General features: G+C 70.2%; 45 protein-coding genes and 1 pseudogene. 20 read left to right on the top strand and 26 right to left on the bottom strand.

Annotated elements, in window-relative coordinates; genetic code table 11:
* Positions 1 to 86: 86 nt before the first annotated feature.
* Both DJ73_RS20135 and DJ73_RS03855 read right to left on the bottom strand, forming a co-directional pair.
* Positions 87 to 257: a hypothetical protein gene (locus DJ73_RS20135; RefSeq protein ID WP_158217282.1), complete on the bottom strand. Its 171-nt coding sequence runs from the start codon at positions 255 to 257 to the stop codon at positions 87 to 89.
* A 48-nt stretch (positions 258 to 305) separates the two neighbouring features.
* A complete protein-coding gene (locus DJ73_RS03855) occupies positions 306 to 611 on the bottom strand; it encodes a MazG nucleotide pyrophosphohydrolase domain-containing protein (RefSeq protein ID WP_094524293.1) in 306 nt (101 codons plus the stop codon).
* 121 nt (positions 612 to 732) lie between these two features.
* Here DJ73_RS03855 and npdG point away from each other — a divergent pair, with 121 nt between their 5' ends.
* The 3 genes from npdG (at position 733) to DJ73_RS03840 (ending at position 2,730) form a co-directional block, all read left to right on the top strand.
* Positions 733 to 1,401, top strand: coding sequence for an NADPH-dependent F420 reductase (gene npdG / locus DJ73_RS03850; protein WP_094524292.1), 669 nt, complete (start codon positions 733 to 735; stop codon positions 1,399 to 1,401).
* 57 nt (positions 1,402 to 1,458) lie between these two features.
* Positions 1,459 to 2,301, top strand: coding sequence for a polyprenyl synthetase family protein (locus tag DJ73_RS03845; RefSeq protein ID WP_094524291.1), 843 nt, complete (start codon positions 1,459 to 1,461; stop codon positions 2,299 to 2,301).
* 72 nt (positions 2,302 to 2,373) lie between these two features.
* Positions 2,374 to 2,730, top strand: a complete 357-nt coding sequence (locus tag DJ73_RS03840) for a YbjQ family protein (RefSeq protein ID WP_094524290.1) — start codon at positions 2,374 to 2,376, stop codon at positions 2,728 to 2,730.
* Between the two features lie 140 nt (positions 2,731 to 2,870).
* Here DJ73_RS03840 and DJ73_RS03835 read toward each other — a convergent pair whose 3' ends face one another.
* From DJ73_RS03835 to DJ73_RS03815, 5 genes are read right to left on the bottom strand one after another with little or no spacing between them, the layout of a single operon-like run.
* Complete coding sequence (locus DJ73_RS03835) at positions 2,871 to 3,947, bottom strand: ABC transporter ATP-binding protein (RefSeq protein WP_094557336.1); 1,077 nt, start codon at positions 3,945 to 3,947, stop codon at positions 2,871 to 2,873.
* Positions 3,944 to 5,155 carry an ABC transporter ATP-binding protein gene (locus DJ73_RS03830; RefSeq protein ID WP_094557335.1) on the bottom strand — a complete coding sequence of 404 codons (1,212 nt, stop codon included), beginning with the start codon at positions 5,153 to 5,155 and terminating at the stop codon, positions 3,944 to 3,946. The genes DJ73_RS03835 and DJ73_RS03830 overlap by 4 nt, the downstream gene beginning before the upstream one ends.
* A complete protein-coding gene (locus DJ73_RS03825) occupies positions 5,152 to 6,171 on the bottom strand; it encodes an ABC transporter permease (RefSeq protein WP_094557334.1) in 1,020 nt (339 codons plus the stop codon). Before DJ73_RS03825 ends, DJ73_RS03830 begins: the two co-directional genes overlap by 4 nt.
* The gene (locus DJ73_RS03820; RefSeq protein ID WP_094557333.1) at positions 6,171 to 7,163 is read right to left on the bottom strand and encodes an ABC transporter permease; all 993 of its coding nucleotides are present in this window, start codon (positions 7,161 to 7,163) and stop codon (positions 6,171 to 6,173) included. Before DJ73_RS03820 ends, DJ73_RS03825 begins: the two co-directional genes overlap by 1 nt.
* Before the next feature lie 27 nt (positions 7,164 to 7,190).
* Positions 7,191 to 8,828 (bottom strand): ABC transporter substrate-binding protein, encoded by a 1,638-nt coding sequence (locus DJ73_RS03815; protein WP_094557332.1) that lies wholly within the window; start codon positions 8,826 to 8,828, stop codon positions 7,191 to 7,193.
* 126 nt (positions 8,829 to 8,954) lie between these two features.
* Between DJ73_RS03815 and DJ73_RS03810 the strand changes: the two genes are divergently transcribed.
* The 5 genes from DJ73_RS03810 (at position 8,955) to DJ73_RS03790 (ending at position 12,703) form a co-directional block, all read left to right on the top strand.
* Positions 8,955 to 9,413, top strand: a complete 459-nt coding sequence (locus DJ73_RS03810; protein WP_094557331.1) for a hypothetical protein — start codon at positions 8,955 to 8,957, stop codon at positions 9,411 to 9,413.
* A 151-nt stretch (positions 9,414 to 9,564) separates the two neighbouring features.
* Positions 9,565 to 10,278, top strand: coding sequence for a phosphoribosyltransferase family protein (locus tag DJ73_RS03805; protein WP_094557330.1), 714 nt, complete (start codon positions 9,565 to 9,567; stop codon positions 10,276 to 10,278).
* A gap of 225 nt (positions 10,279 to 10,503) precedes the next feature.
* Positions 10,504 to 11,883, top strand: a complete 1,380-nt coding sequence (locus DJ73_RS03800) for an NCS2 family permease (protein ID WP_094524282.1) — start codon at positions 10,504 to 10,506, stop codon at positions 11,881 to 11,883.
* 74 nt (positions 11,884 to 11,957) lie between these two features.
* Positions 11,958 to 12,212 (top strand): glutathione S-transferase N-terminal domain-containing protein, encoded by a 255-nt coding sequence (locus DJ73_RS03795; protein ID WP_094524281.1) that lies wholly within the window; start codon positions 11,958 to 11,960, stop codon positions 12,210 to 12,212.
* A gap of 107 nt (positions 12,213 to 12,319) precedes the next feature.
* A complete protein-coding gene (locus DJ73_RS03790; RefSeq protein ID WP_094557329.1) occupies positions 12,320 to 12,703 on the top strand; it encodes a DUF192 domain-containing protein in 384 nt (127 codons plus the stop codon).
* A 28-nt stretch (positions 12,704 to 12,731) separates the two neighbouring features.
* Here the strand turns inward: DJ73_RS03790 and DJ73_RS03785 are convergent, their stop codons facing one another.
* The 4 genes from DJ73_RS03785 to DJ73_RS03770 all read right to left on the bottom strand — a co-directional run bounded on the left by DJ73_RS03785 (position 12,732) and on the right by DJ73_RS03770 (position 19,056).
* Positions 12,732 to 14,234 carry an ATP-binding protein gene (locus DJ73_RS03785; RefSeq protein ID WP_094526962.1) on the bottom strand — a complete coding sequence of 501 codons (1,503 nt, stop codon included), beginning with the start codon at positions 14,232 to 14,234 and terminating at the stop codon, positions 12,732 to 12,734.
* 68 nt (positions 14,235 to 14,302) lie between these two features.
* Complete coding sequence (locus DJ73_RS03780) at positions 14,303 to 16,897, bottom strand: DNA topoisomerase (RefSeq protein ID WP_094557328.1); 2,595 nt, start codon at positions 16,895 to 16,897, stop codon at positions 14,303 to 14,305.
* A 93-nt stretch (positions 16,898 to 16,990) separates the two neighbouring features.
* Complete coding sequence (locus tag DJ73_RS03775) at positions 16,991 to 18,184, bottom strand: DR2241 family protein (RefSeq protein WP_094557327.1); 1,194 nt, start codon at positions 18,182 to 18,184, stop codon at positions 16,991 to 16,993.
* A gap of 2 nt (positions 18,185 to 18,186) precedes the next feature.
* Positions 18,187 to 19,056: a CbiX/SirB N-terminal domain-containing protein gene (locus DJ73_RS03770; RefSeq protein WP_094524276.1), complete on the bottom strand. Its 870-nt coding sequence runs from the start codon at positions 19,054 to 19,056 to the stop codon at positions 18,187 to 18,189.
* 139 nt (positions 19,057 to 19,195) lie between these two features.
* Between DJ73_RS03770 and DJ73_RS03765 the strand changes: the two genes are divergently transcribed.
* From DJ73_RS03765 to DJ73_RS03740, 6 genes are all read left to right on the top strand, one after another.
* On the top strand, positions 19,196 to 19,723 hold the full coding sequence (locus DJ73_RS03765) for a hypothetical protein (protein WP_094557326.1): 528 nt from the start codon (positions 19,196 to 19,198) through the stop codon (positions 19,721 to 19,723).
* Between the two features lie 25 nt (positions 19,724 to 19,748).
* A complete protein-coding gene (locus tag DJ73_RS03760; protein WP_094524297.1) occupies positions 19,749 to 20,084 on the top strand; it encodes a hypothetical protein in 336 nt (111 codons plus the stop codon).
* A 76-nt stretch (positions 20,085 to 20,160) separates the two neighbouring features.
* Entirely contained in the window at positions 20,161 to 20,967 is an 807-nt protein-coding gene (gene pheA / locus DJ73_RS03755; RefSeq protein WP_094557325.1) for a prephenate dehydratase, read from the top strand.
* A gap of 171 nt (positions 20,968 to 21,138) precedes the next feature.
* A complete protein-coding gene (locus tag DJ73_RS03750) occupies positions 21,139 to 21,639 on the top strand; it encodes a fasciclin domain-containing protein (RefSeq protein ID WP_094557324.1) in 501 nt (166 codons plus the stop codon).
* 104 nt (positions 21,640 to 21,743) lie between these two features.
* Positions 21,744 to 22,019 (top strand): winged helix-turn-helix domain-containing protein, encoded by a 276-nt coding sequence (locus DJ73_RS03745; protein ID WP_094524272.1) that lies wholly within the window; start codon positions 21,744 to 21,746, stop codon positions 22,017 to 22,019.
* A gap of 55 nt (positions 22,020 to 22,074) precedes the next feature.
* Positions 22,075 to 22,356 (top strand): hypothetical protein, encoded by a 282-nt coding sequence (locus DJ73_RS03740; RefSeq protein ID WP_094524271.1) that lies wholly within the window; start codon positions 22,075 to 22,077, stop codon positions 22,354 to 22,356.
* Positions 22,357 to 22,393: 37 nt separating this feature from the next.
* Here the strand turns inward: DJ73_RS03740 and cysS are convergent, their stop codons facing one another.
* Positions 22,394 to 23,902, bottom strand: coding sequence for a cysteine--tRNA ligase (gene cysS, locus DJ73_RS03735; RefSeq protein ID WP_094557323.1), 1,509 nt, complete (start codon positions 23,900 to 23,902; stop codon positions 22,394 to 22,396).
* A gap of 410 nt (positions 23,903 to 24,312) precedes the next feature.
* Entirely contained in the window at positions 24,313 to 25,698 is a 1,386-nt protein-coding gene (locus DJ73_RS03730) for a deoxyribodipyrimidine photo-lyase (RefSeq protein WP_094557322.1), read from the bottom strand.
* 123 nt (positions 25,699 to 25,821) lie between these two features.
* Between DJ73_RS03730 and DJ73_RS03725 the strand changes: the two genes are divergently transcribed.
* The gene (locus tag DJ73_RS03725) at positions 25,822 to 26,184 is read left to right on the top strand and encodes a PLD nuclease N-terminal domain-containing protein (RefSeq protein ID WP_094557321.1); all 363 of its coding nucleotides are present in this window, start codon (positions 25,822 to 25,824) and stop codon (positions 26,182 to 26,184) included.
* A gap of 49 nt (positions 26,185 to 26,233) precedes the next feature.
* Here DJ73_RS03725 and DJ73_RS03720 read toward each other — a convergent pair whose 3' ends face one another.
* From DJ73_RS03720 to ahaH, 10 genes are all read right to left on the bottom strand, one after another.
* Complete coding sequence (locus DJ73_RS03720) at positions 26,234 to 26,644, bottom strand: DUF6276 family protein (RefSeq protein WP_094526953.1); 411 nt, start codon at positions 26,642 to 26,644, stop codon at positions 26,234 to 26,236.
* A 69-nt stretch (positions 26,645 to 26,713) separates the two neighbouring features.
* A complete protein-coding gene (locus tag DJ73_RS03715) occupies positions 26,714 to 27,415 on the bottom strand; it encodes a V-type ATP synthase subunit D (RefSeq protein WP_094524266.1) in 702 nt (233 codons plus the stop codon).
* 120 nt (positions 27,416 to 27,535) lie between these two features.
* Positions 27,536 to 28,954, bottom strand: coding sequence for a V-type ATP synthase subunit B (locus DJ73_RS03710; RefSeq protein ID WP_094524265.1), 1,419 nt, complete (start codon positions 28,952 to 28,954; stop codon positions 27,536 to 27,538).
* Between the two features lie 2 nt (positions 28,955 to 28,956).
* The gene (locus DJ73_RS03705; RefSeq protein ID WP_094524264.1) at positions 28,957 to 30,735 is read right to left on the bottom strand and encodes an ATP synthase subunit A; all 1,779 of its coding nucleotides are present in this window, start codon (positions 30,733 to 30,735) and stop codon (positions 28,957 to 28,959) included.
* A gap of 1 nt (position 30,736) precedes the next feature.
* Positions 30,737 to 31,066, bottom strand: coding sequence for a V-type ATP synthase subunit F (locus DJ73_RS03700; protein ID WP_094524263.1), 330 nt, complete (start codon positions 31,064 to 31,066; stop codon positions 30,737 to 30,739).
* A complete protein-coding gene (locus tag DJ73_RS03695) occupies positions 31,063 to 32,109 on the bottom strand; it encodes a V-type ATP synthase subunit C (protein ID WP_094524262.1) in 1,047 nt (348 codons plus the stop codon). The genes DJ73_RS03700 and DJ73_RS03695 overlap by 4 nt, the downstream gene beginning before the upstream one ends.
* Positions 32,106 to 32,684 (bottom strand): V-type ATP synthase subunit E, encoded by a 579-nt coding sequence (locus DJ73_RS03690; protein WP_094524261.1) that lies wholly within the window; start codon positions 32,682 to 32,684, stop codon positions 32,106 to 32,108. The genes DJ73_RS03695 and DJ73_RS03690 overlap by 4 nt, the downstream gene beginning before the upstream one ends.
* Positions 32,685 to 32,698: 14 nt before the next feature.
* The gene (locus DJ73_RS03685) at positions 32,699 to 32,953 is read right to left on the bottom strand and encodes a hypothetical protein (protein WP_094524260.1); all 255 of its coding nucleotides are present in this window, start codon (positions 32,951 to 32,953) and stop codon (positions 32,699 to 32,701) included.
* A 234-nt stretch (positions 32,954 to 33,187) separates the two neighbouring features.
* Positions 33,188 to 35,410, bottom strand: coding sequence for a V-type ATP synthase subunit I (locus DJ73_RS03680; RefSeq protein WP_094557320.1), 2,223 nt, complete (start codon positions 35,408 to 35,410; stop codon positions 33,188 to 33,190).
* 4 nt (positions 35,411 to 35,414) lie between these two features.
* Positions 35,415 to 35,771 (bottom strand): ATP synthase archaeal subunit H, encoded by a 357-nt coding sequence (gene ahaH, locus DJ73_RS03675; RefSeq protein ID WP_094524258.1) that lies wholly within the window; start codon positions 35,769 to 35,771, stop codon positions 35,415 to 35,417.
* 156 nt (positions 35,772 to 35,927) lie between these two features.
* Between ahaH and DJ73_RS03670 the strand changes: the two genes are divergently transcribed.
* Positions 35,928 to 37,589 carry a P-loop NTPase gene (locus tag DJ73_RS03670; RefSeq protein WP_094557319.1) on the top strand — a complete coding sequence of 554 codons (1,662 nt, stop codon included), beginning with the start codon at positions 35,928 to 35,930 and terminating at the stop codon, positions 37,587 to 37,589.
* Between the two features lie 24 nt (positions 37,590 to 37,613).
* Here DJ73_RS03670 and DJ73_RS03665 read toward each other — a convergent pair whose 3' ends face one another.
* Entirely contained in the window at positions 37,614 to 38,585 is a 972-nt protein-coding gene (locus DJ73_RS03665) for a transcriptional regulator (protein WP_094524256.1), read from the bottom strand.
* Between the two features lie 198 nt (positions 38,586 to 38,783).
* On the opposite strand from DJ73_RS03665, the gene DJ73_RS03660 reads away from it, so the two are divergent.
* Both DJ73_RS03660 and DJ73_RS03655 read left to right on the top strand, forming a co-directional pair.
* Entirely contained in the window at positions 38,784 to 40,214 is a 1,431-nt protein-coding gene (locus tag DJ73_RS03660; protein ID WP_094557318.1) for a tRNA(Ile)(2)-agmatinylcytidine synthase, read from the top strand.
* A 26-nt stretch (positions 40,215 to 40,240) separates the two neighbouring features.
* On the top strand, positions 40,241 to 40,627 hold the full coding sequence (locus tag DJ73_RS03655; protein ID WP_094524254.1) for a glyoxalase: 387 nt from the start codon (positions 40,241 to 40,243) through the stop codon (positions 40,625 to 40,627).
* Between the two features lie 44 nt (positions 40,628 to 40,671).
* Here the strand turns inward: DJ73_RS03655 and DJ73_RS03650 are convergent, their stop codons facing one another.
* Complete coding sequence (locus DJ73_RS03650) at positions 40,672 to 40,902, bottom strand: hypothetical protein (RefSeq protein ID WP_094557317.1); 231 nt, start codon at positions 40,900 to 40,902, stop codon at positions 40,672 to 40,674.
* 135 nt (positions 40,903 to 41,037) lie between these two features.
* Positions 41,038 to 41,178, bottom strand: a complete 141-nt coding sequence (locus DJ73_RS20130; protein ID WP_170938333.1) for a hypothetical protein — start codon at positions 41,176 to 41,178, stop codon at positions 41,038 to 41,040.
* 96 nt (positions 41,179 to 41,274) lie between these two features.
* Here DJ73_RS20130 and DJ73_RS03645 point away from each other — a divergent pair, with 96 nt between their 5' ends.
* Entirely contained in the window at positions 41,275 to 42,435 is a 1,161-nt protein-coding gene (locus DJ73_RS03645; protein ID WP_094557316.1) for a M24 family metallopeptidase, read from the top strand.
* A 410-nt stretch (positions 42,436 to 42,845) separates the two neighbouring features.
* Positions 42,846 to 42,974 (top strand): annotated as a pseudogene (locus tag DJ73_RS20125) (DUF5789 family protein); the annotation flags it as partial.
* Positions 42,975 to 43,068: the final 94 nt, after the last annotated feature.

Genomic DNA, 43,068 nt, shown 5'->3' with positions numbered 1-43,068 from the left:
ACGAGGAACTGCGGGCGATCGCGGACGGCGAAGCAGACGTGGACGACCTGCTGTGAGCCGCTGACGCGACCCGATGTGAGCCGGGATCAAGGCGCGAAGTAAGCGTCCGGCCCCCGGACGCCCCGAAGCTCGCGGAGGGGTGAGGCGCCGCACCGCCCGCAGGCGTCCGGCTCTTCGGGGTCGTCGGGCAGCGCGAACACCGTCTCGCAGGCGTCGCAGGCGACGTAGCGGAGCGCGAGCGACGGAGTGTCGGCCATGACGGTGGTAGGGGGCCGGCCCACTTGAACCGACGCCCGAGTCCGCCCCTACCGACCGGACCCCGCGTCGGCGGACGCGTCGAGCCGTCGCTCGTACTTCGCCAGCGACTCGGCGAGCGCGTCGCCGGCGTCGACGTCGGCGGTCTCGGCGAGCGCCAGCAGCGCGAACAGCGCGTCGCCGAGCTCGTCGCTCGCGATCGCGGCGGCGTCCGGGTCGCTCCCGTAGTCGGTCGAGGTCGCGACCTCCTTCGCGACCTCGCCGACCTCGCTCTCCAAGTCGAGGACGCGGTACGCGAGGTCGGTCTCCAGCCCGTGCTCGGCGACGAACGCGGCGACGCGGTCCTGCTCGTCCATGAGCGTCGCCTCCGCGCGGCCGGAAAAGAAGCTCCCGATCCGAACGGCGGTCCCCGATCCGAACGGTGGCGAGGACGGCCGGTCACGGAACCCATAAGACGCGAGCGGCCCCACAGACCGTATGAAGATCGCGATACTCGGCGGTACCGGCGACATCGGCGAGGGGCTCGCGCTCCGGCTGGCGGCCGACACCCCTCACCGCGTCTCGATCGGCTCGCGGGAGGCGGAGAAGGCGGAGACCAAGGCCGAGGAGTACACCACCGAACTGGAGAGCCGCGGCCTCGACGCGGCGGTCGAGGGCGCCGAGAACGCGGCGGCCGCCGCCGCGGCCGCGATCGTCGTCCTCGCGGTGCCGCCGTACCACATCGGCGACACGGTCGAGGCCGTCGCGGACGAGTTGGACGACGGCGACGTCCTCGTCTCGCCGGCGACGGGGATGAAACGCGACGACGAGGGGTTCCACTACCACAAGCCCGGCGCGGGCTCGGTGGCGCGGATCGCGGCGGACGCCGCGCCGGAGGGCGTCGCCGTCGTCGGCGCGTTCCACAACCTCGCGGCCGCCCGGCTCGCGAACCTCGACGCCGACCTCGGGATCGACACGCTCGTGATCGGCGACGACGAGGACGCGAAGCGAACGGTCGCGGACGTCGCGGAGGGAATCGAGGGACTCCGCGCGCTCGACGCCGGCGGGATCGCCAACGCGCCCGAGATCGAGGGGCTCACCCCGTTGCTTATCAACGTCGCGAGCAACAACGACGGGCTCCACGACCTCGGCGTTCGATTCACGTAGTCGCCCGCGGCCGCCGTTCCGTTAGGCCTTTGCGCGGCCGGCCCGTCCGGGCAATAGATGGAGTACCTGGAGCGCCGGGTCGCGCTGGTCGAGGACCGGCTGGAGGCCGTCATCGACGAGGTCGAGCCCGACGAGCTGTCCGACGAGGTCGGCCACGTCGTCCTCGCCGGCGGCAAGCGGGTCCGCCCGGCGGTGACGATCCTCGCCTGCGAGGCGTTCGACGGGGACCCCGAGGACGCCGTCGACTTCGCGGCCGGAATCGAGTTCGTCCACAACGCGTCGCTCGTGATCGACGACATCATCGACCGCTCGGAGGTCCGACGCGGCACCCCCTCCGCGTGGGCGGAGTTCGGATACGGCCCGGCGATCGTCGCCAGCGACGGCCTGCTTGGCGAGGCGTTCGGGCTGTTCTCCGCGGAGCCGCGCGCGATGCGGACCGTCGCCGAGGCGATGGTCGAGCTCGGCGAGGGCGAGGCGACCGAGCTCGCCGACCGCCCGACGACGGAGGCGGAGTACATGGAGCTCGCCCGTCGGAAGACCGGCGCGCTGTTCCGGGCCGCCGCCGAGCTCGGCGCGGTCGCCGGCGGCGCCGACCCCCACGCGATCGACTCCTTCGGCGAGTACGCCGAGCGCGTCGGCATCGCGTTCCAGATGCGCGACGACGTGCTCGATGCGACCGCCGACGCCGACGAGCTCGGCAAGCCGACGGGACAGGACGCGGAGATGGACCGGCCCTCGGTGGTGCAGGTCACCTCGCTGTCCCCCGAGGAGATCGACGAGCGGGCCCGCGAGCAGTCGGAGCTCGCCCTGGCCGCGCTCGACGACGCCGACCCGCCCGAGACGGAGGCGATCGAGTACCTCCGCGACCTCGCGGAGTTCGTCGTCGTGCGGGAGCGGTAGACGGCGACCACGCGACGAGGCCGCACGCGTCACCGTCGGTTTATCTCCTCAGACGACGTATACGGGGCGATTATGTCTTCGACAGTAGTCTCGTCCGACCCGGAGCAGTCGCTCGTCGCGACCGTCACCACCGAAACCGTCGCCGGCCGCGAGATCGCGGAGGTGCTGGGTATCGCCCGCGGCAACACCGTGCGAGCGCGGAACGTGGGCCGAGACATCACGCAGGGGATCCGGAACCTCGCCGGCGGTGAGCTCAAGGCCTACTCGACGCTGCTCGCGGACGCCCGGGATCAAGCGATCGAGCGGATGGAGGCGGACGCGATCGAGATGGGCGCCGACGCCGTCGTGAACGTCCGGATGGAGACGTCCGAGGTGACGCAGGGCGCCTCGGAAGTGATCGCGTACGGGACGGCCGTCAGGCTCGCCTGAGCGGTCGTTCGTCGAACGAGCGACCGCGCTCCGAAGTCGGGTTTCGGTCTGAATCGAACTTCGTGCGACGTGGGCGGTCCCCGGCGAGCGTCCCTGTGTCGCGACGCGACCGCCGAGCCCCGCGGCCGGGTCGGGTCCGCTCAGTCGTCGTCGCCCGCGGTCCGGGCGTTCTCCTCGATCGGCTCGCTCTCCCAGTAGGAGTGGTCCTCGTCGGCGCGGAAGCACGTCGCCGAGCGCCGAGCGCCGACGTCGTACGCCGGCGGCGACGACTCGCGGCAGGCCGCCCGCGCCTCGGGACAGCGGGTGTGGAACCGACAGCCCGCGGGGGGGTTCCGCGGCGACGGCACGTCGCCGTGGAGCGTCTCGAAGTCGCCGTCCCGCTCCTCGGTCGTCACCCGGGGGACGCTGGACAGCAGCGCCTCCGTGTACGGGTGCGCCGGGTCCGCGAAGATCTCGTCGACCGGCCCGGTCTCGACGATCTCGCCGAGGTACATCACGGCGACGCGGTCGCAGATGTGACGGACGACGCTGAGGTTGTGCGCGATGAAGAGGTAGGTGAGACCGAAGTCGTCCTGGAGGTCGTCGAGCAGGTTGAGGATCTGCGCCTGCACGCTCACGTCGAGCGCCGAGACGGGCTCGTCGAGCACGATGAACTCCGGGTCGACCGCGAGCGCCCGCGCGATCCCGATCCGCTGGCGCTGGCCGCCCGAGAACTCGTGCGGGTAGCGGTCGATCTGGTCGGCCGACAGCCCGACGCGTTCGAGCAGGTCGAGGGCGGTCTCGCGCCGCTCCGCCCGGTCCGCGACGCCGTGGATCCGGAGCCCCTCGGTGATGATGTCGCCGGCGGTCATGCGCGGGTCGAGGCTGGAGAACGGGTCCTGGAAGACGATCTGCGCGCGCCTGCGGAACGCCGTCAGCTCCGCGTCGGTCATCTCCAGCAGGTCCGCCCCGTCGAACGAGATCCGGCCGTCGGTGGCCTCGCGCAGGCGGAGCACGGTCTCGCCCGTGGTCGACTTGCCGCAGCCGGACTCGCCGACGAGGCCGAGCGTCTCGCCCTCGGCGACCTCGAAGGAGACGCCGTCGACGGCCTTCACGCTCTCCTCGTCCGCGCCGAGGAGCCGGTCGAGGAGCGACTGCTCGTCCGCGTAGTACTTCCGGAGCCCCTCGACGGAGAGGAGGGGGTCGGCGGCGTCGGCGGGCCCATCGGCGTCGCTCATTCCGCGTCACCCCCGAAGTGGTCCTCCGGAAGCGCCTCGCTCGGGTCGTACGGGCGGTCCGCGAGCACGCACTTGGCGCCGTGTTCGGCGTCGGCGTCCACGACGCGCTCGGCGGGCTTCTCCAGACACGACTCCATCGCCTTCGGGCAGCGGTCGGCGAAGTAACACCGGTCGTCCATCTCGGAAGCGATCAGCCCGGGAACGTTCCCCTCGATCGGTTGGAGCCGCGGGCGCGGGTCCTCCAAGTCGGGGATCGAGCCGAGCAGCCCCTCGGTGTACGGGTGGACCGAGTCGTCGAACACCGCGTCGAGCGTCCCGCGCTCAACCACCTCGCCCGCGTACATCACGCAGACCCGGTCGCACATCTCCGCGATGACGCCGAGGTCGTGCGTGATGAGCACGATGCTCATCCCGCGGTCCGCCTGGACCTCCCGCAGGAGGTTGAGGATCTGCGCCTGGATCGTGACGTCGAGCGCGGTCGTCGGCTCGTCGGCGATGAGCACGTCGGGCTCGCCGGCCAGCGCCTGCGCGATCATCGCGCGCTGGAGCATCCCGCCGGAGAACTCGCCGGGGTACTCGTCGACGCGCTCCGCCGGGTCGGGGATCCCGACCTGTTCGAGCAGCTCGATCGCCCGGTCGACGCTCTCGTCGCTGGTGTAGCCGCGGCCGGGGACGATACCGTCGAGGAGGTACTGGCCGAGCCCGTACCCCTGGGTCCGCGAGCGGGTCGACCGCGGGTTCGCCTTCGCGCGCCGCTGTACCTCCACCGCCTCGGCGATCTGCTCGCCGACCGTGATCGAGGGGTTGAAGCTGCTCATCGGGTCCTGGAAGATGGTGCTGAACGACGGGCCGCGGAGCGACCGCCGGACGCGCGGCGGGACGGTCCGGAGGTCGACGTGGTCGCCGTCGACGCCGACCGCGTCGTTCGCCCGGAACTCCTCCGCGAGGTCGGGGTTCCGGTACCACACCTCTCCCTCGGTGATCCGACCGGGCGACTCGACGAGGTCGATGAGCGACAGCGCGGTCACCGACTTCCCGGAGCCCGACTCGCCGACGATCCCGAGGATCTCGTTGTCGCGGAGGTCGAACGAGACCGACTCGACCGCGTTGATCTGTCCCTCCTCGGTGAAGAAGCGGGTCGAGAGGTCCGACACCGAGAGCACGTCGTCGCTCCGCAGCGCGGGGTCGGGCCGCACGCCCTGGCTCATGCGGCACCCCCTTCGCCCTCGATGCCCGGGTCGAGCGAGTCGCGGAGCCAGTCGCCGAGGAGGTTGATCCCGATCACGGAGAACATGATCGCGAGGCCTGGCAGCGACGCGATCCACCACTGGCCCGACGAGATGTAGTCGCGCCCCTGCGCGATGTCGAAGCCCCACGAGAGCGTCGTCCCCGAGAAGCCGAGGAACGACAGGGAGCTCTCCAGGAGGATGATCGCCGCCACCTGCACCGTCGCGAGGACGATGATCGGCGTGATCGCGTTCGGGAGGACGTGGTTCCAGATGATCGAGGTGTCGTCGGCTCCGAGCGCGCGGGACGCCTTGACGTACTCCTGACTCCGCAGGGAGAGCGCCTCCCCGCGGGCGACGCGGGCGAACCACACCCAGTTGACGAGCCCGACGACGATCACCACGGTTATCGGGAGCACGAAGCTCTCCGGCATCTCCGGCGCGAGGCCGGCGACGACGAACGGGTCGGGGACGTTGATCGTGGCCCGCCCCCACAGCCCGATGAGCGCGACGGCCAACACGAGCGACGGGAACGCGAGGCTGACGTCGGCGATCCGCATCAGGACGTCGTCGACGTTCCCGCGGTGATAGCCCGCGAACAGCCCCACTGGAACGCCGACGAACGCCGCCAGAAGCGTCCCGAGCACGCCGACGACCAGCGACGTCCGGGCGCCGTAGATGATCCGCGAGAGCATGTCTCGCCCGAGGCTGTCGGTGCCGAGCGGGTGCGCCGCGTCGGGGGTGATCTCGACGGTCTCGGTCACGGTCTGGATCTCCCCCTCGACCATCTGCGAGGTCGTCCGCTCGGTGGTCTCGCTGAAGCCGAGCGGCGGGAGCTCGCTCTGGTTGAGCTGCTGTTCGGTCGGGTCGTGAGGCGCGATAAAGGGCGCGAACGCGGCGGTAAACAGGATACCGACCACGAGCAGCAGGCCGATCTTCGCGAGCGCGCTGTTCCTGAACTCCTTCTTGAGATTGCGGATGACACGTGCGGAAACCATCAGTCGTTCACCACTTGGGGGTCGAGATACGCGTAGACGGCGTCGACGAGGACGTTCACGAGGACGAAGCTGGTGCCGATGACGATGAGACTCCCCTGTAACACCGGCCAGTCGCGGCGGTTGATGCTGTCGATGACGAGGGTGCCGAGCCCCGGCCACGAGAACACCGCCTCGGTGATGACCGCGCCGCCGATCAGCGTGCCGAGCTGGAGGCCGAGCACCGTGATCACCGGGATGAGCGTGTTCCGGAGCGCGTGTTTGTAGCGGACCAGCGTGTTCGGGAGTCCCTTCGCCCGCGCGGCCTGCACGTACCCCTTACCGAGCTCGTCTAACATTCCGGAGCGGGTGAGCCGCGTGATCAGCGCCATGAAGTACGTCCCCAGGGCGATCGCGGGGAGCGTGATGTACGCGAGCCACGCGAGCAGCGTGCCGACGAACGGCTCCGACCCGATCACCGACAGCGCCACGTCGCCGACGTCGACGCCGCGGCCGCTGGTGTTGAACACGTCGAACTCCACCGCGAAGATCAGGATAAGCATGATTCCCAGCCAGAAGTTCGGCGTGCTGATCCCGCCGAGCGAGAACAGCGTCGCGCCGTAGTCGACCGGCTGGTTGCGCCGGGTCGCGCTGAGCACGCCGAGCGGGATCGACAGGGCGATGGCGACGACGCTCGCGGCGAGCGCGAGCTCGACCGTCGCCGGCAGCCGCGCGAACACGAGCCCGACGACCTCCTGCCCGCGGATGTACGAGAACCCCATATCGCCGCGGAGGAGGTCGAAGATGTACTGTCCGTACTGGACGTAGAGCGGCTGGTCTAAGCCGAGCTCGGCGGCGATCGCCTGTCGCGTCTCCTGGCTCGCGTCGAGCGGTGCGACGGCGTTGATCGCGCTCCCGGGGGTGACGAAGCGGAGCGCGAACACGACGGTGACGACTCCCCAGACGACGCCGAGTCCCTGGAGGCTTCTTTTGAGTACGAATCTCCCAAATGACATTGATGAGTTCGGGACGGTCGTCTGGCGTTACTGTCGGGTGGCCGTGTCGGGGTCGATGAACTCGTCGGCCCGCGGCTCCCACGAGATGTCGCTGGAGACGCCGTAGACGCTGAACTGCTGGTGGAGGAACACCCACGGGGCGAGGTCGTGGGCGAGCTGGTTCGCCTCCTGGAGGATCTCGACGCGCTCGTCGGGGTCCTCGGTGCTCTCCGCGTCGACCATGAGCTGGTCGAGCTCCTCGTTTTCGAGGATCGTGAGCGCGCCCTCCGTGGTCATGAGCGGCGTGATGGTCTGGCTCCCGTCGAACTCGCCGTTCCCCCAGCCGAGCAGGTTGAAGTGCGGCTTGTCCTCGATGTTCCCCGTCGTGATGTCTTGGACGAGCGAGGAGAACTCGCGCTGTTCGAGGCTACAGGAGACGTTCGACAGCGAGTCGATCTGGTTCGCCGCGGCCTGCGCGATCTCGACGTCGCCGAGGTAGCGCCCGATGGGCGTCTGCAGCGTGATCTCGACGCCGGCGTGGCCGGACTCGTCGACCAGCCGCTCCGCCTCCTCGGGGTCGTACGGGTACGGCTCGATGTCGGGGTTGTGACCGACGTGGCCCTCGAGGGTGGGCTGGCCGGTGATGTTCCCGAAGCCGTTGAGGACGTTCTCGATGATGCTCTCGACGTCGACCGCGTGGTTCATCGCCTGTCGGAACTGCTGGCTGGAGAACGGCTCGACGTCGTAGCGCATCTGCAGGAAGATGATCCGCGCGCTCGGCACGGAGTTGATCCCGGCGACGTCGGAGCTCTCGACGCGCGAGACCTCCTGCGGCGGCACGTTCGTCACGATGTCCGTCTCCTCCGCGAGGAGGCGGTTCACGCGCGTGCTCGACTCGCTGGAGGCGCTCATCGTGAGCGCGTCGACCGGGACGTCGCCGCCCCAGTAGTCGTCGTTCGGCTCGTAGGCGACCTCGTTGCCGGAGTCGTACTCGGTGACGACGAACGGGCCGGTGCCGTTCGTGTTCCGGTTGATGAAGTTGCCGTCGTTCTCCTCGATCCACGACTGCTGCACGATCTCGCCGTTCGTCGCGAACAGCTGGAAGGCGATCGGGTTGAAGCCCTCGAAGCTCACGGTCACCTCGCCGTCGCCGGCGACGACCTCGCTGACCGAACCGAGGTCGTTCTTCTGCGGGCTGGCGATGCCGACGTCGTCGTCGACGATCCGCCGAATGCTGAACCTGACGTCCTCGGACGTCAGCGGGTCGCCGTTGTGGAACGCGACCCCGTCGCGGAGCACGAACCGGACGCTGCCGTCATCCGTGCGCTCCCAGTCGGTGGCGAGCCCTTCGATGATCCCGCCCTCCTTGTCGCGGTCGAGCAGGCCCTCGTACACCTGCCCGACGATGATCTCCGTGTTCGTCTCCGCGTGGTCCTGCGGGTCGAGTCCGGAGTCCATCTGGCCCATGGTGACGCCGATCTCGAAGGCGTCGTCTCCGCCGTCGTCGCCGTCGGACCCGTCCGAGCCGTCGGAACCGTCCGTGCCGTCGTCGCCGTCGGACCCGTCCGAACCGTCCGAACCGTCGCCGCCGTTTCCGGAGCAGCCGGCGAGGCCGACCGCGGCCGCGGTGCCGGCGTACGTGAGCATCGTCCGCCTGTTGAGCTGATCGTCGTTGTCAGAACTCATAGCATAGCACATACGAGGCAACGTTATGAACCTAACGACGCGAACGCCCCCGTCAGCCGTCACGTCTCGCGGTTTCTGTCACGGCGACTGGACAACTATTTACGATTCCGCCGGGTCCACGAGGACATGCGACGGACCGATCCGGGCGAGCGCTGGGGAGACGTGGTCGCCGACAGCGACGCGACGGCGACGGAGTACCGCGACCGGGGCTGGACGGCGGTCGCCGCCCACCCCGGCGACGTGAACCCGGTCGCCGACGCGGCGCGGGTCGACGTGCTGCTCCCCGGCTCGGAGTTCGAGGAGACGAGCGCGGTCGTGGGCGACGCCGACGTCGACGCGGTTCGGGTGTACGCCGCCGCGGCCGGAGGCGTCGAGTACCGCCTCGTCGTCGCGGAGGACCGCGACGCCGAGGTCGCCGTCTGCGTGCCGACGTACCTCGGCGCCGCCGAGCTGGAGTCGCTCAGGGCGGGCGCCGACGCGGCCGGCGCGTTCACGGTCCGGCTCCGCCCCCTCGACGACCGGGACGTCGTCGAGATCGACGTGAGCGATCCCGCCGTCTTCTTCGACGCGACGACCGACGCCTGAGCCCGGCCTCTCTCGACGCGACCGCGGATCCGTGGGCCGAGACCTCCCGGCGACGGATCCGTGGACCGACCGCCATGTCACGCACACACATGTGTATCTCCTCCGGAGAACACTTCGACGTATTCATACTTGTGCGATCACGATCATCTGCATGAACCGAGCAGAGAAGGCGGCCCTCCAGCTGCAGGCGGTCGCCGTGTTGCGGATGTTGAAGGAGACGCGAACGTACGAGGAGCTCTCCGAGGTGACCGGGCTCCCCTCCGGCGACCTGAACCGGTACGTGAACGGCCACGTGTTGCCCGGCGCCGACCGAGCGAGCGAGGTCGTCGAGGCGGTGGGCCGCGACGCGCTCGCCGACGAGCTGATCGCCCGCGTCGAGTTCGACGAGGAGGGGTACGTCGACAACTCCGGCGTCGTCTTCGACCAGTCGTTCCTCGACCTGGTCGCGCCCGTGGCCGCGGAGACGTTCTCGTTCGAGTCGCCGGACGTCGTCCTCACCGCCGCCACCGACGGGATCACTCTCGGCGCGGCGATGGCCTCCTTCTTCGACGCCCGCCTCGCGTACGCCAAGAAGTCGAAGGAGACCGCCGTCGAGGAGTTCATCGAGTCGCGCCAGCGGCTCGCCTCCGGCATCGAACTCACCTACTACCTCCCCGCGAGCGCGGTCGACGCCGGCGACACCGTGCTCGTCGTCGACGACCTGATCCGGTCGGGAGAGACCCAGGAGCTCCTCCTCGACATCGCCCTCCAGGCCGACGCCGACGTCACCGGCGTCTTCACCCTCATCGCCGTCGGCGACGAGGGGATGGAGCGCGCGCGAGCGATCACGGACGCGCCGGTCGGCGCGCTGACGACGTTCGAGTAACCCGCCGGCGGCCGTCGGGTGACGCGCCGGTCGGCGCGTTCGCGACCCGCGGGGAGTCGCTCGCGCGGGTCGGCGGTCGCGCTCAGAGAAGGGGAGTAAACACGTTCGCGCATTTTCTTTAGATTATTGACGCCTAAAGCGGCGTATTAATACACGTGTATGTGTATTCTCCGCGCTCGTTCAGCAAGGCTTATCATCCGATACGAAAGTAGACACATCCGTTCAATGGGGCTTACAGATACGCTGGCTGCGCGGTTCGACGTGGAGGCGCACGACTCCGACGTCCGTACGGAGCTGGTCGCGGGGCTCACCACCTTCCTCGCGATGTCGTACATCATCGTCGTGAACCCGTTCATCCTCGCCGAGGCGATCCAGATCCCCGGCTACGAGTTCTTCGAGGTGGTCCAGATGATCGCCATCGCGACGATCCTCTCGTCCGCGCTCGCGACGCTGGTGATGGCGCTGTACGCCAACCGTCCGTTCGGGCTCGCGCCGGGGCTGGGACTCAACGCCTTCTTCGCGTTCACCGTCGTGCTCGGCTTGGGGATCCCGTGGCAGACGGCCCTCGCCGCGGTGTTCGTCGAAGGGATCCTCTTTATGCTGCTCACCGCGGTCGGCGCGCGCGAGTACGTCATCCGGCTGTTCCCCGAGCCGGTGAAGCGCTCGGTCGGCGCCGGTATCGGCCTCTTCCTCCTGTTCATCGGCTTCCAGGAGCTCCAGATCGTCGTCCCCGACGACGCGACGCTCGTCACGCTCGGCGGCATCTTCGGCAACCCGTGGGCGATCTTGGGGATCCTCGGGCTCGTGTTCACCTTCGGCCTCTGGGCGCGCGGCGTCACGGGCTCGATCGTGATCGGCATCCTGACGACCTCCGTCGTCGGCTGGGGGCTCACGCTCGCCGGGTTCTTCGACCGCGGCACGATCACGCCGGAGACGCTCCCGAGCGCACAGTACGACATCTCGCCGCTCGCGGGGGCGTTCGTCGACGGGCTCTCCGGGGTCGACCCGCTCACGTTCGGTCTCGTCGTGTTCACGTTCTTCTTCGTCGACTTCTTCGACACCGCCGGGACGCTCATCGGCGTCTCGCAGTTCGGCGACTTCCTCGACGAAGACGGCGACCTCCCCGACATGGACAAGCCGCTGATGGCCGACGCGGTGGGGACGACCGCCGGCGCGGTGCTCGGCACCTCCACGGTGACGACGTACATCGAGTCGTCGACCGGCGTCGAGGAGGGCGGTCGCACCGGCCTGACGGCGCTGGTAATCGCGCTGCTGTTCGTCGCCTCGCTCGCGGTGATCCCCGTCGTCGCGGCCATCCCGGAGTACGCCTCCTTCATCGCGCTCATCGTCGTCGGCGTGATGATGCTGCAGGGGCTCGTCGAGGTGGACTGGTCGGACCCGGCGTGGGCCGTCTCCGCGGGGCTCACGGTCACCGTGATGCCGTTCGCCTACTCGATCGCCGACGGGCTGGCAGCCGGTATCGTCGCCTACCCGCTTATCAAGGTCGCCGTCGGCGAGTACGACGAGGTCGCGCTCGGCCAGTACGTCATCGCGGCGCTGCTCGTCGTCTACTACGTCCTGCAGACGCGCGGCGTCGTCCTGTAGCCCGACCGCCGCCCGTGCGCGCGGCGCGCACCGCCCACCGTACTTCTTTACGCGTCTACGCCCTACCGATGGTGATGGCAAATCTGACGCTCTACGAACTGGAGGGATGTCCCTACTGCGCGAAGGTGAAGACGAAGCTCGCCGAGCTGGACGTGGAGTACGAGTCGGTGATGGTGCCGCGCTCGCACTCCGAGCGCACGGAGGTCGAGGAGCTGAGCGGGCAGACCGGCGTGCCCGTCCTCGTCGACGAGGCGAACGGGATCGAGGGCATGTCCGAGAGCGACGACATCGTCGAGTACCTCGAGGAGACGTACGGAAGCGCGAGCTGATCCGGCGGAGCAGTTCCTGACCGTCAGCGGCGGCGATCGACGGTCGCGCCGGCGGTTCGCGGTCGCGATCGCGAGGCTATTTATCCGACGGTCGCCACGTCCGGAGCGTGCGACTCGTCCACCGCAGCGCGGAGTCCGACGGCGACGCGGGGCCCGACGCCGACGACCGGAAGTCGACCGTCCTCGCCGACGACGTCGACGTCGCCCGGTCGACGCTCGAACAGGGCCGCGGACTGATGTTCAGGCGCGCCGTCCCCGACGGCTACGCGCTCGTCTTCCCCTTCGAGGAGGCCGACGCGCAGTGGCTCCACATGCTGTTCGTCCCGTTCGCGATCGACGCGCTGTGGCTCGTCGACGGCGAGGTGCGAAAGCGGAAGCGGCTCGCCCCGTTCGTCGGACTGGGCCGGGGGCGGGCCGACACGGTCGCCGAGCTCCCCGCGGGCGCCGCCGCCGACGTCGCCGTCGGCGACGAGGTCCGGCTCGTCGAGTGACCGGAGCGACGGCTCGGGCGCGTCCGACTCACTCCCCGTCGACCGTGCGGAGCTCCATCTCGATCCGCGTGCCGCCGGCCTTGCTCTCGCCGATGTCGAAGCCCCCGCCGCCGGCGCTGACGATCCAGTTCACGTACCAGAGTCCGAGCCCGCTGGCGTGCTCCAGCGGCGTCTCCTCGCCGGTGAGCACCGCGCGCTCGACGGGCGGGATCCCCGGACCGTCGTCGGCGACGACCAGCGACGTCCACGACTCGCTGGGGAGCTCGGCGGCAGTAACGGTCACCGAGGGGCGGTCCGCGTCGCCGTGTCGGATCGCGTTGTCGACGAGCTCCGCGATCGCCTCGGCGAGGTAGCCGACCGCCGACACCGTGATCCCCTCCGGGACGTCCACCTCGATGTCGGCGCGGTCGCGGAGCTCCGACGGAACCGTCACCAGCGCCTCCTCGACCTCGTCCGCGAGGTCCGTCGGCCGGGGAGTGGGCCGGTCGGCGAGCAGCCGCTCGACCCGCCGCGAGGTCTCGCCGACGCGCAGCAGCCGCTCCGCGGTGTCGACGACGCGCTCGAGCTCCGCGGCGAGCGTCGGGTCCTCGACCTCGCCGATCGCCCGCTGCGTGAACCCCGTGACGACGTTGAGGTCGTTCCGGAAGTTGTGGCGGAGCACCCGAGTCAACACGGCGAGCCGCTCCTCTCGGAGGGACGCCTCGGTGACGTCCTCGCCGACCCCGACCGCGCCGACGACCTCGTCGCCGTCGGTGACCGGGCCGAGCGAGAGCCGGTACGGGACGCGCTCGCCCGAACGGGTGACGAGCGTCGCCTCGCACTCGGCGTTCTCGGCCTCGCGGTAGACGGACTGGAGCGCAGCGGCGACGGCGTCGTGGCTCTCGTCGTCGAACAGCGACGTCAACGCGGTCCCGGAGAGCCGCTCGTCCTCGTAGCCGGCGTCCGCGGCGAGCCGGTCGTTCCACCGCGAGAGGGTGCCGCGCTCGGTGCACTGGAACAGGGCGACCGGAACCGTCGCGGCGACCGCGTCGGTGACTCGGAGCTGCGACCGGAGGCGTTCCTCGGCGGTGACCCGGTCGGTGACGTCGGTCAGACCGACGATCAACCACTCGCGGTCGGCGACCGTGGCGGCGCGGACGGCCAGTTCGAGGCGCCGCATCGGCGCGCTCGCGACGGTCCACTCGAAGCGGGTGACGCCGTCGCCGTCGGGCGGGGCGCGGACGGCCGCGCCGATCGGGTCGCCGGCGACGGTCGCCGCCGCTTCGCCGAGGTCGTCGAGCCCCATCAGCGTCAGCGTGCCGCGGTCGCGGTCGAGCAGATCGGCCGCCGGCGGGTTCGCCGCGCGGATCGCGAGGCTCCCCGGATCGCACGCGAGCGCCGGCGTCGGGATCGCGTCGACGAACGAGCGGAGGACGCGCGGGACCGCCTCGCCGCCGGGCGCGCTCAGCGACCCCTCATCGGCGGCGCGGTCTCTCTCGCCGGCCGAGAGGCCGCCGTCCGCGTCCCCGTCAGCGTCGCTGTCGCGACCCATACGTAGCGCGACTGACGCGTCCCGCGCTTATGTGTCTGTGGGTCGGAAAGTCGGAGACGCCGGGAGCGTCAGTCCGCCTTCGCCTGCCAGTCCCGAACGGTGTCGGCGCCGACGCCGTCGACGTCGGCGGCGAGATCGTCCGGGTCGGCGGATTTGAGATCGTCGACGCCGTCGACGCCGACGTTCTGCAGCTTCTCGGCCGTCTTCTCGCCGATCCCCTCGACCGTCTGGAGCTCCGAGCCCTCCTGGCGGGCGGTGAACTCGCGGTAGTTACAGATCGGACAGCCGAGCTCCCACGGCTCGTCGCCGGAGTGGACCCGGAGGTGCGGGAGGTCGTGTTCCTCGCAGCGCTCGTCGGTGACCTCGATCTCGCCGCGGCGGGGGAGCGGCAGCGAGTAGTCGCAGTCGGGGTAGCGCGTGCAGCCGACGAGCCGGGAGCCGGAGCGGAGGCGTTTGATGGCCAACTCTCCCCCGTGCGTCTCACCGCACTCCGGACACGCACCGATCACCTCGTCCTCTTGATCGTCGGCCTCGTCGGCCTTACACTGCGGGCACCCGTGGACGAACGTCTTCCGGCCCGCGAGCATCTTCACGTGCCGGAGGTCGTGCGCCTCGCAGGTCTCGTCGAGGATGAGCGGCTTCCCGGTGGAGGGGAGCGGGAGGGTGTGCTCGCAGTCGGGGTAGCCGTCACAGCCCACGAAGTACGAGCCCTGTCGGGACTTCCGGACGAGGAGGTCCGCGCCGCACTCGGGACAGGGGCCGAGCGTCTTGTCCGCCTTCAGCGACTTCTGCAGGTGGTCGCCGACCGCGTCGCGGGACTCGGTGAGGTCGTCGAACACGCGGTCGAGCAGCTCGCGGGACGCCTCGGTCACCTCGTCGTACCCCTTCTCGCCGGCCGCGATCGCCTGCATGTCCCGCTCCAGTTGGGCGGTCATCTCCTCGCTGACGATGTGCTCCGCGAACTCCTCGGCCGCCTCGACGACCGCCTCCGCGAGCCGGGTCGGCCGCGGCGGGTCGCTCTCGATGTAGTTGCGGTCGTACAGCTTCTCGAGGGTGCGGTGGCGGGTCGCCTTCGTGCCGACGCCGCGCTTCTCCATCTCCTCGATGAGCCGCGACTGGCCGTACCGGCGGGGCGGCTGGGTCTCCTTCGCGTCCGTGCGGCGGCCGTCGAGCGCGAGCCTCTCGCCGACCTCGACGTCGGGGACGATTCGCTCGTCGCTGGAGCGGTACGGGTAGACCTCGTGGTACCCCGCTTCCAGCAGGCGCTTCCCGTTCGCCTTGAGCCGGAGCCCGCCGTCGGCGGCGAGGTCGGCGGGACCGTCGGCGTCCGCCGGGTTCCGGAGGGCGGCCCGTCCGTCAGCGCCCTCGGCGACCGCGGTCGCCTCGCCGTTCGCGAGCGCGACGACGCGGAGCCGCTCCCACGTCGCGGGCTCGGCGCAGGTCGCGAGGAAGCGGCGGACGATAAGCTCGTACACCTCCCACTCGTCCTCCGAGAGGTCCGACGCCGACGGGAGCTCGCCGGTCGGGTGGATCGGCGGGTGGTCGGTCGTCTCCTCGTCTCCCTCGGTGGGCTCGATCTCCTCCTGGTCGAGGAGGGACTTCGCGTCTTTCCCGAACGTCGAGGCGGCCGAGAGCTCCTCGATCAGCTCGCGGGGCTCCAGGTCCTCGGGGTACACCGTGTTGTCCGTCCGCGGGTAGGTGACGTAGCCGGCGGTGTACAGGTCCTCCGCGAGCGACATGGTGCGCTGGGCGGAGTGGCCGAGCGAGCCCGCCGCCCGGATGAACGCCGTGGTGTTGAACGGGGTTGGCGGCTCGTCGGTCCGAGTCCGGCGGCGCACGTCGTCGACGACGGCCTCGTCGGCCGCCGCCAGGGCCTCGGTGAGCACCTCCGCGACGTCGCCGTCCCAGACGCGCTGGGCCTCGTTGCCCTCGTCGTTCAGGTAGAAGTAGCGCGCCTCGAACGGGTCGCCGCCGGACTTCGTCAGCTTCCCGTACAGCTCCCAGTACGACTCGGGATCGAACGCCTGGATCTCGCGCTCGCGGTCGACGATGAGCTTGAGAGTCGGCCCCTGCACCCGGCCGACCGAGATGAAGTCGTCGCCGAGCTGGCGGGCGGACAGCGAGAGGAAGCGGGTGAGCGCCGCGCCCCACGTGAGGTCGATCACCTGGCGGGCCTCGCCGGCGGCGGCGAGGTCGAAGTCGAGCTCGTCGGGGTTCGCGAACGCCTCGGTGACCTCGTTGTCGGTGATCGAGGAGAATCGGACCCGATCGATAGGGGCGTCCTCGTTGACCTCGCGCACCAGCTCGTACGCCTCCTTTCCTATCAGCTCGCCCTCTCGGTCGTAGTCGGTCGCGATGACGACACGAGAGGCGTTCCGCGCCAGCGTACGGAGCGCGGCGACGATCCCCTCTTGGGTCGGCTCCTTGGTGACCGGCGCGTCGATGAGCTCGACCGGCTCGACGTCGCGCCAGTCGTTGTACTCGGCCGGGAAGTCGACCCCGACGACGTGGCCCGAGAGGCCGATACAGCGCTTGCCGCCCCACTTGTACACGTTGACGTCGTTTTTCCGCTCCGTCGTCGCGGACTCGCCGCTCAGGATGTCGGCGATGCGGCGCGCCGCGTTGTCCTTCTCCGTAATTATCAGCTCGGGGCCGCGACTCATTGCACCGGGATACGCCGCTCTCCCGTCTAAAGGTTTCGTGATGCAACCTAAGATCGCCCGCACGCGCGACTGTGCGCGCGACGACCGGGCGTTCTACTCCTCGTCGTTCTCGTCCGGCTCGGTCGGCACGCCGGCGAGGTTCCCGTCCCCGTCGAACAGCTTGGCGCGGAGGAAGCGCGTCCGGTAGCGGTTCGCGCCCTCCTTCGTATCGGCCTCCCGGATCTCGTCGATCCGGCCGTCGGCGACAGCGTCGATGATCTCCTCCACCTGCTCCTTCTCGCTCGGCGTCAGCTCGAACTCGTAGGTCCGGGGCTGCTCGCTCTCCAGCCGCGTCCACTTACGCGCGGCCGAGACGACGACCGAGCAGGGCTCGCGGCAGGGGAAGGCACCGTCGCCGCCGTCGACGTCGAGGTCGGTCTCGTCGTCGTACTCCCACTCCCGGCGCTTCAGGCACTGCGAGTCGTCGCAGCACGCCTCCGCGACCCAGTTGACGTGCTCGTACCCCTCGCCGCGGTCCCACGTCTTCACGACGCCGTAGATGCCGGACTGCCGCGCCATCGTCTCGCGCCAGTGGTTCACGTCGAGCTCGCCCTCGCGCTCGCGGTGCCAGTTGGCGACCGTCGCGGGGTAGATCGTCTCGACCGCCTCGTAGGCGTCCCGCGGACCGAGCTCGGGGAAGACCCACCCGCCCGCGAGCGACGGCGCGGTCTTGAGGGGACGGTAGCGCCCCTGCTCGTCGTACCTGACGAGGTCGCGGGCGTCGAGCGGGTCCTCGTGGGCGTCGAGCTCGTCGACCGAGACGCCGGCGTCGTCGGCGTGGCGCACGTCGTACCGGCGCTCGCCGCGGTCGGTGAGAGTGGCCGTAATCCGCAGCTCCCCCCACACGCGCTCGACCCCCTCCGCGAGCGCGGCGTACCGGGTCGCCACCGTCGCGCCGTCGGCGTCCTCCAGCCAGCGCAGGAACGCTCGACGGGGGCCGAACTCGCCGACGACGCGCTCGAAGGCGTACCAGTCCGTGACCGCGGGGGCGCGCTCGGCGAGCGCCTCGTGGAGTTCGCCCTCCGTCAGCCCGGTGCGGCGGTCGCCGTCGGCGAGGACGTACCGGTCCTCGTCGATGTCGCCGCGCAGGTCGGGCGCGACGCTGAACCCCTCGAACCGGAGCGGGTCGCCCGGGGTGTGGTCGCTGAGCGCGTCGAGCACCGCGTCGAAGGCGTCGCTCGGGAGGTCGATGTCGGGAGGCTCGGGGGCGGCCCCGGAGTCCGCCGACTCCTCGGCGGGTTCGGACATCGTCAGTCCCCCGTGGCGACGCGGGTGGTCTCGCGCACGTCGTCGAGCGCGGCACCGAGGTCGGCGCCCGCGTCGGCCGCGCGCTCCAAGACGACGTCGGCCATCAGGGGCTCGGTGCCGACGGCGCCGGCGTACCAGATCCGGGTGCCGTCCACCTCGGTCGGCACGTCGTACCCCTCCGTGTAGTCCTCGCAGAGCCCGACGTCCTCCGGGATGTCCTCCTGGGTGTGGTAGCCGTCGGCGATGAACAGCGGGACGAGGACGACGTCGTCGCTCTCGAAGAACTCGGGGAGGTCGTCGACCTCGGGGTCCTCGTCCATGTACAGCGCGCGCACCTCGTCGAAGCGGTCGCGCTCGGCGATCCGGTCGGCGTGGTACTCGATCGCCTTCGCCGAGTTCTCGTTGCGCTCGGTGCCGTGGCCGACGACGGCGAGCCCGAAGTCGTCGCCCACGTCGGGATCGCCGGTGACCGACTCCGCGCGCCGGACGATCACGTCGGTCATCGCGCGGTGCGTCCCCACCGGGCCGCAGTAGTGGACCTCCCGGTCGATGTCCTCGGCGACGAGCGTGGCCTGATCGGCCGAGAGGCCGTCCGAGTCCCACTCGGCGACGTCCCAGCCGTCGAGCCGGAGCTCGCGCGGGATCACCTGCTCGGTGAAGTACCCCTCCGAGACGAACAGCGGGACGACGTAGATCTCGTCGCCTTCGACGGTGCGGAGCACCTCCCGGAAGTGCGGTTCCTCCTTCCAGAAGCCGGTCTTCACCTCGTCGAACGCGCCGGTGGCGCGGATGGTGTCCGCGTGGTCGTACGTCGGCGCGCTCGACTCCGGATTGAGGTGCGAGCCGTGTGCGACGATGACGAGCGACTGCATACACACGCTGGGGGCGCGCCGCTCTTAGGGACTTCGGCACGTGCGGCGCAACGGGAACGCGACGGCGCCGCGTTCAGCCGAGGGGCGCTCCCCGAGCCCGACCGAAATCGCCATGCCGGCCCGCGCCGCACTCCCGACCATGTCGCTGGCAGCCGACACCCGCGAAGCGGCCCGGGCCCGCCCGTTCGTCCTCGACGCGCTCCGCGCCGGCGTGTTGAACCACAGCGCCGCCGCCGCGTGGCTCGCCGACGAGGCCGACCTCGGCGGCGACGGCGACGCCGACACCGACGCGATCGCGACCGCGCTCCGCCGATTCCGGGAGGACCTCCCGGCGTACGCGACCGCCGAGCGCTCGGCGAGCGTGTCGATGCGGAGCGGGGTCGGAGTGGTCGAGGGGGAGCGAGACACCGACGCCGGCACCGATCCCCTCCTCAGTGCCGGCGGTGCGGCGGTCGTCCCCGAGGGGCGCGACACGGCCATCCTCGCGACCGGGGACGTCGACGCCCGAGCGCTCGCGACCGCCATCCGCCGCCTCGACGCCGTCGACGTCGACGTCGCGGCCGCGGGGGTCGCCGGGGGCGCGCTCGCCGTCGTCGTGGGACGGCGCGACGGCGCGACCGCGGTCCGGGTGGTCGAGGCGGCGCTCTCGGCGGTGCCGAACGAGTGAGGTGTCTGCGGCCGCGAGGGCAGACGTGAACCACGTTCCGGACGAGGCGCTCGCCGCGCTCGACGCGTTCGGCGAGGGACACCTCCGCGGCGACCCCGCGCCGGTCAGCGAGCGGCTCCGCTCGGACCTCCGGCTCCGGATCACGACGCTCGACGACGGGCGGACGGCGCGCTGCCGGTTCGAGACCGAGCACACGCGGACGCCGCCGACGCTCCGGGACCGGGGGTCGTTCCTCGCGACGTACGCGGACGGCGTCGACGACCGGCTCCGCGCCTGGGGGATCGAGCCCCCCGACGCGTACGAGTACGTCGGGACGGTCGACGGCTGGCACCGGTACGCCGGGCGGCTCCGACTGCCGTAGGGGGACCGCCGACCGCCGTGCGACGGCGTTCGCGCGACCCGCACGCTTTTCTAACGCGCTCTGATAGGTACGGGCGATGAACGCCGTCACGCTCGGTCCCGCCGGCACGTACTCACACCGTGCGGCGCGGGCCGTCGCCGCCGAGGTGTCGTTCCGCGAGTCGGTCACCGCCATCGTCGACGCCGTCGCCTCCGGCGAGTTCGAGCGCGGAGTCGTCCCCATCGAGAACAGCATCGAGGGGTCCGTCACGGAGAGCCTCGACGCGCTGGCCGACTACGACGTCGCGGTCACCCGCGAGGTCGTCACCCCGATCCGACACGCGCTCCTCGCGCAGGAGCCCGAGTTCGGGGTCGTCGCCAGCCACTCCCAGGCGCTCGCGCAGTGCCGCAACTGGCTGGAAGAGCACTATCCGGACGCCGGGCTCGAAGCGGTCGCCTCCACCGCCCGCGGGGTCGAGCGCGCCCGCGAGGACGCCCGCATCGCCGGGATCGGCCACCCGGACAACGCCGGCGACGACCTCGAAATCCTCGCGGAGGACATCCAAGACCGCACCTCCAACGCGACCCGGTTCCTCGTCGTCGCGCCCGCGTCCGCCCGCTCCGACGCGGGCGGAAAGACGACCCTGATCGTCTATCCGAACGCGAACTACCCGGGGCTCCTGCTGGAGCTTTTGGAGGCGTTCGCCGACCGCAACCTCAACCTCTCTCGGATCGAGTCGCGCCCGAGCGGTGAGCGCCTCGGCGACTACCTGTTCCACTTCGACGTCGACGCCGGGCTCTACGAGGACCACATGGCGGCCGCCGTCGAGGACATCGAGGCCATCGCCGACAACGGGTGGGTGCGCGTGCTGGGATCGTACGACACCGAACACGTGCTGGAGTAGCGGCTCAGCGTCCGATCGCGGAGCCCGTTCCGCGCCCGTAGCTCTCGGTCCGACGCCCGATCGAAACCGGCAACACTGACGGAGATTTGGGTCTCTTTGATGTGGGATTGCGGTTACTTTCACCAAATAGTTGATTGCATACTAAAACGATCTCTCTGACGGGTATATCCCATGAACGCTAACAGACGGACGGTACTCAGGGGCGTCGGCGCGGGAACAGCGGCACTGCTCGGCGGCGTCGGCACCGCCGCGGCCAAGCCGCCGAGCGAGGGCAAGACGATCGTCGACGTGGCCGACGACGCCGACGGCTTCGACGTCCTCGTCGCCGCGGTCAAGAAGGCGGGTCTCGCCGGCGCGCTGAGAGGAAACCGCCAGTTGACCGTGTTCGCTCCGACCGACGCGGCGTTCGATGACGCCCTCGAGAGCCTTGGCGCCGACAGTCTTGCTGAGGTCGACGACGAGACGCTAGCCAACATCCTCACCTACCACGTCGTGCCCGGCCGTCGGAAGGCGAACTCGATCGTCAACGCGGACGAAGTGCCGACCCTGAACGGCGCGAAAGTCGACGTCGACGGCACCGACCTCAACGGCGATCAGGCCGACATCGTCATCACGAACATCGAGGCGGCGAACAGCTTCGTCCACGTGATCGACGGAGTGCTGCTGCCGTAGCGCGGCCGCGAGGCTCGATGGTCCCCGCCGGCGTCACGTGCCCTTCCGTCACCTCGTACGGCGATCCGTGTGTTTATATATCCGACTTCCGATAAGTATGTTCGATGGAGCCGGTGCTCTGGCAGGTGCTGGCAGGAACGCGGGGGGGGCCCAACCGCGCGCGATTGCTCCGGGCGCTCGACGAACGACCGCGGAACGCCAACCAGCTCGCCGAGGACCTCGACCTCGCATACAAGACCGTCAGGCACCACCTCGGAGTGCTGGAGGAGAACGACGTGGTCGAGAGCACCGAACAGGACTACGGCGCCGTGTATCTGCCGACGGAACGCACCCGGAACCACTGGGAGACCGTCGAGGACATCATCGATCAGGTGGAGTGAGTATGACTCGAATCTGGAACGAAGCGATCGACGGAGGAATCGGAGGGGACGCGGAATGACCCTGGTGCTCGACGTGGCGCGAGTCGCCGCCGCGGTCAACGTACTGCTGTTGCTCGTCCTCATCGGCATCTGGGGACGCAACTACCTCGAGATCCGCTCGAAGCACACGCTCGGGTCGGCGGTGTTCGCGCTCTTCCTCCTGGCCGAGAACGTGCTGGCGCTGTTCTACTACCTCAACCCGCCGCAGATGTCGGCGCCGGCGGTCCGGGCGATGATGTACCTCCAGATCCTCGAGTTCGTCGGGATCGCGTTCCTCGTCTACGTGACTTGGGACTGACGTCGGCGGCGGCCGCTCCGCCCTCGTTCCCGCCGCCCTACTCGAACCGGTACGTCGCCCCGTCCGGCCCGTCCTCGATCTCGATTCCCACGTCGCGCAGCGCGTCCCGGAGCTCGTCCGCGCGCTCGTAGTTGCCGGCCGCCCGCTCGGCCTCGCGCACGTCCAGCACCAGTTCGACGAGCTCGCCGGCCAGCTCCACGTCGCCGTCGCTCTCCGCCTCGAACTGAAGCCCCAACACGTCGCCGGCGAGGTCCTCGAACGCCTCGACCGCCCCGCGGAGCCCGCGGTAGTCGTAGGCCGCTCCCGAGCCGCCTCCGTCGGTCCCGCTGTCGCCCGCTCCGTCCACGTGGCGGTTCACGGCGTCCGTCAGCTCTAGGAGGGCGGCGGTCGCCTCCCGAAGGTTCAGGTCGTCGTTCATCGCCGCGGCGAACTCGTCGCGGGCCGTGTCGACCGCCTCGCGGAGGTCGCCGTCTTCGGCCGTCGCGCGGGCCTCGGTCGAGTCGAGCGCGTCGACGGCGCGGTCGTACGTCCGGGAAAGGCGCTCCCAGCGCTCCTCGGCCTCCGCGATCGTCTCCTCGGTGAGCGCCTGCTCGGAGCGGTAGGCGGCGCCGGCGTAGAAGGTCCGGATCACGTTGACGCCGAGCTCGTCTAAGGCGTCCGGGACGGTCCAGAAGTTACCGATCGAGGAGGACATCTTCTCGCCCTCCATCTCGAGGAGACCGACGTGGAGCCAGTGGCGGGCGAACGTCTCGCCGGTCGCCGCCTCGGACTGCGCGATCTCGTTCTCGTGATGGGGGAAGACGAGGTCGCGCCCGCCCATGTGGACGTCGAGGGTGTCGCCGAGGTGCGTCGTCGACATCGCCGAGCACTCGACGTGCCATCCCGGGCGCCCCTCGCTCCACGGCGACTCCCACGTCTCGCCTTCGGGCACGGCGTCGCCGTGGTCGTGCTTCGCGTGCTCGCGCGCGGCGGTCTCGCTCACGCCGCCGGCCTTCCACAGCGCGAAGTCCGAGGGGTTGCGCTTCTCCGACCGCTCGTCCGGCTCGCCCTGCGCCTCCAGTTCCTCGACGTCCTGGTTCGACAGCTTCCCGTACTCCTCGAACGTCGTGACGTCGAAGTAGACGGAGCCGTTCGACTCGTAGGCGTACCCCTTCCCGACGAGGGTCTCCACCAGCCCGCGGATCTCGGGGACGTGCTCGGTGACGCGGGGGTACACCTCCGCGCGCAGGAGGTTCAGCCCGCGCATCGCGTCGAAGGTGGTCGCGGTGAACGCCTCGGCCACGTCGCGCTCGGCGGCCCACTCGTCGCGCTCGCCGACGCGGGCCGTGATCTTCTCGTTGACGTCGGTGACGTTCTCGACGTGACGCACGTCGTAGCCGAGGTAATCGAGCCACCGGTGGAGAACGTCGGCGTGGAACCACAGGCGGGCGTGTCCAAGGTGGGGGTCGTCCGACACCGTCAGCCCGCAGACGTAGAGCGTGACATCGCCGTCGGCCGTGAACTCGACGCGCTTGTCTGCCAGGGTGTCGGTAACGACGAGACTCATTAACGAATGCTTGCAAAGGTGAGAGTTTTAAACCGTCGGATCGGTCGAGGGTGCGGAGACGAGCGCTCTGACGGCTTGTACACCCGTATATAAATAATCGGTGCTGACACCGGACCGGTAACGGACTCCTCCAACGACCCAGCCGCTCGCCGATACATCGGTGACACCGCGGTGACCGCCCCAAAAGCCCCAGCCGCGACGGCTCGCGCCTCTAGCGGCCGGCGGCGACGCCGCCGGCGACTGCCCTTTTGAGTCCCTCTCGCCCGCTCCGCAACCGCACCTCACGCCTCCCCAGCCTCGTCGGACCGGCGCGTGTCCGCCGGTCCGGCTCCCTCGCGCGTGCACCTCGCGCCCGGTGGGCGCTCGGCGGCACGCGCCGACCGCGTCACCTAGCTACACACAGCCGATTCTCACCGCTTCCCGAGCGCCTCCTCGAAGACGCGCTGGGCGCGCTCGTACCCCTCGTTCCGGTCGACGATCGGGTGCGGGTAGTCGGGCGCGAGCTCCTCGCGTTCGCCGTGCGAGAGCGTCGGCCAGTCGACGACCTTCCCGGCGGGCACGTCCCGGAGTTCGGGGACGTACGCCTTCACGAAGCGGGCGCCGTCGTCGTACTTGCTCATCTGGCTCACCGGGTCGAAGATGCGGACGTCGACGGAGTCGGTGCCCGTCGACGCGGTCCACTGCCACGCCCCGTGGTTCGAGGCGTAGTCGTGGTCGATCAGCTGTTTGGTGAAGTAGCGCGCTCCGCGCCGCCAGTCGATCAGGAGGTGTTTCGCCAGGAAGCTCGCGACCACCTGCCGCGGGCGATTGTGGATGTACCCCTCCGCGTTCAGCTGTCGCATCCCGGCGTCGACGAGCGGGTAGCCGGTCTCGCCGCGCGCCCACGCCTCGAAGTCGGCGTCGTCGTCGCGCCACGCGATCTCGTTCGGGAACGACTTGTAGTTCGACACCGCCAGGTCGGGGTTGTAGTAGAGCAGGTGGTACATCTGCTCGCGCCACGACAGCTCGTAGCGGTACTTGTCCACGTTGCGGCGCTCGCCGCCGGTGACTGCCTCGTAGACGTCGCTCGCGCCCGCCCACACCTCGCGGATCCCGATCGCGCCGGTCGCGAGGTACGGCGACAGCCGCGAGACCGCGTGCGTGGGCTCCTCCGCGGCGCGCCGGAGGTCGTCGCGGGTGTCGTTGTACGACGTGATCCCGTAGTCGAGGAAGTCGTCGAACCGCTCGCGGGCGGCCTCGTACCCCGCCTCGGGGAGGTCGATGTCGGCGTCCGGTTCGGGGACCGTCTTCCCGTCGCGCACGGCCGCCAACGACTCCGACTCGGGCTCCGGATACGGTCCGGGCTTGGGGACCGCCGCCCAGTCGTCGTGGAACCGACTGTGGTTCGCGTAGCGCTCCTCGAGCCGGGCGGGGTCGACCAGAACGGCGTCGGTCCGCGCGTCGGTCTCGACTCCGACGCCAGCGAGGGCGTCCTCGACCGCGCGCTGGCGGTTGCGCCGAGCGGGGCGGTAGTACTCGTTGTAGAAGACCGTCTCGGCGCCGTGCTCGTCGGCGAGCTCGACGAGGACCTCTTCGGGGTCGCCCGCCCGGACGACGAGGTCGCTCCCGAGCTCGCGGTAACGAGCCTCCAACCGCTTCACGTGGCGGAGGAGGAAGGCGCGCTGGCGCGCTCCCACCGTCTCGAACAGGTCGGCGTCGTAGACGAAGACGGGGACGACGGTCCCCGCCCGCGCGGCCGCCGCGAGCCCGGCGTTGTCTCCGGTTCGCGGGTCGCGTCGGTGCCAGAACAGCTGCATGGGATCGGTACGGACTCCACCGGATAGTGTCCTTCGGCCGGGAGCGACGTTCCGGGACGGACGCGACCGCGCTCCACCCGAAATCCACCCGTGTGCTTAAGCCGACGAGCCCGAAGCGTAGGTATGGAGCCGCTCGTCGTCGCCATCCTCGTCGGCGTCCCGCTCGCGTGGCTCGTCGGCTTCGCCGCGTACGTCTACGTCGACGCCCCGAAACACGGGATGAACCGCGAGAAGTGGGCGCTCATCGCCTTCGTCGTCCCGCTGTTCGGCCTCTTCGCGTACCTCTTCGAGCGGGACGAACAGTCGTACGACCCGTCCGAAGACCCGTACGCCGGCGGGAGCGACGCGCGCAAGGCCGGCCTCGCGGTCCACGAGCGCCGGCGCGGCGAGAAGGCGCTCGGCCCGGCGGGGACGGAGGCCGACGACGAGTCGGACGCCGAGGACGAGTGGGACGACCCGCCGGGCGTCGACCTCGACGAGGACTGACTCCCGAGCGTCGGTATCGGCTCGGCGATCGCCACGCGCCGGCGAGCCCTCACAGCACGTCCAGCAGCGCCGCCCGCCGCCGGTCGAGGTCGAAGGCGGCGTCCGCGGCGTCGAGGCGCTCCAAGAAGGCGAAGACGTCGGCGCCGGACCGCTCCGCGTGGTCGACGAGCGCCTCGATCGAGGCGCGGTTGAGCGCGAACGACTCCAGCTTGCCGCAGACGAGCGCGAGCGCCGCGCCCGCCTCGCCGTCGGGGAACGCGGAGTCGACCGCGGAGAAATCGGGGTCGGCGGGGGACGCAGAGTCGGACCCGTCGACCTCGACGCCCCCGTCGCTCCCGTCGGCGGCGAACGTCCGCAGACAGCGGGTGCAGATCGCCGTCGTCGCGGCCGGCGCGTGCTCGCGGATCGCGGGCGGGACGACGAACGCGACGAGGTCGGCGTCACAACGGGGACAGGACATGAGAAACGAGATGGATGAGACGGCGGGTTCGGTCGGTAGACGCGGGACGGCGCGAGTCGACGGAACCGGTCAGTCCGCGGGCTCCGGCTCCTCGGCCCGGGCCGCCGCGGCCTCGGCGGCGGCCTCTTCGGCCTCCTCCTTCTCTTCTTCCTCCTTTTTGGCCTTGATCTTCTTCATGCGGAAGATCTCCTCGCGCTCCTGTTCCTCCAGCTTCTGCTCGATGTACTCCTGGTTCTCGTAGAGGGTCGGGAGGAGCGTGAACTCCAAGGCGTTCACGCGGCGCTTGGTGGTCTCGATCTCCGTGAGCATCTTCTTCATGGCCGTCTCTACCTCGGCCGCGAGGATGATCTTCTCTAACAGTTCCTCGTAGGCGTCGGCCGCCTCGTCGATGCGGGCGGAGGAGCCGAGCAGCCCGTAGCCGCGCTCGTCGAGGCTCTTCTTCACCTTCGAGGACTCGATCTGCGGGACGACCACGCCCATGATGTTCTTCGACTGGGTGGTGATCTCCGGGTGCTCTTTCAGCGCGGCGGCCGCGCCGCGGACGGCGACGTCGCCCTCCATCGCCCGGGCCATGTCGATCTTGCGCTGGGCCGTCTCGTACCTCTCGGAGACGTCCGAGCGGACGTCCTGCGCCTGATCGAGGATGTCCATGAACTCCATGATGAGGCCGTCACGCTTCTGTTCGAGCGTGTCGTGACCGCGCTCCGAGAGCTCGATGCGGTCCTCGATCGCCATCAGGTTCTTCCGCGTCGGTTTGACGTCCTTGGCCATCTTATTGGTGGAGTCTTCCGCTCCGAGGCGGATAATTCTTTTCAGTCGTGACGTGTCGCGCGCGATCGGCCCCGGCCGGCGCCGCCGCTAACTGAGGGCGAAAAGTGGAAGAAAGCCGCGTCAGTCGGCCGCTTCGACGACTTCGCGCTCGGAGTCCTCCTCGCGGTAGTACTCCTCGATGAACTCCTCGTCGATCCGGTTGAGGGCGTCCTTCGGAAGCATCGAGAGCAGGTCCCAGCCGATCTCCAGCGTCTCCTCGATGTCGCGGTTCGTGTCGAAGCCCTGGTCGACGAACTCCGACTCGAACGCGTCCGCGAAGTCGAGGTACTTGTTGTCGAGCTCCGAGAGCGCCTCGCGCCCGACGATGTTCACGAGGTCGCGCAGGTCCTCGCCCTCCGCGTACGCCGCGAACATCTGGTCTTTCACGTCGGCGTGGTCCTCGCGGGTGAGCCCCTCGCCGATCCCGTCGTCCATCAGCCGCGACAGGCTGGGGAGGACGTTGATCGGGGGCTGCAGCCCCTGACTGTTCAGGTCGGGGTCGACGTAGATCTGTCCCTCCGTGATGTACCCGGTCAGATCCGGGATCGGGTGGGTGTCGTCGTCGCCCGGCATCGTGAGGATCGGGATCTGCGTCACCGACCCGTCACGGCCCTGGATGCGCCCGGCGCGCTCGTACAGCTGCGCCAGGTCGGTGTACATGTACCCGGGGTAGCCACGTCGGCCCGGGACCTCCTCGCGGGCCGCCCCGATCTCGCGGAGCGCCTCGCAGTAGTTGGTCATGTCCGTCAGGATGACGAGGACGTGGTAGTCCTTCTCGAAGGCGAGGTACTCGGCCGTGGTGAGCACCATACGCGGGGTGACCGTCCGCTCGACGGCGGGGTCGTCCGCGAGGTTCATGAAGACGACGGAGCGCTCCAGCGCACCGGTGCGCTCGAAGTCCTGCATGAACTCGTTCGCCTCCTCCTGGGTGATCCCCATCGCGCCGAAGATGACGGCGAACTCGGAGCTCTCCTCCCCGGCCTCCTCCTCTTCCGGCACGCTCGCCTGCCGGGCGATCTGCATCGCCAGCTCGCTGTGCGGCTGCCCGGAGCTGGAGAAGATCGGGAGCTTCTGGCCGCGAACGAGGGTGTTCATCCCGTCGATCGCTGAGACGCCCGTCTCGATGAACTCCTCGGGGTACTCCCGGGAGTAGGGGTTGATCGCCGCGCCGACAATGTCCTGCCGCTCCTCGGGGACGATCTCCGGACCGTCGTCGATCGGGCGGCCGGAGCCGTCGAGGACCCGTCCGAGGAGGTCCTCGGTGACGGGCATCTTCATCGTCTCGCCCAGGAAGCGGACGGACGCGTTCTGGTCGATACCGGAGGTGCCCTCGAACACCTGGATGGCGACGACGCCCTCCGAGGATTCGAGCACCTGTCCGCGCAGCGTCTCTCCCTGTGCCGTCTCGATCTCGACGATCTCGTCGTAGCCGATCGCCTCGTCGACCTCGGCGTACACGAGGGGGCCGCTGATCTCGGTGATGGTCTGATACTCTTTCATGGTCAGTAGAGGCTCCGGAGCTCGTCGGCGATCTCCGCTTTGAGCTCCTCGACGTACTCCTCGTAGTCCTCTTGGACGCCGATCCGGTTAATTCGGGGGGCGGCCTCGGTGTCGACGATCTCCTCGACGGGGACGCCCGCTTCGAGCGCCCTGAACGCCTCGTCGTTGAACGCCTCGATCGTCGTCAGCATGAGGTACGTCTTCTCGGGCGGACAGTACGTGTCCACCGGGTGGAACGCGTTCTGCTGGAGGTACGCCTCGCGCAGGTAGCGGGCGACCTCCAGGGTGAGCTGCTGGTCGTCGGGCAGGGCGTCCTTCCCGACGAGCTGGACGATCTCCTGCAGCTCGGTCTCCTCGTCGAGCACGTCGACCGCCCACTGGCGCTTCTCCGCCCAGTCGTCGGCGACCTCGTTCTCGAACCACGGGTCGAGCTGGTCTTTGTACAGCGAGTACGACTCGTTCCAGTTGATCGACGGGAAGTGGCGGCGCTCCGCCAGGTCCGCGTCGAGCGCCCAGAACGTCTTCACGATGCGCAGCGTGTTCTGGGTGACCGGCTCGGAGAAGTCACCGCCGGGCGGCGACACCGCGCCGATCGCCGAGACGGACCCCTCCGTCCCGTTGACGTTCTCGAAGTAGCCGGCGCGCTCGTAGAACTGCGCGAGCCGGGCGGCGAGGTACGCGGGGTACCCCTCCTCGCCGGGCATCTCCTCCAGCCGGGAGGAGATCTCGCGCATCGCCTCCGCCCACCGCGAGGTGGAGTCGGCCATCAGCGCGACGTCGTACCCCATGTCGCGGTAGTACTCGGCGATCGTGATCCCCGTGTAGATACAGGACTCACGCGCCGCGACGGGCATGTTCGAGGTGTTCGCGATGAGCGAGGTGCGGGCCATCAGCGGGTTGCCGTTGGCCGGGTCCTCCAGCTCGGGGAAGTCCTCGATGACCTCGGTCATCTCGTTTCCGCGCTCGCCGCAGCCGACGTAGACGATAATGTCGGCGTCGGCGTACTTCGCGAGCTGGTGCTGCGTGACGGTCTTCCCGGAGCCGAACGGGCCCGGGATCGCGGCCGTCCCGCCCTTCGCGATGGGGAACAGGCCGTCGAGGATGCGCTGTCCGGACACCAGCGGCGTCCGGGGCGTCTTCTTGTTCTCGGAGGGGCGCGCCTCGCGGACGGGCCACTCCTGGTGCATCGAGACGTCGGTCCCGTTCGCGAGCTCGGCCACCGTCTCGGTGACGTCGAACGAGCCCGACTCGATCGCGGTGACCTCGGTGGTCTCGCCCTCCTCGAGGGCGTCCGGCGGCACCATCACCTTGTGGTCGATGGTGACCGTCTCCTCGACGACGCCGACCACGTCGCCGCGGCCGACCTCGTCGCCGACCTCGACGATCGGCTCGAACTCCCACTCCTCCTCGAGGTCGATGCCGGGCGCGTCGACCCCGCGGTCGAGGTAGGGACTGCCCATCTTGCCCTCCAGCACGTCCAGGGGTCGCTGGACGCCGTCGTAGATGGCGTCCAGCATGCCCGGACCAAGGTCGACCGACAGCGGCTCGCCCGTGTTCTCGACGGGTTCGCCGGGGGCGACCCCGGAGGTCTCCTCGTACACCTGAATGGTCGTGATGTCGCCTTCGATCTCGATCACTTCCCCCATGAGGCCTTCGTCGCCGACGTAGACGACGTCGTTCATGCGGGCGTCGAGGTCGCGGGCGCTCACGACCGGACCGCTCACGCTTTGGATAACACCGTCTTCGGTAGGGGTGGTCTCCGTGGATTCTGCTTTGCTCATGTTAATCGTCCTCCTCCATCAGGTCGATCCCGATGGCTCGTTTGATCTGGTCGCGCAGCCCGCCGCTGCCGGCGCCGGCGCCGCCGAGCGTGACGAGCACGGGCTCGATGCTCCCCTCCACCGACTCGCGGGTCCCCCGCGAGAGGTGGTCGAGGTCGTCGTTGTGCATCACGATGATGCCGGTGCCCTCGTCGTCGAGGGTCCGTTCGACGGCGTCGTCGAGCCGCTCGTCCTTCTCGTCGTCTGGTACGTTCTCGAACTTCCGCACGCCGGCGAGCCGGAACCCCGTAGTGAACTCGGGGCTGCCGACGACGGCGATCTCCTGGCTCATGTTATCACCAGCTCCGATTCGATCTCGTCGGCCGACAGGCCGGCCTCCTTGCCGCGGGCGATCGCCCGGATGTTCTCCACCTCTCGCTCCTTCGCGAGGATGTAGGAGATGACCGGGGTGACCGACACCGGGTGGATCGTGCCGAGCCGGTCGCCGTACGCGAGCAGCGCGGCGTCGGTCGCGTGCTCGAACGCGATGAGGCTGTCCGCCTCCTCGAGTTCGCGCAGCGCCGGGCCGAGCTGCTCGGCGTACTGGCTGTCCGCGATGTATTCCACGAGCTCGTCGAGGTTCCGCGCGAGCCGCGCGAGCGACCCGCGGGTGAACAGCTCGCCGCCCTCGATGAAGTACGCGGCGGGGTCGATGTCCGCGCCCGACCGGGCGAGCCGGAGGGCGTTCGTCGCGTTCCGGAAGTCGACCTCCGCCTTGAGGAACGCCTCGTACTGCCGGGTCGGTTCGTCGTTACCGAGCCCGGAGAGGAGCCGCTCGTAGAACGCGCGGTCGACGGCGTTCTCGAGGGGGACCAGCACGTCCGTCTCCTCGTACTCGGCGTACGCCTCGCGGAGCGGCGGGCCGTAGATCGTGTCTTCCAGCACCTCGACGACGCCGTCGATCGAGTCGGCCTCCAGCAGGCGCCGGATCAAACGGTCGTCGAACTCGCCAGCGCGGATCAGGTCGACTTCGACGTCGGACTGGTCCGCGTCGGTGTAGACGCCGCGGATGACCGTCTTCACGTTCCACGCGTCGAACTTGCGGAGGTAGCGGGCGATCTGGTCGTACAGCCTTCCCTCGCTCCACTCTAAGATCCCCTCGAACTGCTGGGCGAGGTTCCGGTTCAGCGCGTACTCGATGAGGTCCACGCCGCCGTGGCGGCTCCCGAGGGCGTTGATCTCCCGCCCGTAGCTCGATTCCTCCATGAACCGGGCGATCTCCGCCGGGCCCATCCGGGTCAGCTTGCGGTACTCCTCGTCCCCGTAGAGGCTGCCGCGGCGGGCGCGAACCCGCGCGACGACGTACTCCGGGTTCGAGCTCCCGACGGCGCTCATTGGTCGAACAGCCGCTCCGAGATGTTCTTCAACTCGTCGTCCCAGACGGACTCCAGGACCGAGTCGAACGTGTTGTTCACGCGAACGCGAGAGGTGTCGCTCTCGGCGACCACGCCGCCGAGACAGTCGACTTCGCCGTCGACTTCCGCGTTGCGGTCGGCGACGAGCTCCTCGAGGAGCTCGACGTCCTCGGCGCGAGTGTAGACGGCGACGTCGGCGTCGCCGTCGAACTCCGCGAGGCTCGCGTCGAGCAGCGTCTCGGTCAGCTCGCGACGGCGGTCGTCGTCGAGACCGGCGATCGCCGCCTCGACGTCGTCGTGGACGTCTTCGAGGACGTCGCGGCGGGCTCCGAGCCGCTCCTGCTTCGCCTCGAGTTTGGCCGACGAGAGCGTCTGCTCGCGCTCTTGGTCGATCTGTCGGTCGACCTCTGCGAGCCGCTCCTCGCGGATGCGCTCGGCGTCGGCCTCCGCCTCGGCGACGATCTCGTCCGCCTCGGACTCCGCCGCTTCGCGGATCTCCTCTGCACGCGCGCGGGCTTCGTCTCGAACGTCCTCAACGACAGTGTCCAAACTCATTGGTTGAAAAAGGGTTACCCGACGATGAACACGACGACGAGCGCGAGGATGACGATCGTCTCGGGAAGCACCGTCAGGATGAGCCCGTTGACGAAGAGGTCCTCGTCCTCGGCCATCGCGCCGACGGCGGCCGAGCCGATACCGCGCTCCGCGTAGCCCGCACCGAGCGCCGCGAGGCCGACGGCGAGCGCTGCCGCGGCGTTGGGGTCAGTAAGTGTTCCTCCGGTGGACAGTACGGCGTTCCCGAGTGCGTTGGTAGCTTCAAGCATTGGTAGTAGTTCCGGTTGCTCGTCTCCGAACAGTTGCTAGTTGCCGCCACAGTAGTCATAAAGCTTCCCAAAACGACCGAATAGACCGGCCGCAGTCGGGGACGGAGGCGGGGCTAAACGCGGCTCGAACGCGACTCGCCGCGACGCGCGACGGGCGTGTCCGAGCCGACGAGAGCGGCAGTGAATGACTGCGAGGGGCGGAGGCACCAGGGCGGGACGCGGCCGCCGGACGCCCTACTCCTCGGTGGTGTACTCTCGGTCGTGGCCGAACGGCAGGTAGCTGTCGCCGCCGCCTTCGTAGAAGTTCCCGAAGAACTCCACGTACTCGAGACGCACCGCCTGAATGCCGGCGGAGGTGACGCCGAGCAGGAGGACGACGACGTGGCCGACGACGGCCACGACGACCCCGCCGACGAGCGCGACGACCCCGACGAGGCCGATCGAGGCGGGGTCGAAGGCGGTCGTGATCCCCGCGAAGACGAGCTCGTAGTCCTCCGGGTGGCTCCGCACGTACTCGAGGTAGTCGGCGGAGAAAATGAAGTGGAAGCTCCCCGCGCCGCCCTCGTCGATGTACGCGCCGAACGCGAGCAGGTTCACCGCTAGCGCCATCCCGCCCTTCGCGAGCAGCACCGCCATGATCCGGGCGTACGAGATGACGTTGACGATCGGCGAGAGCACCTCGGCGAGCTCCGGCGGCTCGCCGATCGCGAGCAGGACGACGCCGAGAGCGATGGCCGCGATGGCGACGTACCCGACCGCGACCGGGAAGCCGGCGAACGACACCGCCCCGAAGGTGAGTATCGAGAACGAGTCGAAGAGGAACGCCGGCTTCGGACCGAGCACGTGCTGGCTGAAGATCCAGACCCACGCGCCGTTGAGGATCAGCAGCCACGACCCGCCCTCGTACAGTGCGTGTTTGAGGTCGTGCTGCTGGTAGTTGCTCACGAACGAGAGGATGTGCCCCGCGTTCAGGTGGACGAGACCGAACAGCACGCTGGCGACGAGGAACGACAGCGCCCAGTCGAGGTCCGCCGGCGAGAGCCCCTTCCCGTCGACGGGCCAGTGGATGTCACCCGGCAGCAGCTGGTACGCGTGGTAGCCGAACAGGTCGATCCCGAAGTAGATCCCGAACAGGATCGTGAAGCCGCCGGCCCACATCGCGACGGCGCCGAGCTCCCGGAACGTCCCGTCGAATCGGCTGTACAGGAAGTAGCCGATCGCGGCGTAGAGGACGCCGTACCCGACGTCGCCGATCATGAACCCGAACATGAGCGGGAACGTGAGGAAGACGAGGAGCGTCGGGTCGAACTCAGAGTACTTCGGTCGGCCGAAGCCCTGCACGAGCAGCTCGAACGGCCCCGCCGCGTTCCCGTTGTCTTGGACGACCGGCGGGTCGTCGTCGCCGTGCATCGCGTGGCCGCCGTCGGTGGCGGCCGCCTTCTCGGCCGTCGCGTCCGCGGCGCCGGCGTCGGCGTCGACCGCGCTCGCGGAATCGCCCTCGTCGCCGTCCACCGCCTCGGTGTGGTGGTCACCGTCGGGCGTGAACGAAGCGCGTTCGAGCTCCTCGACCTCGGCGTGGTCGCCGACGGCGTCGGCGATGGTCGCCTCGAATTCGGGGTAGGTGTCCGTGGGGATCCACCCCTCCGCGACGAACGCGTTCTCGGTGGTCGCGAAGGAGAGCGGCGCCTCTTTCTTCTCGGCCTCGATGGTGAGCTGCTCCTCGGCGCGGAGCAGGAAGGCGGCCGCCTCCTCCTTCATGGCTGCGAGGTCGGCCTCGATCGCCTCGAGGTCGGTCCGCAGATCCTCGCGCTCGCGCTCCAGCTCCGCGACGTACTCCGCGGGGCCGGCCTCGGCCTCGGGGACCTCCAGCAGCGCGATGTCGACGCCGACGAGCGAGTCCTGCAGGACCCCCTCCTCGGCCCCGTCGGCGGGCTTCGCGAAGATCGCCACGACGTCGCTCCCGGCGAACACCTCGTAGGCGTCGATCCCGTCGGCGTCGGCGAGCGTCGCCTCGACGGCGTCGGGCTTGGCCTCGCCGACGACGACCTCCAGCGAGTCGTAGCCGCGGAGCAGGTCGAGCTCGATGCCGAGGTCGGCGAACGGCTCCATGCGGTCGATCTCCTCCTCCCGGTCGCGGATCTCGGTCTGGAGCTCGTCACGCCGGTCGTTGAGGGCGTTGACGCGCTCGCGGACGTCGGCGAGCTCGCGTTCGAGCTCCTCGTCGTCGATGGCGCGGGCCGCGTCGACCTCGTCGCCCTCGACGTCGAGGACGCTCTCCAGCGAGCGGACGGTGACGAGCCGCTCGTTCACCGTCTGGGCGCCCTCGAGCGACTCGCCGGGCGCGAACCCCTCGTAGCGCTCGTCGTAGTCCGTGACGTGCAGCGAGTGGTGGGCGTACGCCGCCTCGATGACGTCGTCGATGACGCGCTTCGAGCCCGTCACCGACACCTTGCTCATCCGCTCAGGCCTGAGCATCCACCGCCTCCTCGGCCTGTTGGTTCACCGCTTCCTCGAACCGTTCGACTGCGTAGTCGACGGCCGAGTCCACGCGCTCGCGGGCCTCGCGTTCGAGCTCGTCGCGGTCGGACCGGCCCGACTCGAGGATCTCCTCGCGGCGTTCCTCGATCTCCTCGCGGGCGGCCTCGAGCCGTTCCGCGGCCTCGGACTCCGCCTCCTCCTCGGCCTCGGCGCGGATCGCCTCCGCGCGCTCTCGAGCCTCGGCGAGGCGCTCGTCGGCGTCCGATTCCGCCTCCGCGATGATCTCGTCCGCCTCCCGTTCAGCCTCCTTGATCCGGTCGAGCACCTCTGGTCTCGCCATGCTACTAATCGCCTGAAACTCTACAAGCGACGTATAAGGTGTTTGCGAAAGTACGCGGGCGTTGCCCCCGATATCGGCGGGAATCCGCGGCGCCCGCACGTCTCCGGCCGGCGGCCGCCGCCTACATTTAAGTACCAGTCGCCGGACCGTCACCGTATGGCAACGGTGTATGCGGTCGCGTCGGCGAAAGGTGGGGTCGGGAAGACCACCACGACCGCGGCGATCGCGACGATCCTGGCCGGCTCCGGCGCCGACGTCGTCGCGGTCGACGCCGACATCGGCATGGCGAACCTCGCGGGCGCGCTGGGCGTGACGCCCGGCGAGACGACGCTCCACGACGTGCTCGCGGGGCGGGCCGACCCGCTCGACGCGGTCCACGAGGGGCCCGAGGGGCTCCGGGTCGTCCCCGGCGCGGACGACCTCGACGCCTACGCGTCGGCCGACCCCGCCGGGCTCAGCGACGCGGTCGCCGCCTTCGAGGGCGCCGACTACGTGTTCGTCGACGCCGGCGCGGGGCTCTCGCACGATTCGAGCCTCCCGCTCGCGATCGCCGACGAGACGCTCCTCGTCTCGACCGCCGAGCGGAGCGCCCTCGGCGACACCGAGAAGACGCGACAGCTCGCCGAGCGGCTCGGCGGCGCGGTCGCCGGCGCCGCGATCACCCGCGTCGACCCCGACGCCGACCCGGGCGTCGCCGGCGCCGAGAGGCTCGACGACGTCGGCGACGTGCTCGACGCGCCGGTCCTCGGTCGGATCCCGGAGGACGACGCGGTGGTCCGGGCGGCGACCGCGAACCGACCGCTCCCGACGTTCGCGCCGGAGGCGCCCGCCACTCGGGCCTACCGGGACCTCGCTCGGGCCCTGACGGGCGCGGCCGTCGAGGGAGCCGGGATCGGCGAGTCCGACGCGACCGACGACTCGGAGCCGGAGGAAGCCGACCACGCGGAGGAAGCCGACCACGCGGAGGAAGCCGACCACGCGGACGAGTCCGCGGAGGCCGAGGAGGTCAAAGGGGAGGCCGACGACACCGACGCGGACGATACCGACGCGGACGGCACCGACGCGGACGACGACGAGATCATCGTCGCCGACGCCGAGCCGGGGGGACTGAGCGACCCGGGCGACGAGGAGGAGATCATCGTCGCCGACGAGGACCCCGTTCCGGAGGAAGGCACGGAAGCGCCGGCCGACGACGACGAGGTCGACGCCGAAGCGACCGCTGACGCCGCGGCCGCGGACCGGGCCGCGACCGGCGAGACGGAGACCGTCGGCGAGGAGCACGTCGACGGCGACGACCTCGAGGCGATGATCGAGGAGGACGCGGCGGAGGCCGAAGCGTTCGAGGACGAGACCGCGGCGGACGAAGACGAGGTCGCAGCGGACGACGGCGACGAAGCGACGCCGGAGGACACCGAGGAAGCGGCCGCAGACGACGGAGAAGGGGCCGCAGACGACGGAGAAGGGGCCGCAGACGACGGAGAAGCGACCGACGATACGGGGAGCGACGATAGGGAAGTCGACGAGCCGGAGATCGACGAGCCAGAGATCGACGAGGCGGAAGGGGCCGGTCCGGACGACGAGGCGGAGGTCGACGAGCCGGAGATCGGCGAGGCGGAGGCGACCGGTCCGGAAGACGAGCTCGCGGGGAGCGTCCCGTTCCGCGACGACGACACCGGCGGCAGGAACACCGTGCTCTCGGGGGGCACCGACGGCGACGGAGACGCGGGGGAACAGAGCGGGAAGACGGCGTCGGACGGAACCGAGGCGGACGACGAGGAGGAGAGCGGCGGCTTCTTCAGTCGCTTGTTCGGGCGATAAGTGGGCCGGAACGCGCTCGCGGTCTCAGGCCTCGGAGGGCGCTTCCGCCCGGTCGCGGATGAGCTCGCGGATCTCCTCGGGATCGGTGATACCGGCGAGCTCGTCGCAGGAGACCAGCGCGGTGCCCTCGATCGACTCGCGCTTCTCGTCCTCCTCGGTGAAGTACACCGAGCGCGTGCGGGCGACTTCGCCGATCGAAGACATGATCCGCGCGCGCTTCTCCGCCGCGGGGGTGAACGCCGAGTGACCGGTGAGGACGCGGGTCTCGGCGCGCTGATCGTCCTCCGAGACGGCCTTGAACGGCGCCCGGGCGGTCGGGTGGACCGTGAAGCCGGCGTTGGTGAGCACGTGGAGGACGTGCTCGTCGTCGGGGTCGGTCTCGGGCGCCGAGGGGGTCGGGTCGGCGTCGCGCACCTCGTCGGCGCCGTCCAGCACGTCGACCGGGCTGGAGAACGGCTCGTCGAACAGCTCTTCTAACTGGATCGCGACCTCGATGGAGGCGTTCATCCCGTCCTCGTACTTCGAGACGGTGCGCCGGGAGACGCCGAGTTCGGTCGCGAGCTGGCCGAGCGACCAGCCGCGCTCCTCGCGCTCGTCGGCGAGGAGGTCGCCGTCGAGGCTGACGTAGAGCCCGCCGGGGGCCGCGTAGATGAGCGGCGGCATCCCCTCGACGAACAGGTCGTACCCCGTGTCGGGGTTGATCACCGGGACGCCGTGCCGGAAGTAGACGACGCCGGGCTTCAGCTCCTCGTCGCGGGTCCGGACCCCGATCACCATCGGCGTCGCCCGCAGGTACTCGCCGAGCCGGCGCATCTCAGCGCCGGTCTCCGCGTCCAGGGCGTCGACGTTGCCGAGGATCTTCAGGAGGAGCAGGTCGTCGCCGCGCCGGGCCGCCACGTCGAAGCTCTTGGGCCGGACCGCACACCGATCGCTGACGAGGAAGCCCGCGTCCTCCAGCATCGCGGTGACGTTTTCTATCAGCGCAGTCCGGGACATACCCTGAAATAGGCGGCTCGCCGTATATATGCGTTGTGTCACTTGCGGCCGCTCGAAACCGCCGCCCGCTTGCGTTTTCCCCGTCTCACCCACCGGAGCCGTTAAATACCGCGTCGGCGCCGATCGGCGGCTAATCGCTCGGGAGGGGCCCGAGCGACCGGCCGAAACCGGTTTGTCCGGGAGCGGAGAAGGGCGCGTATGCCCATCGTCGCCGTCGACGACACCGACTCCCGCGAGCGCGGGATGTGCACGACGTACGTCGGCGCGCGGCTCGCCGAGCGGCTCGAAGCGGCCGGCGGGCGGGTCCGCCGCCGGCTCCTCGTCCGGCTGAACCCCGCCGTGAAACACAAGACGCGGGGGAACGCCGCCGTCGCGGTCCACGTTTCGAGAATCGACGCGGCGGCGGCGTTCGACCTCGCCGCGGAGGCGGTCCGGGAGTTCGCCGCGGCCGACGACCCCCGGACCTCGCCGGGCGTCGTCGCCGCCGACGTCGACGTCGCGGGGGACCCGTTCGCGCCGGTCGCCCCCGCCGCCGGGGCCCCGGAGGACGCCGGCGCCGCCTCGTCGACGTCGCGGATCCCGGACGACGTCGCCGACTTCGCCCGCCGCGCGCTCCGGCGCCGGCTCTCGCTCGACGAGGCGCTGTCGATCGCCGACGCGCGCGGCTACCGACACGCCGCGTTCGGGACCGGCGGTGAGACGGGGGACGAGGCGGTCGCCGGCCGCGGCCGGATCGGCGCGCTCGCGGCGGTCGGCGCCCCGGCCGCGTTCGACGACTGGACGGCGGAGCGGATCTCGTACCGCGAGCTGGACCGCTGCGGGACGCCCCGCGAGGTCGACGTCGAGAGCGTCTTCGCCGCGGCCGACGCGGGGTACCCGACCGTCTGGGACACCGTCGACCGCGAGACGGGCGCGGCGGTCTGCGTCCCCAACGCCCCCGGTCCGATCCTCCACGGCATCCGCGGCGACGACCCGGCGGCGTGCCGGGAGGTCGCCGAGGCCGTCGAGAGCGAGCCGGTCGAGCGCGCCGCGACCTTCCTCACCAATCAGGGGACCGACGCCCACCTCGCGCCCGGGCGGATCGGCGACCTCCGCGACGGCGCGGGCTACCGAGTCGCCGGCGCGGTCGCGGGCGAACCGGAGACGAAACGGGGGGGTCACGTCCACGTCGACGTCGCGGCGCCCGGGGAACGCTCCGCGGGAGGCGGCGGCCGGCTCCGCTGCGTCGCCTTCGCGCCGACCGGCCGCTTCCGCGACCGGGTGCGCGCCCTCCGACCCGGCGACCGGGTGACCCTGTGCGGCGAACACGAGCGACGGGGACGGTCGGCGGGTGAGGCGGAGGGACCGACCGCGACGCTCAAGCTGGAGAAGTTCGCCGTCCGGGACCTCGTGCGGACCGAGCCGGCGGTGCCGACCTGCCCGGACTGCGGTCGATCCATGTCCTCGGCGGGCCGGGGACAGGGGTACCGCTGCCGGGACTGCGGCACCGACGCGCCCGGAAAGGTCGCTCACGAGATCGACCGCGAGCTGGAGCCCGGCTGGTACGAGGTCCCCCCGAGCGCCCGACGGCACGTCGCGAAGCCGCTCGTGAGGGGCGGGTTCGACGCGCCGGTGCACCCGGAGCGGTGAAGTGATCGGGACGCGACGCCTCGGGCATGTCCGGGATCGTCTTCCACGGAACGGAGAACCGAGGCGGCGTCGTCGACTTCTACCGCGAGGAACTGGGCGCCGAGACGTGGCTCGAACAGCCCGACTGCACGATCCTCCGCCACGACAACCTCCTGTTCGGCTTCTGCGACCGCGACGAGACCGAGACGTGCGGGACGTTCACGTTCGTCTACCCCGACCGCGAAACGGTCGACGACGTGCGGGAGCGCCTCGCAGAGGCGAGCGACCGCCGGGACGACGCGAGCGCGCCCGGCGCGGTCGAGGAACCGAGGGAGAACGAGCGGTACGACATCTACCAGTTCTTCGCCGAGGACCCCGACGGGCGGACCGTCGAGTGTCAGGCGTTCCTCGCCGACGACGTGGGGCCGATCTGAGGCGGTGAGGGCCGGGCGGGAGGAGCGGGGCCGAACCGACCGGGTCAGTCCTCGATGGTCCGCTCCTCGCGCCACTCGGCGGCGCGGTCGAGCGCGGCCTCGCGGTCGTCGAAGCGCTCGCGCTCGTAGGCCGACTCGTCGACGGCCTGCTCCATCACGTCGAGGCGGACGACGAACCCGCCGTCGGCGCGCTCGCGGACGCGGACCGTCGCGTAGCTGTCGGAGCGCTCCCACTCGGTGATCGCCTCGTCCTCGCGTCCCAGAGACCAGCTCATACCCCAGAAGGCCGGCGCGGCGGCTAAAACGGCCCGGTTCGGGCGCGGTCGTCGCGGCGGGGCCGTCGAGGCGCGGTCGTCGAGGCGCAGTCGTCGCGGCGGGGCCGTCGAGCGGCCGTCAGTCTCGGTCGACCGTCAGTCTCGGTCGACCGGGCCGGTCGCGTACGAGCAGACCGGACAGACCGCGTATCCGAGGGTGTCGTACGGGACGGACGCGGAGGGTGCGGTCACGTCGCACTCCGGGCAGTCGAACGTCGACGCGTTCTCGATGCTCATGCTCACATATTGCACGGGCAGGCACATGGTTACGAGCCGCTTGCCTCGGCGTCAACGACACCCTACTTATATGCGACCGCCGGGCCGAGGTCGTTTATGACCGACGACACCCACGCGGACCGCCGCGAACGCGCCGCGGCGCGGCTGCGAGCGGTCGACGCCGACGGACTGGTCTGTTTCCCGAGCCGGAACCTCCAGTACCTCACCGGGTTCGAGGAGGAGCCGAGCGAGCGGCACTTCCTGCTCGCCGTGCCGACCGCGGGCGACGGCGGCGGGCACGACAGCGGGGACGGAGCCGCGCGGAGCGACGGGACCGCGCCCGCTCTCCTCGTCCCGGACCTGTACGAGACGCAGGTGCGCGAGGAGACGAGCGTCGCCGACGTCCGGACGTGGGCCGACGGCGACGATCCGGTGGCGGCCGCGCGCGACCTGCTCGCCGACCGCGGCCTCCGCGAGGGGCGCCTCCTCGTCGACGACACGATGTGGGCGACGTTCACGCAGGACCTCCGCGCGGCGGCGCCGGACGCGACATGGGGGCTCGCGAGCGAGGCGCTCGCCGACCTCCGGGTCCGCAAGGACGACGCCGAGGTGGCGGCGCTGCGCGAGGCGGCCGCCGCCGCGGACGCGACCGTGCGCGACCTCCGCGAGCTGGGCGCCGACGCGGTCGGAATGACCGAGCGCGACCTCGCCGCGTGGATCGCCGACCGGCTGGCCGCGCACGGCGGCACCGGCGTCTCGTTCGAGACGGTCGTGGGGTCGGGCCCGAACGGGGCGAAGCCGCACCACGGCCACGGCGACCGAGAGATCCGGGCCGGCGAGCCCGTCGTGCTCGACTTCGGGACGCGCGTCGGCGGCTACCCCTCCGACCAGACGCGCACGCTCGCCTTCGACGGCGACCCCCCGGCGGAGTACGAGCGCGTCCACGAGGCGGTTCGGGAGGCGCAGGCGGCCGCTGTCGACGCCGTCGCGCCGGGCGTCGCGGCCGCGTCGGTCGACCGGGCGGCGCGGGAGGTGATCGAGTCGGCGGGGTACGGCGACGCGTTCGTCCACCGGACCGGACACGGGGTGGGGCTCGACGTCCACGAGGAGCCGTACATCGTCGCGGGCAACGACCGGGAGCTCGAGCCGGGGATGGTGTTCTCCGTCGAGCCGGGGGTCTACCTCGACGGACGGTTCGGCTGCCGGATCGAGGACCTCGTCGTCGTCACGGCGGACGGCTGCGAGCGACTGAACGACACCGACCGCGGCTGGCGGTGACCGGTCCGTCCGGCCGCGGGGGAAGGTCCGTGTCCGCGAAGCGAAAGAGCGCGCGAGGGAGAGACGAAGCGGGCGTGGGAGAGACGAAGCGGGCGAGGAAAGGGACGCGAAGGGGGAGTGTGACAGTGAGACCCGAAAGATCGGCGCGCAGGGACCCGACGCGAGATACGGGAGTCGTGTGCTTACTCCGCAATCGGAACTTATTGCCGAATGATATAGTTGTGATACCGAATTATTTCGGGTTTGTTTGTCGGTCGTCAGACGGGCGATGGCCGACCAGATCGTGGGCCGATCTCGGTTGAGAGTCACGGAAATCGATCGAACGGGCGAATCCGAGGCCGCGCGGCGCGTGAGGGCACGATCCGATTCGCATCGAAACCATTAGTGTCGCCGGAGCGGAACCGCGGGGTATGAGCGACAACGACGAGGCCGAGGAGAGCGAGCCGGCCGTCGAGCTCGGCGAGGGACCGGACGTGGCGGGCGAGCCGATCGCCCGCGTCGCGTCACGGCTCACGTGGCCCGCGACGCGCAGCGACGTCGCGGCGTCGCCCTCCTGCCTGTCTCTTATACACATCTAAAAAAAAAAAACGACGTATCTCACTACATCATCACTGTGCCTCCTAGATGCTCCTC

This window comes from Halorubrum sp. Ea1, from assembly GCF_002252965.1.
Taxonomy (GTDB): Archaea; Halobacteriota; Halobacteria; order Halobacteriales; family Haloferacaceae; genus Halorubrum.
Note: the sequence above shows the minus strand (reverse complement) of the source record. Positions and strands in the feature narration are given on the sequence as shown.

What these genes read in the sequence shown, in the direction of transcription:
- DJ73_RS03660 (WP_094557318.1), top strand. Translation starts at nt 38,784, where the DNA reads ATGCCCATCGTCGCCGTCGACGACACCGACTCCCGCGAGCGCGGGATG.
- DJ73_RS03680 (WP_094557320.1), bottom strand. Translation starts at nt 35,410, where the DNA reads ATGAGCAAGGTGTCGGTGACGGGCTCGAAGCGCGTCATCGACGACGTC.
- DJ73_RS03685 (WP_094524260.1), bottom strand. Translation starts at nt 32,953, where the DNA reads ATGCTTGAAGCTACCAACGCACTCGGGAACGCCGTACTGTCCACCGGA.
- DJ73_RS03700 (WP_094524263.1), bottom strand. Translation starts at nt 31,066, where the DNA reads ATGAGCCAGGAGATCGCCGTCGTCGGCAGCCCCGAGTTCACTACGGGG.
- DJ73_RS03835 (WP_094557336.1), bottom strand. Translation starts at nt 3,947, where the DNA reads ATGAGCGACGCCGATGGGCCCGCCGACGCCGCCGACCCCCTCCTCTCC.
- DJ73_RS03820 (WP_094557333.1), bottom strand. Translation starts at nt 7,163, where the DNA reads ATGTCATTTGGGAGATTCGTACTCAAAAGAAGCCTCCAGGGACTCGGC.
- pheA (WP_094557325.1), top strand. Translation starts at nt 20,161, where the DNA reads ATGAACGCCGTCACGCTCGGTCCCGCCGGCACGTACTCACACCGTGCG.
- DJ73_RS03665 (WP_094524256.1), bottom strand. Translation starts at nt 38,585, where the DNA reads ATGTCCCGGACTGCGCTGATAGAAAACGTCACCGCGATGCTGGAGGAC.
- DJ73_RS03830 (WP_094557335.1), bottom strand. Translation starts at nt 5,155, where the DNA reads ATGAGCCAGGGCGTGCGGCCCGACCCCGCGCTGCGGAGCGACGACGTG.
- cysS (WP_094557323.1), bottom strand. Translation starts at nt 23,902, where the DNA reads ATGAGTCTCGTCGTTACCGACACCCTGGCAGACAAGCGCGTCGAGTTC.
- DJ73_RS03720 (WP_094526953.1), bottom strand. Translation starts at nt 26,644, where the DNA reads ATGTCCTGTCCCCGTTGTGACGCCGACCTCGTCGCGTTCGTCGTCCCG.
- DJ73_RS03730 (WP_094557322.1), bottom strand. Translation starts at nt 25,698, where the DNA reads ATGCAGCTGTTCTGGCACCGACGCGACCCGCGAACCGGAGACAACGCC.
- DJ73_RS03765 (WP_094557326.1), top strand. Translation starts at nt 19,196, where the DNA reads ATGTCGCTGGCAGCCGACACCCGCGAAGCGGCCCGGGCCCGCCCGTTC.
- DJ73_RS03710 (WP_094524265.1), bottom strand. Translation starts at nt 28,954, where the DNA reads ATGAAAGAGTATCAGACCATCACCGAGATCAGCGGCCCCCTCGTGTAC.
- DJ73_RS03670 (WP_094557319.1), top strand. Translation starts at nt 35,928, where the DNA reads ATGGCAACGGTGTATGCGGTCGCGTCGGCGAAAGGTGGGGTCGGGAAG.
- ahaH (WP_094524258.1), bottom strand. Translation starts at nt 35,771, where the DNA reads ATGGCGAGACCAGAGGTGCTCGACCGGATCAAGGAGGCTGAACGGGAG.
- DJ73_RS03795 (WP_094524281.1), top strand. Translation starts at nt 11,958, where the DNA reads ATGGCAAATCTGACGCTCTACGAACTGGAGGGATGTCCCTACTGCGCG.
- DJ73_RS03655 (WP_094524254.1), top strand. Translation starts at nt 40,241, where the DNA reads ATGTCCGGGATCGTCTTCCACGGAACGGAGAACCGAGGCGGCGTCGTC.
- npdG (WP_094524292.1), top strand. Translation starts at nt 733, where the DNA reads ATGAAGATCGCGATACTCGGCGGTACCGGCGACATCGGCGAGGGGCTC.
- DJ73_RS03855 (WP_094524293.1), bottom strand. Translation starts at nt 611, where the DNA reads ATGGACGAGCAGGACCGCGTCGCCGCGTTCGTCGCCGAGCACGGGCTG.
- DJ73_RS03800 (WP_094524282.1), top strand. Translation starts at nt 10,504, where the DNA reads ATGGGGCTTACAGATACGCTGGCTGCGCGGTTCGACGTGGAGGCGCAC.
- DJ73_RS03815 (WP_094557332.1), bottom strand. Translation starts at nt 8,828, where the DNA reads ATGAGTTCTGACAACGACGATCAGCTCAACAGGCGGACGATGCTCACG.
- DJ73_RS03725 (WP_094557321.1), top strand. Translation starts at nt 25,822, where the DNA reads ATGGAGCCGCTCGTCGTCGCCATCCTCGTCGGCGTCCCGCTCGCGTGG.
- DJ73_RS03690 (WP_094524261.1), bottom strand. Translation starts at nt 32,684, where the DNA reads ATGAGTTTGGACACTGTCGTTGAGGACGTTCGAGACGAAGCCCGCGCG.
- DJ73_RS03825 (WP_094557334.1), bottom strand. Translation starts at nt 6,171, where the DNA reads ATGGTTTCCGCACGTGTCATCCGCAATCTCAAGAAGGAGTTCAGGAAC.
- DJ73_RS03650 (WP_094557317.1), bottom strand. Translation starts at nt 40,902, where the DNA reads ATGAGCTGGTCTCTGGGACGCGAGGACGAGGCGATCACCGAGTGGGAG.
- DJ73_RS03775 (WP_094557327.1), bottom strand. Translation starts at nt 18,184, where the DNA reads ATGTCCGAACCCGCCGAGGAGTCGGCGGACTCCGGGGCCGCCCCCGAG.
- DJ73_RS03810 (WP_094557331.1), top strand. Translation starts at nt 8,955, where the DNA reads ATGCGACGGACCGATCCGGGCGAGCGCTGGGGAGACGTGGTCGCCGAC.
- DJ73_RS03770 (WP_094524276.1), bottom strand. Translation starts at nt 19,056, where the DNA reads ATGCAGTCGCTCGTCATCGTCGCACACGGCTCGCACCTCAATCCGGAG.
- DJ73_RS03745 (WP_094524272.1), top strand. Translation starts at nt 21,744, where the DNA reads ATGGAGCCGGTGCTCTGGCAGGTGCTGGCAGGAACGCGGGGGGGGCCC.
- DJ73_RS03780 (WP_094557328.1), bottom strand. Translation starts at nt 16,897, where the DNA reads ATGAGTCGCGGCCCCGAGCTGATAATTACGGAGAAGGACAACGCGGCG.
- DJ73_RS03740 (WP_094524271.1), top strand. Translation starts at nt 22,075, where the DNA reads ATGACCCTGGTGCTCGACGTGGCGCGAGTCGCCGCCGCGGTCAACGTA.
- DJ73_RS03645 (WP_094557316.1), top strand. Translation starts at nt 41,275, where the DNA reads ATGACCGACGACACCCACGCGGACCGCCGCGAACGCGCCGCGGCGCGG.
- DJ73_RS20135 (WP_158217282.1), bottom strand. Translation starts at nt 257, where the DNA reads ATGGCCGACACTCCGTCGCTCGCGCTCCGCTACGTCGCCTGCGACGCC.
- DJ73_RS03845 (WP_094524291.1), top strand. Translation starts at nt 1,459, where the DNA reads ATGGAGTACCTGGAGCGCCGGGTCGCGCTGGTCGAGGACCGGCTGGAG.
- DJ73_RS03785 (WP_094526962.1), bottom strand. Translation starts at nt 14,234, where the DNA reads ATGGGTCGCGACAGCGACGCTGACGGGGACGCGGACGGCGGCCTCTCG.
- DJ73_RS03840 (WP_094524290.1), top strand. Translation starts at nt 2,374, where the DNA reads ATGTCTTCGACAGTAGTCTCGTCCGACCCGGAGCAGTCGCTCGTCGCG.
- DJ73_RS03705 (WP_094524264.1), bottom strand. Translation starts at nt 30,735, where the DNA reads ATGAGCAAAGCAGAATCCACGGAGACCACCCCTACCGAAGACGGTGTT.
- DJ73_RS03805 (WP_094557330.1), top strand. Translation starts at nt 9,565, where the DNA reads ATGAACCGAGCAGAGAAGGCGGCCCTCCAGCTGCAGGCGGTCGCCGTG.
- DJ73_RS03695 (WP_094524262.1), bottom strand. Translation starts at nt 32,109, where the DNA reads ATGAGCGCCGTCGGGAGCTCGAACCCGGAGTACGTCGTCGCGCGGGTT.
- DJ73_RS20130 (WP_170938333.1), bottom strand. Translation starts at nt 41,178, where the DNA reads ATGAGCATCGAGAACGCGTCGACGTTCGACTGCCCGGAGTGCGACGTG.
- DJ73_RS03750 (WP_094557324.1), top strand. Translation starts at nt 21,139, where the DNA reads ATGAACGCTAACAGACGGACGGTACTCAGGGGCGTCGGCGCGGGAACA.
- DJ73_RS03715 (WP_094524266.1), bottom strand. Translation starts at nt 27,415, where the DNA reads ATGGCCAAGGACGTCAAACCGACGCGGAAGAACCTGATGGCGATCGAG.